The organism is Azoarcus sp. Soil_N_20, from assembly GCF_057656155.1.
Genome location: NZ_JBDGKX010000010.1, coordinates 1 through 57671, shown reverse-complemented (window position 1 = coordinate 57671; position 57671 = coordinate 1). Strand labels below are relative to the sequence as shown.

The following is a 57671-nucleotide window of genomic DNA, read 5'->3' as shown; positions in this document are numbered from 1 at the left end:
CTGCGCAGCGGCAGTGCGCCCGGCAGGCCGGTGTCGCCGAGCAGCCAGGCGAGGCCGAACAGGGGCAGCGACACCAGCATGATGCCGGCGGTGATCGCCAGCGGCGGGATGCTGCCGCCGACGCGCTTCATGCCGACGAGGCCGAGCGCGTTGATGAACATCGCGAGCAGCACCGCGCCCAGCCCGATCGCGGCATCGGGGCCGCCGAGGTCGTCGCCGCGGCCGAACACGATCACCAGGCCGGCGAGCGCGAGCGCCATGCCGAGCAGCTTGACCGGGGTCAGCGCGCGCTCGCCCAGCCACAGCGCGGCGATCACGCTGGTCGCCAGCGGCGACAGGCCGAACACCACCGAGATCAGCCCGGAGTGGATGAACTGTGCCCCCCAATACACGCCGAGCATGGTGCCGAACAGGCTCACCCCGCCCACTAGGTAGGCCGTCCACACTCCGCGCCGCAGCGGAAACCCCGCGCCGCTGGCGAACAGGATGCCCACCGCGCACAGCAAGCCGACCAGCATGCGCAGGAACAGGGCGAAGGCGAAGCCGCCGCCGGCCAGGCTCCAGTTGATCGCCAGCGGCGTGGTGGACCACAGCGCCACCACCGCCAGGTAGGCGGCCGGCAGCGTGCCGGGAGATCCGGATGGCGCGTTCGACATGGGGATCAGAGGTCGAGCACCAGCAGCCGGCTGCGGGCGCGCGAGCAGCACGGCAGAAACTGGTCGTTGGCGGCCTTCTCGTCGTCGGTGAGGTAGTTGTCGCGGTGATCGGGCTGACCGTCGAGCACGCGGGTCAGACAGGTACCGCACACGCCCTGCTCGCACGACACCTCGACCTCGATGCCGGCTTCGCGCAGCGCGTTGACCACCGTCTTGCCCGCCGGCACCGCGACCACCCTGCCGCTGCTGGCGAGCTTGACCTCGAAGGCCTGGTCGGCGCTGGTGTCGATCTGCTGTCCGGAGAAGTATTCGAAGTGGATGCGCTCCGCGCTCCAGCCGCGCGCCTCGGCACCTCCGGTGACGAAGTCGATGAAGCCGCCCGGGCCGCAGACGTAGAGATGGGCGTCGGCCCCGGCGCCGTCGAGCACCGCGGCGAGGTCGAGCTTATGCGCCGCATCGCCGTCGTCGTAATGCAGGTGGACGCGGTCGGCAAAGCCGGACTCCCGGATGCGGCCGACGAAGGCGGCGCGCTCGGCCGCGCGCGCGCAGTAGTGCATCTCGAACGCGGCGCCGGTCTGGGCCAGGCGTTCGGCCATGCACAGGATCGGAGTCACGCCGATGCCGCCGGCGAACAGCAGCGAGCGCCCGGCATGCGCCAGCGGAAAGTGGTTGCGCGGCGCGCTGATGTCGATGACCTGGCCTTCGGCGAGCTCGTCATGCACGGCGACCGAGCCGCCGCGCGAGGCCGGGTCGCGCAGCACCCCGATCAGGTAGCGGTGCTGCTCGGTGGGGTCGTTGCACAGCGAGTACTGGCGCACGAGGCCGGGACGGACTTCGACGTCGATGTGCGAGCCGGCGCTGAATGCGGGCAGGTGCTCGCCGGCGAGCGGAGCGAGTTCGAGGGAGACGATGTCGAGCGCTTCGACCGCCTTGCGGACGATGCGCACCTTGAGTCGGGTGGATTCCATGGTGTTCTGCCTTTGACTGGTTGCAGGCGGACAGCTCCGGGCGGACTGCTCCGGGCCGCCGGATTCAGGCCGGCCCGGCCGCGGTGCCGGCCTGCAGGCGCTCGCGGATGTCGGCGCGCAGGCGGTCCTTGCGGATCTTGCCGGAGGCGGTGCGGGGAAAGTCGCCGACCACCACCAGCTGCTCCGGGTACTTCTGTCTGGCCACCCCGGCGGCGGCGACGAAGGCGAGCACGCCGGCGAGTTCGAGTTGCGCCTCCGGCTGCGGGATGACGTAGGCGCACAGGGTTTCGCCCAGGCGCGCGTGCGGCATCGCCACCACGGCGGCCTCGCGGATGCCCGGCATGCGATGCAGGATGTCCTCGACCTCCTTCGCGCTCACCTTTTCGCCGCCGCGGTTGATCAGGTCCTTCTTGCGCCCGGTGACGACGATGGCGCCGTCGGCGGTGAGGCGGCCGAGGTCGCCGGTGGCGAAGAAGCCGTCGGCATCGAAGCTCGCCGCGGTGGCGTCGGGGTCGCCGTAGCCGAGCAGCATCGCCGGGCCGCGCACACAGATCTCGCCCTCCTCGCCGCCCGGCAGCGCACGGCCGTCGTCGTCAACGATGCGCACGTCGTAGTCGGCGACCCGGCCGTCGGTGGTGGCGGCCAGTTCCATCTCGCCCTCGGCGCAGAAGCCGAGCGTGGTCAGCGGCACCTCGCTCGAGCCATAGACGCGGAACGCGCGGCACTGGTCGAGCACCTCGCAGGTCCGGGCGATCAGCGCCGGCGGCACCTCGGCACCGCCGCAGGCGAACACCTGCAGGCTGGGCAACCGGCGCCCGGCCTGCTCGGCGGCGGTGAGCAGCTCGTGCAGGAAGGGGGTGGCGCCGACGCTGGCGGTGACCTGCTCGCGGTCGATCAGGTCGAGCGCCTCGTCGGCGTTCCAGCGTTCCATGAACACAGTGCGGGTGGCGCTGCTGAACGGGAGTTCCATGCCGCTCTGGCCGGTGACGTGGGTCACCGGCGAGGCCATCAGCAGGATGTTGTCGAGGCCGGGCACGGCCGCGCCGCGCGACCACTGCTCGAACGCGCGCTTGAGCCGCAGCGGGCCGGTGTTGTGGCTGTGCAGCACGCCCTTGGGGCGGCCGGTGGTGCCCGAAGTGTAGAGGATCATCTTCACCGCGTTGGGGTCGACCTCGGGCCAGTCCAGCGGGCGGGCGCCCTCGCCCACCAGGGTCTCGTAGCGGTCGGTGCCCTGCGCCGGATGGTCGCCGCGCACGGTGATCAGCAGGCGCAGTCGGGGCAGCTGCGGGGCCAGGCGCGTCATCATCGCCGCGTAGTCGAAACCGCGATAACTGGTCGGGAAGAACGCGGCCTTGACCCCGGCATCGGCGAGCATGAAGGCGACTTCGGCGTCGCGGTAGATCGGCACGATGGGCGCGACCACCAGGCCGAGCATGGTGGTCGCGAGGTCGATCACCACCGCCTCGCGCCAGTTCGGCAGCTGGAAGCTGACCACGTCGCCGGCCACCAGCCCGCGCAGGCGCAGCGCACCGGCGAGCGTTTCGGCCTCGGCCAGCAGCGCGCCGACGGTGCAGCGCTCGCCCTCGAACACATGGGTGATGCGGTCCGGGTCGCGCGCCGCCAGTTCGCGGGCAAACCCGGCCAGCGTCTTGTTCGGCCAGTCGCCGCTGGCGGTGTAGCGCGCGATCAGCGCCTCATCCAGGCGCACCTGCCATCCGCTTGCGTCTTTGCGCATTGTCTATGTCTCCTTGCTCGCTCCGCCCGTGCCGCCGGATCAGGTCGCCAGTGCGGCATCGACGAAACGGGTGAAATGGGTGTCGCGGTTGCCGAACAGCGCGGCGTTGACCATCAGGCGGCGGAAGTAGTGGCTGACGTCGAGTTCGTCGGTGACGCCGAGGCCGCCGTGCATCTGTACCGCCTCGTTGCACACCTTGCGCGCGGCATGGGCGATGTAGGCGCGGGCGCCGCTGACGATGCGTGCCCGCGCTGCGACCGGGCCGGCAAGTGCCTGCTGCGCGGCGGCGGTGAGCGCGCGCACTTCCTCCTGGAGCAGGAAGCAATCGACCATGCGGTGCTGCAGCGCCTGGTTGCTGCCGATGGCGCGACCGAACTGCTTGCGCACCTTGAGATAGTCGGTGGTGGTGGCGACCAGGCTGCGCACGATGCCCAGGCTCTCGGCGCACAGCGCGACCGCGGCTTCGTCACGAATGTCGGCGAGCGCGGCGGCGGCCGCCATGGCGGATTCCGGGTGCAGGCGCTCCACCGTCGCGCCGTCGAAATTCAGCACCGCGGCACCGCGGCCATCGACCAGCCGGTAGTTGCGGCGCGCGAGGCCGGCCGCTTCCGCCGCGAGCATCACCACGACCGGCTGGCCGCTGTGGGCATCGCGCGCGGAAACCAGGAAGCGGCCGCCGGCGTCGCCATGGAGCACGCCGATCTTGCCGCCGGTCAGGCGATCGCCATCGACCACGCACGGCCGGGCGGGATCGTCCTCGTCGGCGAACACCAGCACCAGCGAACCGTCGGCCAGCTGCGGCAGCAGTTCGGCCTTGTGCGCGGCCGAGCCCAGCTTCAGCAGCAGGCCGGTGCCGAGCACCGCGCTGGCGAGGACGGGCTCCATCAGCAGGCGGGTGCCGACGATTTCCATCACCGCGCCGACCGCCACCGCGTCGGCGTCGAGGCCGCCGTCGTCCTCGGGCAGGCGCAGGGCGAGAAAGCCGAGATCGGCGAAGTCGCGCCAGGCCTCGCGGCTGTAGCCTTCGGGCTGCGCGAGCACCGCCCAGCGCTGGTGGAAGCTGTAGTTGTCGTCGGCATAGCGCGCGGCGCTGTCGCGCAACATCGCGATGGTGTCGAGATCGGTCGCCATGGTTTTCCTCACAGTCCCAGCACGGCCTTGGCCACGATGTTGCGCTGGATCTCGGACGAGCCGCCGAAGATCGTCGCCGCGCGGTTGTAGAAGTGGTCCTTCAGGATGCCGCCGGCGTCGTCCGGGCCGAGCGGCGGCAGGCCGGCGCTATGCAGCGCGGCGCCGTCGAAGGCGACCCCGGCGGCGCCGAGCGCCTCGACCAGGGTTTCCATCACTTCCTGGTAGAGCTCGGTGCCGCGCAGCTTGATCAGCGAGGCTTCGCTGCCGTTCTCGCTGCCATCGCTCATCGCCGCCACCGCCTGGTAGGCGGCGAGCTCGAGCGCCATGAAGCGGAGCTCGTATTCGCCGATGCGGTTGCGCATCACGGGCTGGTCGAGCAGCGCGACGCCATCGACCACGGTCTCGCGCGCATGTCGCTTCAGGCGGTCGAGCACATGCCAGGCCCAGCCGACGATGGCACCGGCGGTGCGCTCGTTCTTCAACAGGAACTTGGCGTAGGTCCAGCCCTTGCCCTCCTCGCCGATCAGGTTTTCGGCCGGCACCCGGACGTCTTCCAGCCACACCTCGTTGACGTGGGCGTAGCCGTCCATGGTGCGGATCGGGACGACCTTCACGCCGGGGCTCTTCATGTCGATCAGCAGGAAGGAGATGCCGCTTTGCGGCTTGTCGTCGCGGTCGGTGCGCACCAGGCAGAACAGCCAGTCCGCCCACTGGGCGTAGGTGGTCCACACCTTCTGGCCGTTGACCACGTAATGATCGCCGTCGCGGAGCGCCATGGTGCGCAGGCCGGCGAGGTCGGACCCGGCGCCGGGTTCGGAATAGCCCTGGGCCCAGAATTCCTCGGTGGTCCGGATCCCGGGCAGAAAGCGCCGCTTCTGCCCCTCGCTGCCGAAGGCGTAGATCACCGGGCCGACGTACTTCACGCCGAACGGGATCACCCACGGGCAGCCGAGGCGCGCGAGTTCGTCCTCGAAGGCGAAGCGCTCCAGTGGCGACCAGCCCTTGCCGCCGTGTTCTTCCGGCCAGTGCGCGACCGCCCAGCCCTGCTGGTCGAGCAATCGCATCCAGCGCACATAGTCGGCCTTGTCCAGCACCTGGTGGCGGTGGGATTTGGCGCGCAGGTCGGCGGGCATCACCCGGTCATGGAAGTCGCGCACCTGCTGGCGCAGGCGTTCGGCGCGCTGGCGGGGCGAGTCGCTCATCTCGCCTCCCCGGCGCAGACCTTCACCAGCTGGACGCCGCGGTTGCGGCCGTCGAACACGCGGCCGAGGCCGTCGATGAGGGTATCGAGCCCGTCCAGCACCTCGATCTGGTACTGCAGGCTGCCCGCGGCCACCCAATCCTGCAGGATGCCGACCACTTCGTCGTAGCGATGAAGGTACTCGCCGACGAGGAAGCCCTCCATGCGCGCCGCTTTGTTCACCAGCTGCATCAGCGACTCGGCGCGCTGGCTCATCGGCGTGCCGGAGCCGCCGTTGTAGCTGGCGACGAGGCCGCACAGCACCACCCGCGCCTTGGGCCGCAGGCGGTCGAGGATCAGGTCCATGACCGGGCCGCCGACGTTCTCGTAGGCGACGTCGATGCCCTCGGGACACAGCGCATCGAGCCGCGCGCCGACGTCCTCGGCCTTGTAGTCGATGACGCGCTCGATGCCGCACACCTGGCGCAGCCAGGTGCATTTTTCGCTGCCGCCGGCGATGCCGATCACCTTGAGCCCGAGTTTGTTGCCGATCTGGCACACCAGCGAGCCCACGCTGCCGGCGGCGGCCGTTACCACCAGGGTCTCGCCGGCCACCGGCTTGCCGATCTCGGTCAGGCCGCAGTAGGCGGTGAGCCCCTGCACGTCGAGCACCGAGCGGTAGGCGGCGAGCGGCACCCCGGGGCGCGGCGTGATCCGCTGCAGTTGCGCGGCGGGCGCGACGAACCATTCCTGGCAGCCGCCGAGGCCATTGACGTAATCGCCGACCGCCAGCGCAGGGTCGCGCGAGGCCTCGACCACGCCGAGGGTGATACCCATCATCACTTCGCCGAGCGGCTGCGGCGGGAAATAGCTTTCCTTCGCGTTCATCCACAGCCGCATCGACGGCGGGATCAGCAGGTAGAGATTGCGCACCAGCACCTCGCCCGCGCCCGGCTCGGGACGGGCCACCCGGCACACCTCGAAGTGTTCGCGCCCCACCGCGCCCTGCGGGCGGGCGACGAGGCGCCACTGGGTATTGGTCGTCACTTGGCGCTCCCGATGCCGAGGTATTTGTCCAGGGTCTGGTGGTGATGGCGGATGCGGCTTTCCTGGTAGCTGGCGAGGCTCACCGCGCCCTTCTTCGACGCCTTCAGGCCCTTGGTGACCGCGCCCAGGTTGCGCATGTCCTGGTCGAACACCGGGCCGAGCGCACCCAGTTCGGCCGCGGCCGAGAACGGCTGGTCGTCGGGCAGGCGGTTGAGCCTGGCCGGCGGCGGCGGGGTTTCGCCTTCCTTGTGACGCCACAGAACGATGACGTCGAAGATGCAGCTGTCCTGGTCGTCGCCGTCCGGAATCACCCGGTACACGATGTTGCCGCAGTAGCCCGACCAGATCTGGGTATTGGGGAAGATCGAGTACAGGATCGCGTCCTGCAGCTCGGCCAGGGTGGCGTGCGACAGATCGCGGCCGGAGACCTCGCCGAAGATCGTGCGGTTGAGCTCACCGATGTACTGGCGCGTGGTCTGGCCTTCGGGCAGGCGGTGGGCATCGCCGTCGGAATCGGCCATGCGCCCGGATTCCTCGAGGATGTCGTGCAGCACCAGCGGCTCGACCACGCCGCGGGTATGGGTGCTGGGCACCGCCATCGGGGTCACGCTGCGGCTGATGTTGTCGCCATACATGTCGTACTGGCTGTCGCAGTCGGCGGTGAAGGTGAGCAGCTGCGGGTGGGTGACGCGGGCGTGCATGGATTCCATGAAGGCTTCCTGCGCCACCTTCCAGTTGCACGGCACCTTGCGCTGCACATGGGCGAGGATCACCGAGCGCTCGAAGGCGTAGTCGCGAAAGTGCTGCGGCAGGACGCCGAGGTGCTCGATCAGCGCCGGGGCATCGGCATCCATGTTGATGAAGACGAAGCCCAGCCAGCTCTCGACCCGCACCTGCGGCAGGTTCTGCTCGTCCTTGTTCAGGTGCTTGAAGTCCCAGGCGCAGGGCATGCTGTCGAGCTTGCCGCGCAGGTCCCAGGTGAAGCCGTGGTAGGGACACTTGAGTTCCTTCACCGTGCCGCCGCCCATGCGCAGCGCACGGCCGCGATGCAGGCAGGAGTTGTGAAAGCCGCGGATCGCGCCGTCGTCGCCGCGCATGACGATGATGGAGTGGTCGATGATGTCGTAGACGAGGTGGTCGCCCGGATTCGGGATCTGCTCCTCGCGGCCGACGAACTGCCAGGTGCGGGTCCACATCTTCGCCGCCTCGAGACGGTGGAAGGCGTGCGAGGCGTAACGATCGACCGCCAGGTCCTCGTTGCCGAAGCCGGGATAGCTGGGCGCGAGGTAGTGGGGTACCGGCACGGTTTCCTGCTTCAGCAGCTGCTGGAACAGGCCGGGGTCGCCGCCCTCCTCCTGGGGCAAGAGCACGAACTTGTCTTCGGGCTTGTTCATCGTCTGTCTCCTTTATTGTCGTAGCGCGGAAAGGCCCTCAACCGGCCTGCAGGATGGTGACGGCACTCACGCCCGGGGCGCCGTACACATGGGTGTAGCCAAGCCGGGGATTGCCCTCGACCTGGCGCTGCCCGGCCTCGCCGCGCAGCTGGGTGCAGATCTCGATGACCTGGCGCAGCCCGGAGGCGCCCACCGGTTCGCCGTTGGCGAGGCAGCCGCCGTCGGTGTTGATCGGCAGGCGACCGTCGATCGCGGTGGCGCCGGTGGCGAGCAGGTGCTCCTGCTCGCCGTGTTCGCAGAAGCCGTTCTCGGCGATGTGGATCAGCTCCGAGCCGCTGTCGGTGTCCTGCAGCTGGATCACGTCGATGTCCCGCGGGCCGACGCCGGCGAGTTCGAAAGCGGCACGCGAGGCCGTCACCGTGGGCGCCGGCGCCTGCACCGCGGCCAGCCCGGGGCTGAACACCTCGAACGAACCGTGGTAGCGGGTGCGCATCACCGCCGCCTTGACGATGATCGGGCGGTCGGTGAACCTGCGCGCATGCTTCGCGCTGCACAGCACCAGCGCCGCGCCGCCTTCGGCCGGGTTGCAGAACATGTACTTGCGCAGCGGCAGGTTCACCGCCATCGACTCGGCGATCTCCGCGTAGCCGAGTTCGCGCCGGCGCCATGCGTGCGGGGTCAGCGCACCGTTGCGGAAGGCACGCTGGGCGACCCGCACCAGCGCATCCTCGGTGATGCCGTGCTCATGCATGTAGCGCTGGGTCTTGAGCGCGAAGAACTGGGTGGTGAGCATCAGCCCGGTCTCGCCGTACCAGTCCGCGAGCCCCCAGTCGCGCGGACGCGGGTTGAAGGCGCCGCGCGGGTGCTTGTCGAAGCCGACCGCGACCCCGATCTCGGCCATGCCGGACTGGATCGCCGTGATCACGCTGGCGAGCGCGCTGCCGCCGGTGGCGCAGCCGTTGGCGACGTTGACGAAGGGAATCCCGGTGAGGCCGAGCAGATTGCCCAGCGCATCGGCATTGCCGGCGTCCTGGCTGCCCCCGTAGGCCACGCCCACCTGCGACCACGCCACGCCGGCATCCTTCAGCGCCACGCGCACCGCATGGGCGCCCTGCTGCTGGCCGGACAGTTCGTCGCTGCGGCCGAAGGGGTGGAGGCCGATGCCGATGATGGCGACTTCATTGCTCATGTCGATCTCCGGGGGTATCAGGCGGCGGGGGCGAAGGCGTAGGTAAACACCGCTTCCTCCCCCTCCACCTGCCGATAGGGCAGCAGCGTCAGCCGCATCGGCATGCCGATCCTCATCTGCGCCGGATCGGCAACGGTCAGGCGGCTCTCGACCTTCACCCCGGAGGGCATCTCGATGTAGCCGACCCCGTAGGGCTGAAAGGCCGCTTCCGCCTCGCCGCCGTTGTACGGCGCCTTGGGCTGGAAGCCCTGCACCGTCCACGACCACAGCACGCCCTCGCGGCCCACAGTGCAGGGCTCCATCGCCGTGGCGCAGCACCGCGTGCACCCGGCACTGGCCGGAAAATAGACCTCGCCGCATTGGCTGCAGCGACTGCCGAGCAGCACCGGCGCGCCGCCTTCGAGACCGACGACACCCGCGCAGGCGAGTCGGGGGAGCGGATTCGGGTTCATGCGGGCAGCCTCCTCTAATACAAAACAATCAATTCTGTTTGTTATAGTACACGAAAGATTCGAAGTCGGCCAAGATCAATGAAAAAATTCCGCAGCGGGCGCTGGGACAGAAAAGCCGGCTTCAGGCGGCACCGGGCAGCCGATGCAATTGCCGCCCCGCCACTCCAAACGCAACGGGGCCCGCAGGCCCCGTCAGGGTGACACTGAGCGGAAGCAGCTCAGTCGGCCGAAACCGCGCGCGCCTTACGCGTCTTCTTCACTGGCGGGTCCTGCGGCAGCGGCTGGCCGTCGTGGCTCGCCTTGTAGGCCTTTTCCATCTCCTGCATGGCCACGCTGGCGAGCAGGTGGTGGAGGCGCTTGAGGCGGTCGCCGCGCATATAGGGCGTGCTATTGACCGCCACCCCCTTGAGCGAGTGGAAGAACAGGTCGCGCAGCACCTGGCTGGTCTCGGGGTAGTCGGCCCAGAACGGGAAGCGCTTGATCATGCTCACCGACTTGCGGTCGTCGAGCGCCTGCTCAAGCGGCAACATCACCGTCTGCAGCTCGCGGTCGGTGCGGGCGCCGCGCTGCAATTCCTGCAGCGCGATGAAGGACGGCCGGTCGTAGTAGTACTTCTGCAGCATGGTCAGGGTTTCGAGCATGCTGTCGAAGGTCGGCGTATTTTCGGGCGGCAGCTTGATCCGCCGCACCGCGTCCTCGTACTCCGCCGCGCGCAGGTCGGTGATGTACTCGGCGGCGGCGTTGAACACATCGGCACGTGACTTGAAGTGGTGCGTCATTGCACCGCGCGACACCCCGGCCTTCTGCGCGATCTTCTCGGTGGTGGTCTGGGTGTAACCGAGCTCGACCAGGCACTGCAGCGTGGCGTCGAGGATCTGGGTGCGGGTCGCCTGGCTCTTCTCCGCCTGCCAGGTGACGCCCTTGGCCCGGGCGCTGGCACGCGCGCGGGCCAGATCGGCACTCGAACGCGAACCGCGCAGGGCGGGTGCGGAATCGGAAGCAAACGAGGATTCAGGTATGTTTTCTTCAGTCATGAATGTTTTGTTCCTGGCGACAACAGACGGGTTGAAAGCCCTTCCGGGTCAATGACGACACGACACGCCGGACAAGGCCCGCATCCGGCCCGCGCCCGGGTTCCGGGGGTGCAAGCTGGAGTAAGGATTTTCTGATGCGCTGCAATTCTACGACAAGCGCACCGAATGTCCATAGTCGACTGTCACCACCGAACCATTCATGTATGACGACGCTTCGCTCGCCAGCAGCAGCAGCGGGCCGTCGAGTTCCTCCACGCGTCCCAGGCGTCCGGGCGGCAGGTTGGCGATCTCCTTCTTGCCGGCTTCGGTCGCGTAGAACGGATTGGTCATGTCGCTGGGAAAGTAGCCGGGCGCGATCGCATTCACGCGGATGCCATGGGGCAGCAGATCCAGCGCCATGTAGCGCGTCATGTGGATCAGTGCGCCCTTGGTGGTGCCGTAGTTGATGAAGGCGCGGTAGGCCAGATGCCCGAGGATGGAAGCGATGTTGATGATGGACCCGGGCCGCCCGGTGGCGATCAGCCGTCTTGCCACCGCCCGTGCCACATAGAAGGGCCCGGACAGATTCACGTCCAGGAGCGAGGTCCATTGCTCGTCCGACATGTCCTGCAGCAGCGCGGGATTGGTCAGCCCGGCGTTGTTGACCAGGATGTCCACCTGCCCGAGGTGCTGTTCGATCGCATCCAGCGCGGTCGCGATCGAAGCGCCATCCGCGACATCCATGCGGCAACCGAAGGCCTCCCCTCCCCCGTCGCGGATCGCGGCGGCGACCGCCTCGACCCGCTCTGCGCGCCGGGCGACACAGGCCACCCGCGCGCCGGCGTCGGCCAGCACCTGGGCGGCATGCAGGCCGATCCCCGAGCCGGCACCGGTGACCAGCGCAACCCGGCCGTCGAGCGAGAAGCGGCGGCCGAGTGCACTCAGTTTTTGTTCTGGGCTCATCGTGTTGTTCCTTGTTCCAGGGTCAGGCCAGCGCAGCCGGATCGGCCAGCGCGTCGGCGATGAAACGGGTGAAGCGGGCGGCGTCGGCGCCGTTGATGACGCGGTGGTCGTAGCTGAGCGACAGCGGCAGCACCGGCACGCTGCGCACCTGACCGTCGACCAGCTTGAGCTTCTCCCCGGCGCGGGTGACGCCCAGGATCGCCACCTCGGGCGCGTTGATGATCGGAGTAAAGGCGGTACCGCCCAGATTGCCGAGCGAGCTGACCGAGAAGCAGCCGCCCGACATCTCGCCGATCGGCAGCCCCCTGGTGCGCGCCCGTTCGGCCTTGTCGGCGAGTTCGGCGGCGATCCCGGCGACGGTTTTCTTGTCGCAGTCGCGGATCACCGGCACCACCAGCCCATTGGGCGTTTCCACCGCGACCCCGATATGGAAGTAGCGCTTGATCACCAGGCCGTCGCCGTTGGCGGTGAGCGAGGCGTTGAAGCGCGGAAAGGCCTGCAGCGCAGCGACCACGGCCTTGATGATGAAGGGCACCGGGGTGAGCTTGACGCCGTGCGCCTCGGCCACGGCACGGCGCACGGCGTCGAGGCTCGGCACCTCGGCCTCGTCGTGGTGGGTGACGTGCGGAATCTGCGCCCAGTTGCGTGCCAGAAACGAGGCCACCAGTTTCTGATGGCGCGGCAGGGCGACGGTCTCGACCTCGCCGTACAGGCCGAAGTCGACCGCCGGCATCGGCGGCAGGCTCGCCGGCCAGGCCGGCGACTTGAGTTCGGGAGCGGCGGCTTGGGCAGACATCACGCAAGCTCGCCAATGACGGTGCCGACCTCGTAGGTCTCACCCGCGTCCTTGATGATCTTCAGCGTGCCGTCGGCCGGCGCTTCCACCTCCTGGATCGATTTCTCGCTTTCCATGGTGTAGAGCAGCTGTCCTTTGGTGACCGGTGCGCCATCGGGCACCATCCATTCGGTCAGGATTGCCTCGTTTACCGAGAAGCCGAGCTTGGGGAGAATGATTTCGGTCGCCATTTTTGTCTTCCTTCGACAGGTTCAGTTGAGCGTTGCGCGGATCGCCGCCAGGATGCGTTCCTGGGTCGGCACGAAGGCGGTTTCGAGCGGCTTCGAGAACGGTACCGGCGAGCGCGCCGCGCCGACCCGGGCGACCGGTGCCCTGAGGCGGCCGAACAATTGCTGATGCAGGCGCGCGGCGATCTCGGCCCCGACCCCGAAATCCACCTGGGCTTCGTGGGCGACGACGACGCGTCCGGTCTTGGCCGCGGAGGCGAGAATGGTGTCCATGTCGAGCGGGGCGATCGTGCGCAGGTCGATGACCTCGGCGGACACGCCCTCCGCAGCGAGCTTCTTCGCCACCGCGCTGACCTCGTGCAGCGTGCGGCTGTAGCTGATCAGGGTGATGTCGCTGCCTTCCTGCACCACCCTGGCCTTGCCGATCGGCACCCGCTCGCCCTGCACCGGGGCCTCGCCGGGCTGGAAGTACAGCGGCAGGTTCTCGATGAAGATGCACGGATCGTCGTCGAAGATGCACGACAGCAGCAGGCCGTAGGCGTCGGCCGGAGTGGACGGCGCCACCACCTTGAGGCCGGCGGTGTGGGCGAACCACGCCTCGAGGTAATCCGCGTGCTGGCCGCCGGTGCCGAAACCGGCGCCGGTGGTGGTGCGGATCACCAGCGGCACATGGGTCTGGCCGCCGGTCATGAAGCGCAGCTTGGCCGCATGGTTGACGATCTGGTCCATCGCCACCGTGGTGAAGTTCATCAGCATGATCTCGGCCACCGGGCGCAGGCCGGCGAGCGCGCCGCCCACCGCCGCGCCGACGATGGCCTGCTCGGCGATCGGGGTGGATTTCACCCGCCCGGTGCCGAACTTGGCCGACAACCCCGCGGTGCACTTGAACACCCCGCCGCCCTGGCCGTCGGCGATATCCTCGCCCAGCACCACGACCGATTCGTCGAGCGCCATCGCGTCGTGGAGCGCCAGGTTGATCGCCTGCGCGATGTTCATCTTTTTCTGCTGAACGGTGCTCATGCTCGTGCTCCCTCGGCAACGACGTCCTTGTCGAGTTCGGATACATCGGGATAGGGGCTGGCGAGCGCGAACTCGACCGCCTCCTCGAAAGCGGCCACGTTGGTGGCCTCGATGTCGGCCAGATGGCCGTCGGTGGCGTGACCGTGCGCGATCAGCCAGGCGCGGAATCGCGGCACCGGGTCGGCCGCCACCGCCGCGGCCATCTCGTCTTTGGGGATGTAGTGGCTGTCGTCGCCGAGCAGGTGGCCGCGGAAACGGAAGGTGTTGGCCTCGACCAGGGTCGGCCCGTCGCCGGCGCGGGCGCGCGCGATCGCGGTGCTGGCGGCCTGCCACATCGCCACCGCGTCGTTGCCGTCGACCTCGACGCCGGGGATGCCGTAGCCGATGGCGCGGTCGGCAATGGTCGCCGCGCCGGTGCCGTACTCGTAGCGGGTGTGCTCGGCATAGCCGTTGTTCTGGCACACGAAGATCACCGGCAACTTCCACACCGCGGCGAGGTTGAGCGCCTCGTGAAAGGCACCGATGTTGCTCGCACCGTCGCCGAAGTTAACCACGGTGACCTGATCGCTGCCCTTCAGTTGCGCCGCCCAGGCGAGGCCGTTGGCGATCGGCAGTCCGGCGCCGACGATGCCGGTGGTGACCGGAAGGCCCGATGCGACGTGGGTGACGTGCATCGGCCCGCCCTTGCCCTTGCAGGTGCCGGTGGCGCGGCCGAGCAGTTCGGCGACGAAGGGCTTGAGCGGAATGCCCTTGGCCAGCTGGTCGTGGATGCCGCGATAGGTCGTGACCACGTAGTCGGCAGGCTTCAGGCTCACCGAGATTGCGGCCGGGATCAACTCCTGACCGCGCGGCGAGTAGTACGGCGACGCGATCTGGCCGGCCTTGATCAGCTCGATGAACCGGTCGTCGGCCTGCTTGATCAGCGTCGCGATGCGGTAGATCTCCAGCAATACCGCCCTGCCGGGCTGGCTTGTCTCACTCATGTCCTACCTCTCGACTAGGGGTCCATGGATCCGGCGGATGCCGACCAGCGGGACCTTGGCTCGAAGCCGGGCGCTACCCCGACCGCCTATTAAAACCAACAACCACGTTTGTTTTTTTGTAGTATATCGGCAGCTATCGCGAGTGACAAGTGCCGGATTACGCGGCGCGACGAATGCGTCGGACTGCGAACGAAAACAAGCCCGGGGGTCCTTGCGAACCGCCGGGCTTGCCCGCTGCCTGCACTTCCGGGTTCAGCAGGGCAGCGCGGTCCCCGCCTTCGCCATCGGCGCCTCCACCGGCGTTCTGCCGACACCGCGCAGCAGGGCCTTGTGCATGTTCTGCAGCGCCGGCTCGTTGCGCCCGAAGGTGCTGAAGGCGAGCATCCGGGTGTTGAGGTTCTTCATCACGTTGGCGCTGACCCAGTAGTCCTCCTCTTCCACCACCTTGCAGATGAAATCGAAGTGCTCCTTCGGGCCGTTGCCGTCCCAGCCCTTGTCGCCGCCACTGCGCACATAGCTGCGATAGATCGTGCGGTGTTCGCCCGGGTTCTCGCCCGGATAGAGGGTGAAGGACTCCACCGACACCGGCGACACCAGCAGCGAGATGTTGGGGTAGATGAAGTGCACCAGCTGGAAGTCGTTGAAGATCTCCAGCCCCCATTCGGACTCGGGGATGTCCTTGAGCCGCATCATGCTTTCGTTGGGGAAGGCCAGCCGGTGGTTGCGCCCGTGCGGGCCGAAGGTGTCGAAGGCGGCGGTGTTGCCGATCGAGATGCCGCCCAGGGTCTGCTTGTGCAGGGCGAGGAAGTGGTAGCCCTCGCAGAAGGTGTCGAGCGCCAGCTTCCAGTTGGTCTTGATCTTCCACTCGTGGGTCGCGACGTAGCGCATGTTGCCGAGATCCCACATCTCGAATACCGGCGCCATGTCGCCGAGGATCTCGTCGATCGAGAACTTCACGTCCTGGTGCATGCCGGCGAAGATCATGCCGTACTTCTCCTCCACCGGCAGTTTGACCAGGTTGTACAGCGACTTCTCGATGTTGCCGAAGGTCTTTTCCTCGTACACCGCGCGCAGCGTGCCCTTCAGGTCGAAGCCCCAGGCATGGTAGGGACAGGACAGGGACGCGCTCTTGCCGCAGCCTTCCTTCAGGCGCGCCGCACGGTGGGTGCAGGCGTTGAGGAAGGCATTGACCTTGCCGTCGTTGTCGCGGGTCAGCAGCACCGGCACGCCGAGCTCGTCGAAGGTGTAGTAGCTGCCCTTGTCGGGCAGATCCTTGCTGAAGCAGATGAACTGGGGCTCGTCGCGGAAGATGGTTTCCTTCTCGAGTGCGAGCAGTTCGGGGTCGGTATACACCGAGGTCGGCTGGCGCCAGGCCTCGGGCGCACTGTCGGTGGTCTTGGCATCGACCATCGCGATCATGCGCTTGACCAGGGCCTTGTACACATTCACGTCATCCATCGTCTCGCTCCTTATCCAGACAATCCTGTTTTTTATGGACAGGAGTATCCGTTTTTCCCGGACGCGCAACAACCACCGGATCAGGTAGGGAAGCGCGTTCGGGAAACCTGCAGCAGTTGCGTGCCGACGCTGCGTCCGGCGAACTCAGGATTCGGTCGAGACTTTGCGCCGCAGGACCACCGGTTTGCCGCCGGTGCTGCGTTTGACCACCCAGTGCGCGAGCGCGGAATCGAGATAGTCGGCATGGGGGGGAAACCAGCGCGCGAGTTCGGCGGCGAACATCCGCCCGATCCCGATGTTGCCGGCCAGCACCAGCGGCTCGACCTCGAGCGCCGAGTTGAACACCGCCTCATGGTCGTCGACGTGGCAGGCGGTCGCGGGAAAATCGGTGGACTCCATCATCGCCCGCTCCTCGGTGAAGTGCGCTTCGGCATGGACGATGAAGGCGCGCAGGCGGGCGGCGAAATCGGCGTCCGAGCAGGTCAGCAGCGCATCCACAATGGCGACGAACTCGCGGTGGGTGTCGTCCATCCGTGCATGGCCGAGCAGGTAGTTGTCACTCCAGGGCAGGCCTGCGGGGGTGCTCATGTGTCGTCTCCTTGTGTTTGGGTGATGCTCAGCAGCCCAGGGCCGCCAGTTCGGCGGCCACGAAATCGCGCTGGGCCTGCGCCGTCCATCGCCCCGGATCGAAGGCCGCCTGCACCGCCAGCCCCTGGATGATGACCAGCAGTCGGCGCACCGCCGCCGCGGGATCGAGTCCGCGGCGGGCGCGCCCGCTCCGCTGCCGGGTGGCGATGACCCGCTGCAGGATGGCCCCGGCGCTGTCCAGCTGCTCGCGCTGTTCGGCGGAGAACGCCGGATCGCGCAGCGCGCTGTCCCAGAAGGTGAAATAGACCTTCCAGTCGCGCAAGCGTACCGCGTCCAGCGGCAGGATGGCTTCGATCGTCCCCTGCAGGTCGCCGGCGTCCCGATCAAGCACCGTGTCGATGCGAATTTCGGTGCGGCGTGCCGCGGCGCGATAAATGTGAAGCAGCAGGTCGCGCTTGGCGGCGAAATAGTGAGTGACGATGGTGGTGCTGAATCCTGCCGCGGCGGCGATCTGGCGCATCGTCACCGCCTCCAGCCCGAGCTCGTCGATGAGGTCGGTGGCGAGGCGGACGATCTGTTGGCGGCGACTTTGGTGATCCACGGCGGCGGGCATTGCGGCTTGACTCCTGGAGCGGGCTTGATCTAGTTTACAACACACGTTGTACACAAAGACAAGCACCGGGACGACTCATCGCTCGTCACCGGACATGGAGACCGGAGCGCCCCTGCGGACGCTCCACCGGCAGCCCCCAGAGGAACCCGCCATGGCCACCGCCCACGACATTCGCTTCCGCGACCGTCTTGCTGCCCACACCGACCTCGTCGGAGCCGGCACCCTGCTGGCCGAGTACGCCGCCGCCCTCGGCTGGGAGCGCGCCGCCTTTCACACCGATCTTGAGCAGGTTCGCCTGCCGCGCACCGCCAGCGGCGAGTTCGTCGCGGTGCGAATGGGCTGGCCGGCGGATTACCTCAGCCACTGGGTGGATCAGCGCCTGGCGCTGAGCTGCCCGGTCATCCGGCGCTGCGCGCGCAGCATGGATGCCTTCGTGTGGGAGAGCGACCCGGATGGCGAAGCCTGGCGCGGCGAACCGCTGTCGGAAGCGCAGCGCAGCACCCTGTGCGCCTACCGCGACTGCGCCGACGGCGCGGTGACCGTGCCGGTGCATCGCCCCGGCGGCAGAACCGGCTACGTGTCCTGGTTCGGCCACGACCCGGTGGCGCTGCGCCGGCGCTACCGCGACACCTACCGCGAGACCTGCCTGATCTCGCACGCCTTCATCGCCCACGCCGACGCGCTGGAAAACGCCGGGCGTCGCCAGCACGCCCGCGCCGCCGCCGACACGCTGTCGCCGCGCGAACTCGAATGCCTGAACTGGGCCGCACGCGGCAAGACCGAGGAAGACATCGCGCAAATCCTCGGCCGCTCGCGCGAGACCGTGCATTTTCATCTCAACAACGCGCTGCGCAAGCTCAACGCCAGCACCCGCACCCATGCGGTGGCGATCGCCTGCGCGCTCGGCCTGATTCGCCTGTTCTGAGTGCGCCACGACGATCGAACCCGGCGCTCACCGGACTGACCCCTACCCCCACGCCACACCCCAAGCCCGAGGCATCCCATGGAAAAACAGTTCAGCACCAAGGTCGTATTGATCACCGGCGCCGGTTCCGGCATTGGCCGTGCCGCCGCCCTCGCCTTCGCCGCGGAAGGCGCGCGCGTTGCCGTGGCCGACATCACCACGGCCGGGGCCGACGAAACCGTCAGCCTGATCGAGGCCGCCGGTGGCGTCGCCCGCGTGTTCCGGGTCGACGTCACCCGGGCCGCCGAGGTCGAGGCCCTGGTCCGCCATGTGGTCGAGGCCTGGGGCCGGCTCGACGTCATCCTCAACAATGCCGGCGTGGACAACGAGATGGCGCCGATCGTCGACACGTCGGAAGCCGATTTCGACCGGGTGATGGCGGTGAATGTGAAGGGCGTGTGGCTGTGCATGAAGTACGCCATCGCCCAGATGCTGCAGCAGGGCGGCGGCGTGGTCATCAACACCGCCTCGGCGCTGAGCCTGACCGTGCTGCCCGGCTCCTCGCCCTACAACGCCAGCAAACACGCGGTGGCCGGCCTGACCAAAACCTGCGCGGTGGAATACGGGGCGAAGAACATCCGCATCAACGCCATCTGCCCCGGGGTGATCCGCACCCCGCTGCTGGAGAACCACCCCAACCTGCCCGAACTCGAGCAGAGCCTGTTGCCGCTGCACCCGATCGGCCGCCTCGGCACGGTGGAGGAAGTCGCCGACGTGATCCTGTGGCTGGCCTCGGACAAAGCCTCCTTCGTGCACGGCGCACTGGTCACGGTCGACGGCGGGTGGACCGCGCAATAGGGCCGCAGCGGTAGCAGCCGGCATCCGGCCGGCTCCGCCTGGTTGCGGCGGTCGCCTGCCGTTGCCGTCGTCGTCGGACCCGCATCAGAACACCAGGACCTTGTCGGCCACGGCGGTCCATTCCGCGAGCTCCTTGAGGGTGCTGCGGCGAGCACCATCGACCAGGTCCTCATCCTGCATGCCGCGCGCGTCCATGCAGGTACCGCAAATGCCCACCTCGCCGCCGACCATGCGAACCATATCGCCGGCGTTGTAATAACCCTCGGGCACCTTCTGCCCACGCCTGGCGCAAGCGACCGCATCCGCCATCAGGAACACCCGTATGGTTTCCCCGGCCATCCTGGACAAGGCGCGCGCCAGGCGCAATCCGTTGTAGCTACGTTCAGTGCCGTAAGGGGCATCGTTGAGGATGAACAGCGTATTCATGGTGTTCCTCGCTGACCGAAGGCGAAAACCTATTTGCCGCCGGACTTGATCGTCGCCTTCAGCGCGTCGAAGTCACGACGCACGGTATCGTTGAACAGCAAACCCGACTTTGCCTGTTTGGCCACGCCTTCCATGTCGAGTACGTCGGCAACGAGTTGATAGCTTGCCGCACCGTTGTGGTCCTTGCCGTCGGCCACGATGAGCTGGGTACCGTAGAACACCGCCGGAGCGGGCAGTCCCGGTGCCAGCGAGGAGGGCAGGAGCTGGATCGGAACGCGGTAGGTGTTTGCAACTTCGGCGGCGACTTGCAGATTGCCATTGCATCGCTGTCCGGGTGGATCCTTGGCGATGAAGGTCAGCACCTTGTGCCCGGCGCCGTCTTGCGAGCCGGGAACCGCCATCGACACTTCGGCGGCCAGGACCGACAGCGCGAACGTACTGCCAACAAGGATGGCAAGAAATCTGGTCATGGTTTGTCGCCTCGCGCTAGTCATTGGTCTGGGTTTCGATGGGCAGTCCGCTGGCAAGCCACTCGCTGACACCGTCGGTAATCTTGTGTGCGGTAAAGCCCCGCTGCCTCAGGAGCCGGACCGCTTCGTCGGACATCAGACAGAACGGCCCACGGCAGTAGGCGACGATTTTCTTGTCGGCCGGCAGGTCGGCAAGACGCTGCTCCAGTTCGTCCAAAGGCATCGAGCGGGCGTGAGGCAGGTGCCCTGCATCGAACTCGCTGCCGGGTCGCACGTCGATGACGACGATCTCGCCACGGTGCGCCTTCTCGAGCAGAGACGCACGGCTCTCGGAGGAGAGCGCATCGGGTTGCGCCGCCATCTGTTCCAGCGCCACCCTCAGCTCGACCAGATGCTCCTCGGCAGCCTCGCGCAGACTCACCCACAGTTGAGCGACGTCCTGCCCGCTCAGCCGATAGTGGATGAATTTGCCCTCGCGCCGGGTCTCGACCAGGCGCGCCTCGCGCAGCGCCTTCAGGTGTGCACTCGCCAACCGCATATCGATGTCGGCCTGGCGCGCGAGCAGGTCGACGGACTTCTCGCCCTGCGCCAGGAGTTCGATGAGCTCGAGACGCTTCGGGCTGGAGAGCGCCTTGCCGATGCGGGCGACGTGTTCGTAGAGATAGGATTTGGTGACATTCCGGTTCATAGCCACACTCTAACGGTCGTTTGATTGACTGTCAAAGCACTTGATGATTCTCGAACATCCGCGTCGGGCCGAACCCCACACCAACTACAATCCCCTCCTCGCTCCCTCGAAGCACCGCCGCCACCCTGTGCCCGCTCTCCGCATCCACCAGCTCGTCACCCGCCACGTCGGCCCGGTCTCGCTGTCGATCGATGCCGGAGAATGCGTCTGCCTGCACGGGCCGTCCGGTAGCGGCAAGTCCTTGCTGTTGCGTGCCATCGCCGATCTCGATCCGCACCGGGGCGAGGTCTTCCTCGACGCCACCGCATGCGCCTCGCTCGCGGCCCCGGCCTGGCGCCGCCAAGTGGCGCTGGTGATGGCGGAAAGCCAGTGGTGGGCGGAACGTATCGGCAACCATTTCAGCACCCAGGTCGACCCGGCCTGGCTCGAACGGCTCGGCCTGCCGGCTGCTGCCATGGAGTGGGAGGTGGCGCGCTGCTCCACCGGCGAGCGCCAGCGCCTGGCCCTGCTGCGCACGCTGGCGCTGAAGCCGGCCGCCCTGCTGCTCGACGAGCCGACCGGCAACCTGGATGCCGACAGCAGCCGACGGGTCGAGGACCTGCTGGCCGAGTATTGCGCCCGCCAGCGGGCGGCGCTGCTATGGGTCAGCCACGACGCGGCGCAGATTGCCCGGATCGCACGCCGCAGCTTCATGCTCGACCAGGGCAGGCTGGTGGAGCGCTCGACGGCATGAACGTGATCGAACTCACGGCGCTCGACCTCGCCATTGCCGCAATCCTGATCGTGGGGCTCGCCGCGCTGTCGTGGCGCATGCGCCTCGGGGTCGAAAAGCAGTTGCTGTTTGCCGCCGCGCGCACCACCGTTCAGCTGTTGCTGATCGGCCTGGTGCTCAAGGTGCTGTTCGACAACACCCGCCTGCTGTGGGTCGCGCTGATCGCCGCGGCGATGGTCGGGCTGGCCGGGCGCGAGGTGATGGCGCGGCAGAAGCGTCGCCTCGCCGGCTGGTGGGGGTTCGGCGTCGGCACCCTGTCGATGTTCGTGTCGTCGTTCACGGTGACCGTGCTGGCACTGGTGCTGGTGATCGGCAACACGCCGTGGTACGCGCCGCAATACGCGATTCCACTGCTGGGCATGGTGCTCGGCAACACCATGAGCGGCATTGCGCTCGGGCTGGACCGCCTGACGCAGGACGCCGTGCACCAGCGCGTGGCCATCGAGAGCCGGCTGGCACTCGGCCAGGACTGGAACGAAGCGATCGCGGACAGCCGGCGGGAGGCGATCCGGATCGGCCTGATTCCGATCATCAACTCGATGGCCGCCGCCGGCATCGTCAGCCTGCCGGGCATGATGACCGGCCAGATCCTCGCCGGCACGGCGCCGGTGGAGGCGGTGAAATACCAGATCCTGGTGATGTTCCTGATTGCCGGCGGTACCGGCTTCGGTACCATGGTGGCGGTCGGTCTCGGTGCCAGGCGCCTGTTCGACGAGCGTCAGCGGCTGCGCCTGGATCGCCTGCAGGCGCACTGAATCGCTACACTGCAGACCTTGCCGACACATCGCGCGGCGTTTCCTTCCGTCCCCCAATGCTGCACACCCCGATTCCCTCCACCGCCAGCGAACGCGGCATCCGTGTGGCGCTGATCTTCGCACTAGCCGCCGAACGCCTGTCCGTGTTCTACGAGCACGGCCAGTGGCTCACCGAGGCGCAGGGGGCTACGCTGGCAGCGGAATGGCTCGCGCGCTCCGAGCGGCGCATCCCGCTGCCGGAGCGGCGCACGCTGTCGGCGCTGGGCGCCACCCTCGCACGCCAGGTGGAGGGCTCGGTGTCGCGCGAGGCGGGGCTGTACATCGCCCACGAGATGATGGAGGCGCTCGATCCGAAGTACGAATCGGAAACCGCCCGGACGCTGATGACCGAGTGCGAACGCTTGCTGGATGCGGGGCCGGAGCAGCACTCATGAACCGGCGGGCCTTTATCCACCTCCTGGTCCTGTCGGTGTTGCTGGGCGCTTGCGGCAAGGAGGCGAAACTGGCCGCCATTCCGCCTGCCGAAGCCGTCCTCGCATTCGGTGACAGCGTCACCTACGGCACCGGCGCGTCGAGCGACGAAGACTGGCCCACCTTGCTTGCCGACAAGACGGGTTGGAACATCACCAATGCAGGCATCCCCGGTGACACCGCCGAAGCCGGCAAGGGAAGAATCCGGGCGCTGCTCGAAGAGCACCGCCCCCGCCTGGTCATCATTGAAATCGGCGGCAACGACTTTCTCCGCCGGCGGTCGCAGCAGGCCGTGAAGGAGGACATTCGCAGCATCATAGGCACGGTCAGGCAGTCCGGTGCGCAAGCCGTCCTCGTTGCGGTGCCCGAACTGTCGCTGTTCGGCATGGTCGCCGGAAGGCCGGGCGACGCTGCCATCTACGAGGAACTGGCCGCGGAAGAAGGGGTTCCGCTGGTCAGCGACCTGTTTTCCGACATCCTCGGCCAGCCGGATCTGCGCGCCGACCAGATTCACCCCAACGCCGAGGGCTATCGGCAGATGGCTTCCGGGATCTACACCGCGTTGCAGAAGGTCGGGCTGGTGCGTTCGGGGAAGGCCTCACCGTAGATGCATCGCGCGCGTCCCGAGCGGAATCGACCGGGACTGACGACGGCCCACCACAAAAAAAACTGCCTATCTGCCGACAGCTGACCTGAGTCAATACGGACGTCATCTTGCCGGGGTACAAAGGCAGACGAGACATTTCCGACCACAAGGCGCCATGAAGAGCCACACTAACGAGAGCATCCTGCCGGCTAACCCGCAGTTCCATCTGCTCCAGACCGACGGCGTGTTTGTGCCGATCGCCTTCGTGTTCGTCACCGAACGCATGTGCCAGGACATCGTGCACGAACGCCAGGCCATCCTGGACGCCCTGCCCCCGGCGTGCAGGGCAGTGCAACAGAAGGTTTTCGAGCGTTACGATCCGCATGGCAGCGTGCGCGCATTCGAGGATATCCTCGCCCTTTTCGGCGTCGGCGGACGGCGATAGCGCGGAGTGCACTTGCAATACGCGGCCGGCGCCCCCATCATTGGCGCATGGTTGTAATTCCGGCAATCTGGCGGTGTTCTGGACAGGGGTTCGACTCCCCTCACCTCCACCTAAGCGCATCGGGATGTGTGTTTAGGTGGGGGTGTCACGGCTTCGACAGGGCAGACAAAGGTGAGCAGGCAACCCGAGAGGCGACGGACGTAATCCGCGCAAATCCTTAAACGCCAACGATGAGCGTTTCGCAATCGCTGCATAAGCTGATTGCCGGGGCCGCTGAAGCCTTGTAACCCAAGACAGCCGGTGGGGACTTCGGTCCCCATCGTCACGTCCGGCGCCGGGATGCGGCGCCGACGCGATCTTCGAAAGTCTCGCCCGCGCGCTCGCGCCCCGCCCCCTGATCCTTCCCGATCTCGCGCAGCACGCGCTCCAGCGCGCCCTGCCTTTCATCGACAAACCACGCCGTTGCCGCCTCCGACGGCGTCAACGGTTCGTTGTCGGTCTGCTGATGCGCGAGGATGGAGGCATCGGCATCGGACGCATCGCGACCGTGGCGTGCGCGGGCCGCCAGTCGCTCGTGCAGGACCGACTCGGCGGCGCAACAGCTCAGCAACCGAAAAGGCACCGCCAGCGCCTGCGCCTCGCACCGGAACAGCTCGCGCTGCCGCCACTTCAGGCTGGCCGCGTCCACCACTACCGGAAACCCCGCCTCCAGTACCACCCGGACCAGCTCGACCAGGTGCCGATAGGTGGCTTGCGTGGCATCGTCGGTGTAGATCCCGCACTCCGCCGCCGCCGCGCTGCGCGCCAGCGCCGGCAGTCCGGACAGGCGCTTGCGTTCGACGTCCGAGCGCAGGCGCACCGCGCCGGTGTGTTCGAGCACGGCCTGGGCGACCGAAGTCTTGCCCGATCCGGACAAACCGTGCATGAGCACGACAAAACGCCGCTGCGGCAGGCTGGCCCGACGCGCACACGCGAGATACCGCAAGCAGGTCCCGAGCAGCGCCTGGCGCGCCGCCGGCCCCTCCTGAACGGCGCGGATACACGCCACCTTGGCCCGCACCAGCGCGCGATACACGCGGTAGAACGGCAACACCTCGAGCCCGGCATAATCGCCGCTGGCTTGCAGGTAGCGGTCGAGAAAGCGGTGCGCATAGTCGGCCCGCCCGCGCTCGTCGAGATCCATGACCACGAAGGCGACTTCGTTCATCACGTCGATCCAGCGCAGGTTCGGATCGAACTCGATGCCGTCGAAGATCTGCGGCCCGCCATCGAACCAGGCGATGTTGGCCAGATGCAGGTCGCCATGACATTCGCGCACGAAGCCGGTCCGCTTGCGCGCGGCGAGCACGCTCTTCAGCCGGGCATATTCGTCGTGACTCCAGCACTCGAGCTCGTCGAGCAAGGCCAGCGTCGACGGACGATCATCGACATCGGCCAACACAGTCCGCAACTGGATGAAGTTCTCGTTTACCGGCCGCCACGCCGCGGCCGGCGTTCCGTATTCGTCGGCCGCACCGCTGACGCCCGCGTGCTCGTGAAACACCGCCACGCGGTCCGCCAGGGTGTCGATGTCCGCGGGTAACAGCTGCCCGCGCGCGAGACGGTGGTCGAGCAATGCGGTCTGCGCGAATTCGGTCATCTTTACCGCGTATTCGACCGCTGGCGTCGTATCGCCGATATGCACGGCCGCTGCCGAACCGCCGATCGCCACCACGCCCAGATACATCTCGGGGGCCAGTCGGCGGTTCAGGCGGACCTCTTCCTCGCAGAACAGGCGGCGCCGATCGAGGGTGGTGAAATCGAGAAAGCCGAGGTCGACCGCCTTCTTGATCTTGTATGCAAAACGCCCGGTCAGCAGCACATAGGAGATATGCGTTTCGAACAGGCGAACCTCGGACACCGGATGCGGGTACGCCGCCGGGTCCATCAGCGCCTCGATCAACGCCCGTTGCGCTGCGAGCCGATCGACACCCACTTGATGACGCGCTGCGGAGCCCCGGCGCGCACTCGGCGCCAGGCCGATCGGCAGGGCCATGCTTCCTTCGGTATCGGGTGGTGGCATCAAACGGGGTTTTCCATGGGGACAGGGAGATGCCACGGCCGTGGGGCCGCTCCGGCACAAAGCACCGTATGGCGACCGGAATGCCGCACCGCGGCCGGCAGCCGCTTCTCGTTGCCCGTATAAACGTAGTGCAGACCATCTTCAAACGCAATGCCGCGCGCACGACACGCACACCGCGCCCGCGGCGCATCGCCTCGTCGTTCGGATTGCTGCGCTCGCCCGGGAGCAGAACAGGCAGGCGCACCGGCGCGCGCGGGAACGCTAATCCCCGATCGCATGACCGACGGCATCGTCCACGGTGTCCAGGAACACGAATTCGAGCTTGTCCTTTGCCTCTTGCGGCACGTCCACGAGATCACGCTGATTGCGTTGCGGCAGCAGCACGCGATGGATGCCTGCACGCATCGCGGCGAGCACCTTCTCCTTGATCCCGCCGACCGGCAACACCAGCCCGCGCAGACTGATCTCGCCCGTCATCGCGGTATCGGTGCGCACCGCGCGATCGGCGAACAGGGAGGCCAGCGCAATGAACATGGCGACGCCCGCGCTCGGGCCATCCTTCGGAATCGCACCCGCCGGCACATGGACATGGACATCGAAGCCGTCGATCCGTCCGGCGTCGATGCCGAGACTCGCCGCGCGGGTCTTGATCAGGGTCAGCGCGGCCTGGGCCGACTCCTTCATCACGTCGCCGAGCTGTCCGGTCAGGATCAGCTTGCCGGTGCCCACGGTACGGCTCGCTTCGATGAACAGGATGTCGCCGCCGACCGGGGTCCACGCCAACCCGGTCGCCACGCCGGGAATGCCGGTGCGCAGCGCGAGCTCGTTGTCGAACTGCGCCGGTCCGAGGATGGCCGCCAGATCGGCCTCGTCGACCGCCACCCGGGTCGCGCTGCCCTCGGCGATGGTCACCGCGGCGCGGCGACAGACGGCGCCGATCTGGCGCTCGAGCGACCGTACCCCCGCCTCGCGCGTGTAGTCGCGGATGATCGCGGTCAGGGCCGCATCGGAGATCTCGAACTGACCCTCCTTGAGGCCGTTGTGGGCGATCTGGCGTGCCACGAGATAGCGCCGTGCGATCTCGCGCTTCTCCTCCTGCGTGTAGCCGGGCAGCTGGATGACTTCCATGCGGTCGCGCAGCGGGCCCGGAATGTTGTCGAGCACGTTGGCGGTGGTGATGAAGAGCATCCGCGACAGGTCGTAGGGCAAGGCCAGGTAATTGTCGCGAAAACTGTCGTTCTGCTCCGGGTCGAGCACCTCGAGCAGGGCCGACGAAGGGTCGCCGTGGATCCCGCTGCCGAGCTTGTCGATTTCGTCGAGCATCATCACGCAGCCGCGCGACCCGGCCTTGCGGATCGACTGGATGATGTTGCCCGGCAAGGCGCCGACATAGGTGCGTCGATGGCCGCGGATTTCGGCCTCGTCGTGCACGCCACCGAGCGAGGCGCGCACGAACTTGCGTCCCAGCGCGCGGGCGATGGACTGCCCGAGCGAGGTCTTGCCGACCCCCGGCGGACCCACGAAGCACAGGATCGGCCCATGGCCTTCCGGGTTGAGCTTGCGCACCGCCAGGAACTCGATGATCCGCTTCTTCACCTTGTCGAGGCCGAAATGGTCGGCATCGAGGATGCGGCGCGCCTCGGCAATGTCGATCCGGTCCGGCTCCGGGTCCTTCCATGGCACCTCGATCAGCCAGTCGATATAGGCCCGCACCATCGAATACTCGGTGGAACCGTCGGGCATGTGTTCCAGCCGCTTGAGCTCCTTCTCGGCCTGTCGCGCCACTTCCTCGGGCATCTGCGCGTCGTCGATGGCCTTGCGCAGATCGGCGAGCTCGGCGGAACCCTGGCCGTCGTCCTCGCCGAGTTCGTGACGGATCGACTTCAGTTGCTCGCGCAGCAGAAACTCGCGGTGATGCTCGTCGATGCTGGCCTTGGTCCGCTCCTCGATCTTGCGCGACAGCTGCAACACTTCGAGTTGCTTGACCAGGATACCGAGCACGATATCGAGACGCTCGATCAGGTCCACCGCTTCGAGCACCGCCTGACGCTGCTTGGCGTCGATATCCAGCACGCCGGCGACAAAATCGGCCAAGGCCCCCGGGGCGTCGAGGTTGCGGACGGCGTTGCCCAGTTCCTCCGAGGCTTGCGGCAGCAACTGGAAGGTTTCCAGGGCGCGCGCCTTGAGCTGGATGTTGCGCGCCTCGACCTCGTGACCGCCCGCGGCAGGCTCCTCGATGAGCCTGACCCGCGCCACGGTGAACGGGTACTCGTTCAGATACTCGACCGGGGCGAAGCGCTGGACCCCCTGACAGACGATGACGTGGGTACCGTCGGGCAGGGTCACATAGCGCAGGATGTTGGCCACGGTACCCACCTCGCGCAGGTCGGACGGCCCCGGGGTCTCGACCTCCGGCGTGCGCTGCAGCAAGATGCCCACCGGGCGCTCCGCCCGCACCGCCTGCTGCGCCGCCAGCACCGACTGCGCGCGGCCGATGGTGAGCGGTTGCACCATCCCCGGAAACAGCACCGCATCGCGCATCGCGACGATGGGCATGGCGTCGTCGGGAAGCTCGAGCGCCCGTTCGGGTTCCCGAGGCGTGACCTCGCTGGCGATATCGTCGGCTCCGGCGCGCACGAGCGTCATGGCATGTCCGTCCGTCAGCTTTGTTGAAAGAGGAGCACCAGGCACCCCCCCTCGAAACACTGGCCCCGCAAACTGAAATTACCGGGGGGGAGCAATACCCGGCGCTCGAACCGCCCGTACGGAATTTCCAGCCGGTGGATGGCGGCGCGCTGCAACACCGGAGGCAAGGAACGCTTGCCGCGAACCAGCACCGCCCCGGCTTCGACCACCACCTCGACCTCGTCGTCCGTCACCCCGGGCAGGGCCACGAGCAGACGCAACTCACCCGCGTGCTCGTACAGATCCACTGCGGGTTCCCAACACGGGATGGAGTGCATCGTGGCCGGCGCTGCGAACCCGGCCTTCAAGCGCTGGGCGTTATGCAGGAGCGGCAATGCGTTCTCCACCACCAGAAACCAGCGATAGCCGGAACTCATCCCGTCGTCTCCCCGGATTCCATCCGCTCGTCTCCCGTTTTTCGTCAGGGCGGCAGCTCGACCCCGCGCGCGTGGAAAGATCCGGCCACCCACGTCCGCGCGGTTTGCGGTTCGCTCTGTACGACCAACGATACGATGCGACCGACAGCCGAAAAATACCGGGATGATCTAGTCCGGCCTACCCGGGAAACGGTAGTCGCCGGGCACGAGCCGTGACCGGCACAGCCGCGTCTTCGGCCAGGCGCCGACTTGTCAGTCGCTATGCCGACGCGGCATTTTCGGCGCTACCGGGGCGGTCCGGATCAAGCGTCCCGATCACCGCCGGGGCATACTGCACCCGGACGCCGAGTACCGATTTTCGGGTACTGTTTATCGTCGGTCAGTTTGTTACTTTTTTTCCATATGCTGAATCGACCGGCCATCAGGCGTGCCGGATCAAACGCGCGCACGGATCGCCTTCAGGGGAATACCGGCTTGACCAACAACACTCCTTCTCCTGCCGCCCGCTCGACCCACGATGCGCCGCAATCTCCGGCGCGCGGTCCGAGCGGCATGCCGGCGTCCGCGGTGGCCCCCGACGACAGCTTTTGCATTGCGGGGATCGGGGCCTCGGCCGGCGGCCTGGAGGCGATCTGCGAATTCTTCGAGGCCATGCCGGCGACCGACGATATCGCCTTCGTGGTCGTACAGCACCTCTATCCCACCCGGAAGAGCCTTGCCGCCGAGATCATCGGCAAACACACGACGATGCCCACGGTGGCCGCTACCGATGGGGTCACACTTGCCCCCGGCCACATCTACACCATCCCTGCCAACACCTACCCTTCGCTTCGTGACGGTCGCCTGCATCTCGAGCCGCCAACCAACAAGGAGGGCCCCCGGCTACCGATCGACCACTTTTTCGCCTCGCTCGGCGATGACGGGCACGAACGTGCGATCGCCATCATCCTTTCCGGCAGCGGCACCGACGGCTCGCTCGGCCTCAGGCGTGTGGAGGCCAACGGCGGCATCGTGCTGGCGCAGGCGCCCGAGACCGCCCAGTTCGACGGCATGCCGCGCAGTGCGGTCGCCACCGGCCTGGTCAGCAGCGTGCTGCCGGTTGGTGCCATGCCGGCGGTGCTGCTGCGCTATACGCAACACGATTACGTGGTACGGCCCGCCTCCCCGGCGACCGAGGACGAAGGGCGCCCGGACCTGGACGAAATCCTGAGCCTGCTCGACAACCGGCGCGGCTACAGCTTTGCCGGCTACAAGCACAACACCCTCGTGCGCCGCATCCGTCGCCGCATGGGGCTACGCTCGCTCAAACTGGTGTCCGACTACCGGGCCGTGCTCGACGCCGAGCCGCAGGAGGTCGATGCCCTGTTCAAGGATCTGCTGATCGGGGTCACCGAGTTCTTTCGCGACCCCGACGCCTGGCCGCAACTCAGGGCATTGGTCATCGAACCGCTGGTCAAGGGCAAACAGACCGGGGAGGCGATCCGGGTCTGGGTGCCCGCGTGCTCGACCGGTGAGGAAGCCTATACGGTGGTGATCCTGATTCTCGAGGAACTGCGCCGAACCGAAAAACGCTGCCCGCTGACGGTGTTCGCCACCGACGCCAACGAAGCGGCGCTGCAACTGGGGCGGATCGGAGGCTACCCGTCCGGAATCGCCAAGCAGGTGCCGGCGGACTACCTGCGCACCTATTTTGTCGAAGACGCCAACGACCACCATTTCCAGATCGACAAGGCCGTGCGCGACTGCGTCATTTTCGGCGAGCACAACGTGATGACCGACCCGCCCTTTTCGCGGGTGGACCTCATCTGCTGCCGCAATCTGCTGATCTATCTGGAAAGCGACATTCAGCAGAAGCTGTGTTCGCTGTTTCATTTCGCCCTGCTTCCGGGCGGCTTCCTCTTTCTGGACTGCGCCGAAACGGTCAGCAAGTACACCGACATTTTTGCCCCGCTATCCAAGAAGTGGCGCATCTACCGGCACCTCGGCGGCTACAAGCCGGCAGATCTCCTGTTGCCCGTCCACAACGGCGGCAGGTCGCCGGTACGGCCCGAATCGGGCTGCTCGCCCGCGGCCCTCGCGGGACCGCCGCGCCCGGCGCAGCTGGCATGCTTGACCCAACAGCTCGTCCTCGCGCAGTTCTCGCCGGCATCGGTACTGGTCAACGCGCGCTTCGAAGTCCTGTACTTTTTCGGGCCGACCGAAAACTATCTGCAGATGCCGCGCGGAACCCCCACCCACGATCTGCTCGCGCAAACCCGTAACGGTCTGCGCTCACGCCTCGGGGGCGCGCTCAGACGCGCGCTGTCTACCGATGTCCCGGTCGTGGTCGAGGATGCGCGCGTGCGGCGCGACGGGGGCTTCCAGCCCGTTCGCCTTCATGTCGTTCCGGTCAAGGCTCAGCTCGATGAAGGCGGCCGCCTCTTCCTTGTCGTGTTCCAGGATCAGCCACAGCGCGGAAGCGCCACCCGGAAAGAAGATGAAAGCCGTCTGGTGAGACAGCTCGAAGAGGAACTGAGCGCGACCAGGGATGATCTGCACAACACCATCGAGAACCTCGGGACCGCCAACGAGGAACTCAGGATGTCACACGAGGAGGTCGTGTCGATCAACGAAGAACTGCAGTCGATCAACGAAGAACTGGAGAGCTCGAAAGAAGAACTGCAGTCGCTCAACAAAGAGCTGACCACCGTCAACCAGCAGCTTCAGTCCAAGGTCGCCGAACTCGAGGCGAGCAACTCCGACATTCGCAACCTGCTCGCCAGCAGCGAGATCACCACCATCTGCCTCGACCACGCGCTCTGCATCAAATGGTTTTCGCCTAGCATGAAGACCATCGGCAGCATCATCGCCGGCGACATCGGTCGCCCGATCACCGACTTTTCCACCGTCGGTCTCGGCAACGATCTGGTCGAGGATGCCGCCGAAGTCCTGCACACGCTCAGTTCGAAACAGTGCGAGTTCAAGTCCCAGGCCCATCGATGGTATCTGCGTCGCATCGTGCCCTACCGAACCGAAACCGGTCGCGTCGATGGCGTGGTGATCACCTATAGCGACATTACCGAAGGCAAGCAGGCGTCCGAGCAGGCCGCAAGCGCGCTGCGGACAATGGCGGCGTCGCTGGAGGCGCGCGTACGCGAGCGGACCGCGCAGCTCAGAACCCTGATGGCCGAACTGGCGTTGAGCGAGGACCGCGAGCGGCGCATGCTGGCGCGCGACCTGCACGACGATCTCGGTCAGCTCCTGGCCATCGTCAAGATCAAGATCACCTCGATGGAGGGCACCGAGCGACGCGGCGCACTTAAGGGGGCACTGCAAGAGATCGAAACCCTGATCGACCAGGGCAATCGCTCGGTGCGCTCGCTGATGCTGCATCTCAGCCCGCCGGTACTGGATACGCTTGGTCTGGTGCCGGCGCTCGAGTGGTTGAGCGAGGAGATGGACCGCCTGTATGGCCTGGCGGTACGCATTGACGGCGACCACAACCTTCCTATGCTTGAAGAGCCGGTGCGCACCACCATCTTCCGGGCGGTCCGCGAGTTGCTGATCAACGTCGCCAAGCATGCCGACATCAGTCTTGCCGATATCGAGTGCCGCCATGAAGACGCCAATCGCGTCGCCGTCACCGTCACCGACCACGGTCGCGGCTTCGATTACGAGAATGTGGTCTCGAGCCCGGCCGGCGAATCCGGTTTCGGCCTGATCAGCGTCCGCGAACGCATCGAGTTCATCGGCGGCGAGATGATCGTGGCCACCACGCCCGGCGGCGGAACGACAATAACCATCAGATTCCCGGCAAAACACGACCGGGCACTTAAAGCAGGGGGAGAACGTGACGATACGGATATTGCTGGTAGACGATCACAAGATACTGCGGGAAGCGCTGAAGACCGTCCTTGAACGCGAGCACGACATCGCCCTGGTCGGCGAGGCGAGTGACGGATTGAAGGGGCTGGAACTGGCCCGTGAACTGCGGCCCGATATCGTGCTGATGGACATCGGCATGCCGGTCATGGGTGGCATCGAAGCGGCCCGCACCCTGGTGGCCGAACAGCCCCAGACCCGGGTGATTGCGCTGTCGACCTACTCCGATCGCCGCATCGTGCTGCAGATGCTCGACGCCGGCGCCCTCGGCTACGTAGTGAAATCGGCCGGTCGTGACGAACTCCTGCGTGCGATCCGCACCGTCGCCAATGGCAGAACCTATCTGTGCCCCGACTCGTCGGCGGTGCTGGTCGACAGCGTGCGGCGCAAGCACGACGGCAAGGTCTCCTCCGCGGAACGGCTCGGGCGCCGCGAACGCGAGGTGTTGCAGCTGCTCGCCGAGGGCCACACCTCCCCCGAAATCGGCAACCATCTGAATATTGCCACCAGCACGGTCGAGGTCCATCGGCGCAACATCATGCGCAAACTCGAACTGCACAGCATCGCCGAATTGACCAAGTATGCCATTCGCAACGGCCTGACCGCACCCTGATCGACCTTGCGGATCGGCCATCCGGCAACTACAAGTATTTATGTAGTGAAATTAGTGCTTCGGGTGTATTCCGCGCCTTGGCGACGGGCGATAAAGTCGCATGAGAAAAGCCGGTTATGGACGCTAAACCGGACGATAGACGAACTCGCAACCGGTCGAGGAGCACCCGATGCCATTTGAGTCCGACGTGCTGTGCGCTCTGGCGCTGGAGAATCCGTCGTTTTCGCAACCCTCGCGGCTCGACCGGAACGCGGCCCACGCCGAACCGGCACTCGCCGTACTCAACAAACAAGGCATTGTCCGGTTCAGCAATCCGGCGATGGCGCGCCTGTTCGGGTGCAGCCACAAAGACCTCGACGGCCGAGAAGTCGGCACCTTGCTGCCCGGGCTGCCCATACGGAAGCGCACCCCCGGCTATAACCTGGCCTTTGCCGAATTCTGCGGACGGCAGGCCGGCGGACTGGACATCGTCGGCTGTTCACCCACCGGCACGAGCATCCCGGTGAAGGTTGCCCTGCGAAAAGTGAGAATAGATCGCAACGATCTGATTCTGCTCGGCCTGCACGTGGCAAGCATGCCGGCCGAACCGGACGGCGCGCTCGACCGGCTGATGGTGGCGTCGATGTCGCGCAACGAGGCCATCATGATCACCGACACCGCGGGCATCATTCAGTTCGTGAACCCGGCTTTCGAGCGCACCACCGGCTACGGCCGTCTGGAGGCCATCGGCCAGCCGGCCAGCCTGATCAAGTCGGGGCTGCACGATGCCGTCTTCTACAACCGGATCTGGAGCGCGATGCACGCCGGCGAGGAGGTTCAGGCGGTGTTCATCAACCGCCGCAAGAACGGCACGATCTTCCACGAAAGCAAGCACATCCGCCCGTTCGTCGACAGCACCGGCATCACCACGCACTTTGTCGCCACCAGCCGCAGCCTGAGCGAGCCGATCAGAACCGCGCTGTCGCGGCTGCAGCACGAGGCCTACCACGACCCGCTCACCCAGCTCCCCAACCGGACATTGTTCCGCGACCGTCTCCGCCAGGCGCTATCCCAAGCCCCCCGCCGAGGCGAGCGCTTTGCCCTGGTGTTCGTCGACCTCGACCGTTTCAAGGAGATCAACGACACCCATGGCCATGACGCCGGCGATGCCGTGCTTCGTGCCGCGGCGGCGAGCCTGAGTGCATCCGTGCGCAACGAGGACACGGTTGCGCGCCTGGGGGGCGACGAGTTCGTCCTCATCCTGCACGACATCCACTGCCGCGAAGACATCGAAGTGGTGTCGGAGAAGATCCTGCAGGCCCTCGCCCAGGCCGAAGGCGCCGAAAGCCGGGGCCTTCCGGTGCGCGCCAGTATCGGGGCAAGCATCTTCCCGGACGACGGCGAGCACGCCGAGACCCTGCTGAAGCACGCCGACCTGGCGATGTACGCGGCCAAATCGGGCGGCGGGAACAGGCTGCACTTTTTCAGCCCCCGCAGCCTGCCGACCCACATGCAACCGAAGCAGGTGGCGTAGCCGCCCGGATCGCGCCGGACGCGCGGGAACGCCCCGAATCCGGCATCGACGACGCTGCGCACGCACGGATGGTCATTGCGCCCGACCCGCGGCGCCGCATCGGCGCGGCGGCAGGAGTGCGGCACTCGGGTCAGCCGTGGATCCGATTCAGTTGGCGGGCAATAATGTCGTGGTTGAGCCACAGCACCGGCCCGCCGGGGGCGGACGACTCGTGGAACATCAAGGGTCCGGTCGCCTCCAGCACCAGCGTGCTGAGCAGATCGGTGATCAGCGCCTTGCGGTCCTTGTGCATCTGGACGATGTCGTCCGAGGTCCCGATCATCAGGTCTGCCAGTGCCGCGCTGTTGGGCATCGGCCACGCCGCGAAATCGCGGAAACCCTGCATCACCTCGCTGGCGTGGAAGTCGGCGACCTTGCGCAGCACCGCTTCCAGCGAGATGCCGTCCTGCAGCAGCTCGCGGCAGGCCTGCCACTGCGCCTCGGCCCACGCGCCGCCGTTTTCCTTCTTCAAGGCGTCGAGCAGGGAGATCAGCGGCAGTTCGACGCCGACGAAGATGTCGGACGAGTTGGTGCGGATCTCCGGGCAGTTGTAGACGGTCGCCTTGATGCCATCGGCCCAGGCCGCCCTGGCGATGCTTTCCAGCCGCATCTTGGCGTAGCCCTGGGTATAGTTGGTATAGGTCTGCCACTGGTAGCGGCCATCGATGAGAATCTCGGTGCCGTGATAGCCGTAGGCCGAATAGCGCACCTGGCCACCGGACTTTTCGATCCGCGCGCGGATCGCCGCGCTGCCTTCGATCAGGTGCTGGAAGCTGTTGGCCGACACCTCGTCGAAGTTCTGCAGGATCAGCTTGCCCAGATCGCTGTCGAGCAGCACCTGCGACGACATGAAGCGGTCGCCGCGCCCCTTGTAGATGCGGTTGGCGATCGCCAGGAACACCTTGGCCTTGGGAATGCCGCCGGCCATCGTGTGGGCGAAGAAGACGTTGCTGCCGTCGGCGATCATGCCCTCGAGACGGGTCATGACCTCGGCCACCGAGTCCTTGAAACGCCTGACGCCGACCTCGCGGCATTTGTCGATATGCGCCCAGTCGAGCTTGTCGTCCATCCAGCTCTTGAGCGTCATCGCGCCCAGCATTTCGGTCGGCGTGGGCTCGCCCGCCGGGGCGTCGAGGTCGAAGCCGGCCATCAGGGGCACGTTGATGATCCGTCCGCCGAGATTGGCCTCTGCCGCCGCCAGCTCCTCGTCGTTCAGGGGGCGCAGCGCGTTGTGCTCGTCGCGCCGGCCGACGGTGATGCCGACGATCTCCATGCCCGCCTTGCGCGCTTCATTGACCAGCCCGTTCGCGTAGCCGCGGCCAAAAAGTTCGCCGAACAGAACGAACACGTCGCCCTTGCGAAAGATGTTCGTTTGCGGAAGTTGATTCAGCGGTGTCGGAAAATTCATGTCGATACGCTCCAGCGCGCCTGATAGTGCGGAAATGTGGGCGCGATTCTACCCTGTTGGATGCCTGTGGCCGAATGCCGCGGGGGTCGGGTCGCCTAGCCGGGGGTGCGAAAGTCGTTGTCGATCCAGGCGCCCGCGCTGCGGGTGGTCAGCTTGAAGCCGGCATCCACCCGCACCTGCGCCAGTTGCTCGCCGGCATCGTCGTGGGCGCGCAGGACCGCATAGGGATCGAACTCGTCGGGCACGATGTCGAGGGTGACCTCGATCGGCCCCGCCGCCGCGCTCACCGTGAGCTTCTTGTGGAGCAGCGCATGCAGTTGCTGCTCGTGGCGGCGCAGGACTTCGGAGGCGGTCTTGATCAGGGTGTTGAACGCGGACGCGTCGAGCGGCTTGGGGTTCTTCTTGTCGCGCCCCATGGTCCATGGGCCGACCAGCGCGGGTTCGGGCTCGCCGTCCTTGATCATCTCGACCGCCCAGCCTTCATCGTCGATGTTCTTGATGACGCGGGCGGTCCAGCCCTTGTTGCTCCACAGTCGCGGCTCGAAGATCGCGGTGGACGGGTCGGCCGCGCGGGTGTCGTCGGCCTCGTTCGGGGTGTTCGCTGTGTTCGGTGTCATGCCCCGATTGTACTTCCCGGCGCCACCATGGCGCTGGACTCGATCCGCCGGATCTCCGGCAGACAGGAGCCGCAGCCGGTGCCGCACTGCGTGCGCTGCTGCAGCGCAGCCCTCGATTCGCCGCCGGCAAAGGCCGCCCGGATGGCCGACTCGCTGACGTTGTAGCAGTTGCAGACCACCTTCCCGGTCTGCAACTGGCCGACCGGCGGCGTGTTCAGCGGCGCGAACAGGAAGCGCCGGAACGGGGTGATGTCGCTGCCCGATTCGAGCAAGCCCTGCAGCCAGTCCGCCGCCCGCGTCTCGCCGAACAGGCGGAGTCCGGTCAGCGCGGTGCCGTCGACACGCGCACGCTTGGATACACCAGTCTGCTGATCGCTGAACGCCAGCACCTGCGGCTCGTGCGCCACCAGCCCGAGGGCCTGGTCGAGCGCGTCGAGCAGCGCCGCATCGGGCTCGGGCAGGCGGGCGCGGAAGATCACCACCGCATCGTCGCGCCCGGCCAGGGTGAGGCTCGCGGCGCTCAGCCGCCGGAGGAAAGGACGCAGCGCCTGGAGCAGCGCCTGCCCACCATCCTCGGCGCGGCGCATGCAGACCAGTTCGGCGCTGGCCGCCAGGGTTTCGACCTGGACCACCGCATGCTTGAGCTCCGGCTGCTTCGACAGCGGATCGAAGGCCCCGGTGGTGAGGGTATTGACCCCGAACCCGCCCATCGCATTGCCGCCCCAGTGCATCGGCAGGAAGACCTGCCCGGGACGCACCGTTTCGGTCGCCAGCGCCTTGAGCACGATCTGCCCGCGCGGACTGCGCACCTGCAGCCAGTCGCCGTTCTTCGCCCCACGTCGCGCCAGATCGTCAGGGTGCATGTGCAGCAGCGGCTCGCCTTCGTGGCTGTAGAGCCGGGCCACGGTGCCGGTGCGGCTCATGCCGTGCCACTGATCGCGCAGGCGCCCGGTGAGCAGGTGCAGGGGGTAGCGCGCGCTGATCTTCTCCGCGGTGTCCTGCCACTCGGTCGCCACGAAGCGGGCGCGACCGGAGGGGGTCGGGAACTTTCCGTCGGCGTAGAGCCGCACCTGGCCCGCGCTTGCGCCTTCGGGGAAAGGCCATTGCCGGGGCGCCTGCTCCAGCATCGCGTAAGACAGGCCGGTGATGTCCAGGTCCCGGCCGCGCGTGGTCTCGCGGTGCTCGTTCCAGACCGCTTCCACACTGTCGTAGGCGAACAGGCGCTCGGTGGCGGGATTGCCCAGGCGCTGCCCCAGGCGGCGGCCGAACTCGACCCCGATGCGCCAGTCGTGCTTCGCCTCGCCCAGCGGCGGGATCGCCGCCCGGACGCGCGAAATGCGGCGCTCCGAATTGGTGACCGTGCCATCCTTTTCGCCCCAGGTGGTGGCCGGCAGCAGCAGGTCGGCATAGGCGGCGGTCTCGGTATGGCGATAGGCCTCCTGGAGCACGACGAACTCGGCGTTCTTCAGCGCCGCGTCCACCAGATTGAGGTCGGGCAGCGACTGGGCCGGATTGGTGCAGCCGATCCACACCGCCTTGATCTCGCCGTCCGCCAGCGCCTTGAACAGCTCCATCGCCGACTTGCCGGGCCGCGACGGCACCTCCGCCACGCCCCACAGGCGCGCGACCTCGGCCCGATCCTCGGGATTGGCGAGGTCGCGGTGGGCCGACAGCAGATTGGAGAGCCCGCCCACCTCGCGCCCGCCCATGGCGTTGGGCTGCCCGGTCAGCGACAGCGGCCCGGCGCCGGGCCGTCCCAGTTGCGCGGTGGCCAGGTGCAGGTTGATCAGCGCCGAGTTCTTGTGCGCCCCCTGCGTCGATTGGTTGAGGCCCTGGCAATACAGCGACAGGGTGGCGGACGAGGTCGCGAACCACTCGGTGGCCCGCTCCAGGTCCCCGGTGCTGATACCGCACAGCCCGGCCACCCGTTCCGGGGTGTATTGGCGCACGACCTTGCGCAGCGCGTCGAAGCCTTCGGTATGGCGAGAGATGTAGTCGTCCTTGACCCACCCTTCCCACAGCGCCAGGTGGAGCATGCCGTTGCACAGCGCGACGTCCGTTCCGGGCAGGATGGGCAGGTGCAGATCCGCCAGGTCGCTTGTATCGGTGCGCCGCGGATCGACCACGATCAGCTTCTGCGCCGGGTTCTTCTCGCGCGCGGCCTCGATGCGGCGGAACAGGATGGGGTGGGCGAAGGCCGGGTTGGCGCCGGTGACGAACAGGCAGTCGGCGTGGTCGATGTCTTCGTAGCTGCACGGCACCGAATCCATGCCGAAATTGAGCTTGTAGCCCACCACCGCCGACGACATGCACAGCCGCGAATTGGTGTCGAAGTTGTTGGTGCCGATCAGCCCCTTGGCCAGCTTGTTGAAGACGTAGTAGTCCTCGGTGAGGACCTGGCCGGCAAAGTAGAAGGCGACGGCGTCGGGGCCGTGGGTTTCGATGATGCGGGCGAAGCGCTCGACCGCGGTATCCAGGGCGACATCCCAGTCCACACGTTCGCGGGCGGACTGGCGGTCACGGCGCAGTTCGGGGAACTGGGCGCGCGCGCCGTTCAGGGCCGGATCGGCCGTCCTGTGCAGGGTCGCGCCCTTGATGCACAGCTTGCCGGCGTTGGCCGGATGATCGGGATCGCCACGCACACCCGTGATCGTGGTGCCGTCGTGCTCGATCAGCACGCCGCAACCCACGCCACAATAGGGACAGGTGGATCGGGTGGTGTGCGAGGACGTGGAGGGTGCAGCGGAGAGTCGGGTATCAGCCATGATCGTTCCTGAAGGTGCGCACAGGAGTCGGCGCACAATGCATCAAACACATTGGCCGCCGTTGGCCGAACCAGACACCGGACGTTGGCGTTCTGATCCTGCCACTCCTCAGCAAGAAGCGGGCCACGGCCGAATCACCCCCTCCCCGACCATCCTCCGCGGGAAGTCGCCGACACCGGCGCCACAGATGCACCGCATTGCAGCATTTTCGCCGTGCGGCGCACCAACTCAGGGCGAATCCCCGCTCCATGGAGCTCGCCGACCCGCGCCGTTACACGGGAAGCCGGGAAAATAGCTGGTGGCACGGTGCATGCTTACAGCCATCTCATCCTGCGTCAGGTCAGTGTCGACCGAAAGCTCGGAGCCCCTCGCGGCTTACCCGCGGTACCGCAACGTCGTGGTACCGCCAGATCAAAGACGATCCCATCAGCGACGCCAATATTTTCTTTGGCTTTGCATGTCCGGTTACGGCCATGCGCTTCTTCGGGAATCGTCTTATGTCCAAACCCAAACTCGTCATGATCGGCAACGGCATGGCCGGCGTCCGCACCCTGGAAGAACTGTTCAAGGTGGATGCGGACCTGTACGACATCACGGTGTTCGGCGCCGAACCGCACCCCAACTACAACCGCATCATGCTGTCGCCGGTGCTCGCCGGCGAACTCACCCTCGAGGACATCGTCCTCAACGACCACGACTGGTACGCCCGCCACCACATCGACCTGCGCCTGGGCCGCACCGTCACCGGCATCGACCGCGCACGCAAGGAAGTGCAGGTGCACGACGGCAGCGTGGTCGCCTACGACAAGCTGCTGATTGCCACCGGCTCCAACCCCTTCATCCTGCCGGTGCCGGGCAAGGACCTGCCCGGGGTGATCGCCTACCGCGACATCAAGGACACCAACGAGATGATCGCCACCGCCGCCACCCACCGCCACGCGGTGGTGATCGGCGCCGGCCTGCTCGGGCTGGAGGCCGCCAACGGCCTCGCGCTGCGCGGCATGGACGTGACCGTGGTGCATCTCGCCGACTGGATCATGGAACGCCAGATGGACCCGATGGCCGCCGGCATGCTGCAGGGCGCGCTCGAAGCCAAGGGCCTGAAGTTCCGCCTCAAGACCAGCACCGCTGCGCTCGAAGCCGGGCCCGACGGCCGCGTCGCCCGGGTGCGCTTCACCGACGGCAGCGAGCTGCCCGCCGACCTGGTGGTGATGGCCGCCGGCATCCGCCCCAACGCCAGCCTCGCCGAGGCGGCCGGGATCGAGTGCAACCGCGGCATCGTGGTCGACGACACCCTGCAGACTTCCGACCCCGATATCTACTCGGTGGGCGAATGCGCCAGCCACCGCGGCATCGCCTACGGCCTGGTCGCGCCGCTGTTCGAACAGGCGCGCGTCTGTGCCGCACACCTCGCCGGCAAGGGCGGCGCCACCTACCAGGGTTCGGTGACCTCGACCAAGCTCAAGGTCACCGGCATCGACGTGTTCTCGGCCGGCGAATTCATGGGCGAAGAAGGCGCCGACCTGATCACCCTGTCCGATGTCGCCGGCGGCGTGTACAAGAAGGTGGTACTGAAGGACAACCGCCTGGTGGGCGCCTGTCTGTATGGCGACACCGGCGACGGCGGCTGGTACTTCCAGCTGCTCAAGGAAGCCCAGGACGTGCACGAGATGCGCGACCACCTGCTGTTCGGCCAGCACTTTCTGGGCGACACCGGGCACAAGGGGCAGAACCTCGCCGCCACGATGTCCGACGAAGCCGAGGTGTGCGGCTGCAACGGCGTATGCAAGGGCACCATCGTCCAGGCCATCCAGGAACACGGCCTGTTCTCGCTCGACGAAGTGCGCAAGCACACCAAGGCCTCGTCGTCCTGCGGGTCCTGCACCGGGCTGGTCGAGCAGATCCTCGCCACTACCCTGGGCGGCAGCTACGAGGCGGTGGATTCGAGCAGCAAGCCGATGTGCGGCTGCACCAGCCACGCCCATCTGGCCGTGCGCGCGGCGATCCGCGAGCAGCACCTGACCAGCATTCCGGCGGTGATGCAGGCGCTCGACTGGCAGACCCCCAACGGCTGCGCGAGCTGCCGCCCGGCGCTGAACTACTACCTGATCTCGAGCTGGCCGCACGAGGCTGTCGATGATCCGCAGAGCCGCTTCATCAACGAGCGCGCCCACGCCAACATCCAGAAGGACGGCACCTACAGCGTGGTGCCGCGGATGTGGGGCGGTCTCACCACCCCGAGCGAGCTGCGCGCGATCGCCGATGCGGCGGAGAAGTACAAGGTGCCCACGGTGAAGGTCACCGGTGGCCAGCGCATCGATCTGCTCGGGGTGAAGAAGGAAGACCTGGTGCCGATGTGGTCCGACCTGGCCGACGCCGGCATGGTGTCCGGTCACGCCTACGGCAAGTCGATCCGCACCGTGAAGACCTGCGTCGGCTCCGAGCATTGCCGTTTCGGCACCCAGCGCTCGATGGATCTGGGGGTCAAGCTCGAGAAGATGCTGTTCGGCATGTGGAGCCCGCACAAGGTCAAGCTCGCGGTGTCGGGCTGCCCGCGCAACTGCGCCGAAGCGGGGATCAAGGACGTCGGCATCATCGGCGTCGATTCGGGCTACGAGATCTATGTGGCGGGCAACGGCGGGATCAAGACCGAGGTCGCGCAGTTCCTGTGCAAGGCCGCCGACGACCGGGAAGCGATGGAGATCTCCGGTGCCTTCCTTCAGCTCTACCGCGAAGAAGCCATCTATCTGGAACGCACCTGCCACTACGTCGAACGGGTGGGCATGGACTACATCAAGTTCCGCATCGTCGACGACGCGGAACTGCGCAAGGCGCTGCACGAGCGCCTGCTGTTCGCGCTGCAGGACTGCGCCGATCCGTGGCTGGAACGGGTGCAGGACGCCAGCGGCGGGCAGCTGCGCCGTGAATTCGAACTACTTGAGGCCTGAGGGGAAACACCATGAACTGGAACAACATCTGTCGCGTGGAAGACATCCCGGTGCTCGGCGCACGGGTGGTGAAGACCCGTGGTCATGGCGACATCGCGATCTTCCGTACCGCCGACGACGAAGTCTTCGCCATGCACGACAAGTGCCCGCACAAGGGCGGGCCGCTGTCGCAGGGCATCGTGCACGGGCGCACCGTCACCTGCCCGCTGCACAGCTGGAAGCTGCAGCTGGAAAGCGGCGAGGCGCTGGCGCCCGACGTCGGCTGCAGCAAACCCTTTTCGGTCCGGGTCGAAGACGGCCAGGTCCTGCTCGGCCTTTGAACCCCTAAACTATAAGCAGGAGCAGGCCCCGGCCCGCTCCGCCACGGAGTCACCCATGGACAAGAAATCCTTCCTGCAGGCCGGCCACACGCCCACCCTGATCGCCGCCTTCCTCTACTTCGACCTCGCCTTCATGGTGTGGGTGCTGCTCGGCCCGCTGGCCGTGCAGATTTCCGCCGACCTCGGCCTGACCCACGCCCAGAAGGGTCTGATGGTGGCGACCCCGGTGCTCGCCGGCGCACTGCTGCGCCTCGTCATGGGCCTGATGGTCGACCACCTCAAGCCCAAGCTGACCGGCGCCATCGGCCAGGTCATCGTCATCGCCGCGCTCGCGGTGGCGTGGCAGCACGGCATTCACTCCTATGAACAGGCGCTGATCCTGGGCCTGTTCCTCGGCGTCGCCGGCGCCTCCTTTGCGGTCGCGCTGCCGCTGGCCTCGCGCTGGTATCCGCCCGAACACCAGGGCACCGCGCTCGGCATTGCCGGCGCCGGCAACTCCGGGACCGCGCTCGCCGCACTGTTCGGCCCCGGCCTGGCTGCGGCCTTCGGCTGGGTCAACGTGTTCGGCCTGGCGCTGATCCCGCTCGTCATCGTCTTCGTCGCCTACCTGTTCATGGCCAAGGACGCGCCCGAATGCCCGGCGCCGAAGAAGCTCGGCGAATACATGTCGGTGCTCAAGGACAAGGACGCCTGGTGGTTCATGTTCTTCTACAGCGTGACCTTCGGCGGCTTCGTCGGGCTGGCCTCGTCGCTGACCATCTACTTCAACACCGAGTACGGCCTGAGCGCCCAGATCGCCGGCTACTTCACCGCCGCCTGCGTCTTTGCCGGCAGCCTGGTGCGCCCCATCGGCGGCAACCTGGCCGACCGCATCGGCGGCATCAAATCGCTGAGCGTGGTCTATGTGGCGGCCGCGCTGGCCCTCGGCGTGGTGTCGATCGGCCTGCCCAGCGCGTGGATGGCACTGGCCGCGTTCGTGTGCGCGATGCTGTCGCTGGGCATGGGTAACGGCGCCGTGTTCCAGCTCGTGCCGCAGCGCTTCCGCAAGGAGATCGGCGTGATGACGGGTCTGGTGGGCATGGCGGGCGGCGTCGGCGGCTTCTACCTCGCCTCCAGCCTCGGCTACTCGAAGCAGGTCACCGGCTCCTACATGGCCGGCTTCCTGATCTTCGCCGCGCTGGCCGCGGTCGCCCTGGTCGGCCTGACCGCGGTGAAGAACCGCTGGCGCACCACCTGGGGCGCCCCTCACCTGACCACCGCCAAGATCTGATCGCGGCGGCGCGCCCGCCGACCATCCGGGCCGGGACCGTGCATGCGGTTCCGGCCCGGCCTTGCCGGCGATGGCCGCGGGTGTTTCCATTGCAGAAATCATTCCTCGAGGCCTCTCATGAGCCAGCTCAGCGTCAGCGTCGGCCATTCGTCCCTCACCGGCGCCAGACCCCGTAACGAGGATTTCTGCGGTTACGTCACGCCATCCGGCGGCGAACTGCAACACAAGGGCGTGCTGCTGGCGGTGGCCGACGGCCTGGGCGGACACGAAAACGGTCGCGAAGCCGCCGAGCGCACCGTGCGCGGTCTGCTCGCCGACTACTACGCCACCCCCGAGACTTGGGCGGTCAACCGCAGCCTGGAGCGGGTCATCCAGTCGCTCAACCAGTGGGTGGTGAGCCAGGCCAAGAAGAACCGCCAGACCGCGGGCATGGCCACCACGCTGTCGGCGATCGTCCTGCGCGGCACCCGCTACTACCTGGCCCACGTCGGCGACACCCGCATCTATCTGTACCGCCAGGGCCAACTCGAACAACTCACCGCAGACCACACCTGGGCCCATCCGGAACTCGACAACGTGCTGTCGCGTGCGGTCGGACTGGACTCCAAGCTGAGCATCGACTTCTCCGACGGCGACCTGTCTTCGGGCGACCTGTTCGCGCTGATGAGCGACGGCGTGTGGGCCACCCTGGGTGACGACAAGATCGCCAGGATCCTGGCAGACGCAAGCGATCCGCAGGATGCCGCGGCCAAACTGACCATGCTCGCCACCGGCGCCGGTTCGCCGGACAACTGCACCGCGCTGGTGCTGCGGGTGAACGAGCTCCCGCCGTCGCGCCTGCCCGAGCTGTTCGAGTCGGCCAGCCTGCTGCCCTTGCCACCGCCGCTCAAGGTAGGCGTGCTGGTCGACGGGCTGCGGGTGGAGGAAGTCCTGCACGAATCCCTGGTGACCCAGCTCTACCGCGTGGTCACCGCCGACGGCCGGCAGCTGGTGCTGAAGACGCTGCGTCCGGGCGCGGGCGACCAGGAGAATTGCCAGGCCCTGGTGTACGAGGAGTGGATCGCGAAACGGGTGGTGGACCGCCACTTCCCCGAAGTCATCGACTGGCCCGCACGCACCCATCTGTACTACCTGATGACCTGGCACCAGGGTGCGAGCCTGAAGCAGCGGCTTGCCGCCGGCCATCGCTTTTCTCCGGCGCAGGTGGCCGAGCTGGGCTGCGAGATCCTGCGCGGGGTGGCCGCGCTGCACCGGCTCGCCATCGTGCACCGCGACATCAAGCCGGACAACCTGCATCTTGACGCCCAGGGCAAGCTCCGCATCCTCGACCTCGGGGTCGCATCGACCGACGGCCAGGAGTTCAGCGAGATCAACAACCCGGGCACGCCGAGCTACATGGCGCCGGACCTCTACAGCGGTACGCGGGCCAACGAATCGACCGATCTGTACGCGGTGGGCGTGACCCTGTACGAACTGCTGACCCGCCACTATCCCTACGGCGAGATCGAGCCCTTCCAGAAACCCCGCTTCGGCAACCCGACCCTGCCCACCCGCTATCGGCCGGATATCCCCGACTGGCTGGAGGCGGTGCTGCTCAAGGCGGTGGCCTGCGAGCCGATCGAGCGCTTCGAGACCGCCGAAGAATTCCTGCTCGCCCTCGAACTCGGCGCCCACCGCCCGCTGCGGGCACCGCGCAAGCGCCCGCTGGCACGGCGTGATCCGGCGCTCGCACTGAAATTCCTGGCCCTCGGTTCGATGGTACTCAACGTTTTCCTGTTGCTGCTGCTGTTTGCGCGCTGAAGCCTAGGAGGCTGTCGGACTTGAGGCTGATCTACTGCGCCAGTGGGAGAAACGGTCCATATCCGCCCGTTTTCTCGTTGCATAGAATGACTATGCGCCTCAAAAACGGCCGAATCTGTCCTCGTTTTCCCACTCGGCTCGCTACGATCGCTCAAGTCCGACAGCCTCCTAGCCGCTATGCATAGCGACTTCCGCTGGACCGTCTATAACGGGATAGCGGGCATGCGCGAGACGACGACGGCGGCCACCTTGGCGCGACCGATCCTCACGCATCGCGGCACGAGTCGCGCAGAGGTTTCTGTCCCGCCATCGGAGATGGAGGCCCGACCATGACAAACCGTGTCACCCGACATTCGCTTCGACCCCTTCTGCCGGCACTCGCACTGTTTTCCGCATCGCTCGTCGTGCCCGCCGGCAGCCCCGACTCGCGCGCGGCAACACCGGCTTTCGATCCGCTGCTGGCCGACCCCGGCAGCGTGTGCGCCAGCCCGGTCGCCACCCGCGCGACCCTGGGCACTCTGATCCAGGTGGCCGCCAAGTCGGAGAACACACCCTTCCAGAGCGGGCAGATGCAGGCCGCGATCGGCGGCGAGGTGCCGCTCTACACCGAGCTCGGAAACCTCCGCTTCAAGGTCAGTACCGCAGACGCCCGCGCGCAGTCCTACTTCGACCAGGGCCTGCGCCTCGCCTTTGCCTTCAACCATGCCGAAGCCCAACGCGCCTTCCGCGCGGCGCAGAACCTCGACCAGAACTGCGCGCTGTGTTTCTGGGGCGAGGCGCTGGTGCTCGGGCCCAACATCAACGCCCCGATGCCGCCCGAAGCAAACGCACCCGCACTGGCAGCGCTCGCCAGGGCCACCGCCTTGGCCCCGACCGCGACTGCGAAGGAACGCGCGCTGATCGAAGCCCTCGGCAAGCGCTACGCGGAAGATGCGCAAGCCGAACGCGCGGCGCTCGATGCGGCCTATGCGGATGCGATGCAGCAGGTTGCACGACGCTTCGCGGAGGATGACACCATCCAGGTTCTCTATGCCGAGGCCGCGATGGACACCCAGCCGTGGGACTACTGGGAAGCCGCCGGCACCCGGCCCAAGGGGCGCACCGCGGATCTCGTCCGCACCCTCGAAACGGTGCTCGCGCGCAGCCCCTCGCATCCCGGCGCGATCCACCTTTACATCCATGCCGTGGAAGCCTCGACCAAACCGGAGCGCGCCCTCGAGCATGCGCAACGGCTGGGCACCCTGATGCCCGGCGCCGGCCACATCGTGCACATGCCGGCGCACATCTACTACCGCGTCGGCATGTTCCGCGAATCACTCACCGCCAACAAGGCAGCGATCGCGGCCGACGAACGCTACTTCAAGACCTCGCCGTCCGACCCGCTGTACAAGACCGGCTACTACCCGCACAACATTCACTTTCTGCTGATCTCGGCACAGATGGGCGGCGACGGCCCCACCGCGCTCGATGCCGCGGCAAAACTCGACGCCGCGATGCCGGCCGAAGTGGTGCAACAATTTCCGTCGCTGGAGCCGATCAAGGGTGCGCCCTACACCACGCATGCGCTGTTCAGCCCGCCCGCGACCATCCTCGCCCTGCCCCGCCCGACCGAAAGCCTGACCCTGGTCACCGCCATGTACCACTACGCGCGCGCGGTGGCCCACGCGGCCGGCAAGGATCTCACCGGCGCGCAGCAGGAACTCGACGCGCTGGCGAAACTCGAGTCCACGGCCGACTTCGAACCCTACGTCGCATGGCAGGTGCCGGCCAGGGAGATCGTGCAGACCGCACGGCTCGTCGCCAGCGCGCGCATCGCCGATGCCCGCGGCGATCTGGACGCGGCGGCGGCAGCGTTCGAGGACGCGATCGCGGTCGAGGACAGCCTGGCCTACATGGAACCGCCCTACTGGTACTTCCCGGTGCGCCAGTCGCTGGGCTCGGTGCGCCTGCGCCAGGGCCGGCTGGACGAAGCGGAAAAAGCCTTCCGCGACTCGCTCGGCAAGGTACGCAACAACGGCTGGGCGCTGCACGGCCTCGCCGAAGTCTATCGCCGGCAGGGCAAGTCCGACGCCCAGGCGGCCGCGAAAGAAGCCTTCGCCCAAGCATGGTTCGGGCCGAAGGACGGGCCGGCGCTGGAGCGACTGTGATCGGTCGCAGGTCGGGGCGAAACCGGACATCGCCCAGCGGCTGACGCGGGAATCGCGTCCCGCGCGGAACGTCCGCACCGCTCTCCCCGGCCCGCGCCAGGTGCCGTGCGATTAAAGTCGCAAACGTGGCAATGGCGTTGAAAACATTGCAATAGGCTTATCTCAAGGAACCGAGACCCAGCCCTCGAACGCCTGGTGGGCCGCCGCGTCCAGGGTCTTGGGGTGGAAAGGATCACAGTAATTGCGATCTTGTTGGTCCTCCAACATCTGACCGAGCATGCCGAGTCGGTTGGAATAGTCCCATATGCCGCCGCGCACGGCGCTCATGGCCTTGGCGTCGAGGGTTTCGGTGGCGGGCAGGTCGTGGATGGTGAGGTGGGCCATGGCGGTTTATATGGACGCCTCCCGTTTCTGTTGGTAGTGCGCCGGATGTTGCGCTCGCCACTCCATTGCAGCAAGCGCGCCAGGGGGTCGCCATGAGCACCTCGAGAACGGCTAAGGTTTTGAAAAAACGGAAAATGTGAAACCGGGCCGATCGCGAAGTAGGCGATGACGGTACCGCTGGCAGAGGCCAAACGGTGGGCAATGTCCAACAGATTGAGGAGAGGTGTTGGGTTGTTGCAGCCACTGACGCCCCACGGCCAGGCCACCAGGCCGCCGGGTGTTTCGGCAGCGCTCGAAAAATTCACGCCTATTCAATGGATTAGGATTTCCCCATGGCAGTCTGCGTTGCACTGGCATGAGTCCTGCAGAACGAGTGTCGAGGGCCCAACGGGCTCATTTGAAATCAAGAAGGCACCCAAGGAGAACCGCCATGAACGCCGCACTGACCAAGAGCCGGGCCGCGATCCTCATGAACCACGCACGCCTGCAATGGATGCGGGTCAACGCTGTGATCGGCGTGAGTTGTGCAGGTTGCGCCTCTGGCCGGATGCTGCTTCATTGCCTGTGCGCCTGCGGCGACCGCCAGTTCAAGTGGCACCTGCACGGCATCGTGCGGGAACTAGCTGCCGCGGCGGGCGGCGCGGGGTAACTGAGCCAGGGGCGGGGCTAGGCCGTGAGGTCGGGGACAAATGGTCTCAGCAACGTGAGGAACTGGCGGTAAATCGGCCGGGGCTGACCGTGCCGGAGGTGACTCAATTCCAGTGCGCGACAGCTTTGAAGGTAAGACTAGCTGCCTTTCGGACTTGACGCCTGCGGGCAACGCGGCCTCTACTCCGCCGTCGCCAGCAGGCTCGCGTTGCCACCCGCCGCCGTGGTGTCGATGCACAAATGGCGTTCCACCACGTAGCGTTCCGGCGAGATGGTCTGCGTCTCGAGCGGCACGATGGCACCGTCGCGCTTGGCGACCGCGATACGCAGTTCACGGGTCCAGTCGCTGACGCCGGCCGCGGCCACCGCCGCGATACCCTTGACCGCGCTCAGCGTCTCGGCCGAGACGCTGCCGTCGAGCGCTGCAACGGGCGCCCCGGCATCGATCAGCGGCCGCACGGACTGCTTCGCGTCCGGCGCGACGAGCACAGCGGCACAGCCCGCACCGAGGGCCTGCGCGGCCTGGGCAACGGCGATATCCAGGGTAGGCCCGAGGCAGAGTACCGGTCCCTTCGGGTACAGCGTCAGGCGGTTGCTTTCACCCGTCGGCCCCGGCAGCGTGTGCGGTGTCATGTCCAGGGCTGCGGTCTCGTTGAGCGCCTTGCGGACCAGGCCACTCTTGCCGCTCAGCGTCTTGCGCAGCACCTCGACCCGATCGGGTCGCGCCGCCCAGTTGCGTGCGTCCAGCCCGTCGAGGGCCGATTGGAGGTCCCCGAGGGTCACGACCTTCCCCTTCGGCGCGGCGTGGTGCTCCACGGCGGCGGTGCGGCGGAAGCGGTTGACGTAGAGCGGGCCGCCGGCCTTGGGCCCGGTGCCCGAGAGGCCCTCGCCGCCGAACGGCTGGGAGCCGACGATGGCGCCGATCTGGCTGCGGTTGACGTAGACGTTGCCGACCCGGATACGCTCGACGATCTGCTGCACGCGGTCGTCGATCCGCGTATGCAGCCCGAAGGTCAGCCCGTATCCCCTGTCATTGATTGCGTCGACCACCTTGTCGATGTCTCGCGCCTTGAACGTGGCCACGTGCAGGATGGGGCCGAAGATCTCGCGCTCGAGATCCGCGATGCCTCCTACCTCGACCACGGCGGGGGTGACGAAGGTACCGACCTTGGGCGCAGGCAGCTTCTTCAGCACCTTGCCGGCCTTTTCGTGTGCCACCACATAGGCCCTGATCTCGGCTTGGGCGTCGGCGTCGATCACCGGCGACACGTCGGTGTCGGTATTCCAGGGATCGCCGATGGTGAGCGCGTCCATGGCGCCGTCGAGCATATTGAGCAGCCGGTCGCGCGCTTCTTCCTGCACGTACAGCATCCTGAGCGCCGAACAGCGCTGGCCGGCCGACTGGAAGGCCGAGATCAGGATATCGCGCACCGCCTGCTCGGTCAGCGCGGTGGAGTCCACGATCATGCAATTGAGTCCGCCGGTCTCGGCGATCAGCACCGCATCCGGCCCCGCATTCTGCGTCAGGGCCTTGTGGATGATCTGCGCCACCGGGGTCGAGCCGGTGAAGCAGACGCCCGCGATCCGCGGATCGCTGGTCAGCGGCCCGCCTACCGTCGGCCCGTCGCCGGGCAGCAGCTGGAGCGCCGCCTCCGGCAGGCCGGCCTCGCGCATCAGCTCGACGGCACGGGCGGCGATCAGGGGTGTCTGCTCGGCGGGTTTGGCGAGCACCGCGTTGCCGGCCACCAGCGCCGCGGCGATCTGGCCGGTGGTGATGGCCAGGGGAAAGTTCCACGGGCTGATGCAGACGAAGATGCCGCGGGCACTGCCGGGCTCTTCCGCTTCCAGCCGCTCGCCCTCGTTGGCGTAGTAGCGCAGGAAGTCCACGGCCTCACGCACCTCGGCGATGCCATCGAACATCATCTTGCCGGCCTCGCGCGTGGTGATCGCGGTCAGCTCGGCGATGTGTTCCTCGTAGAGATCGGCGGTACGGCGCAGCACCTCGGCCCGTTCGGCCGCCGGACGCGCCGACCAGTACCGGAAGCCTTGCTCGGCGGCGTCGAGGGCGGCCGCCACCTCATCCGGAGTCGCCTCATGCACCTTGCCGACCACACGCGAACCGTCGGCGGGAGACACGGCATCGCGAGCCGGCCCGCGGGGCGCCGGGCTTCCCGCCAGCATGGGCCCGGCGGTCCAGGTCGTGTCGGCGAACGCCTCGCGCGCTTTCAGCAGTGGCAGGATCGAGGCGGGTTCGTTGATCCGGTAGCCGCGTGAGTTCTTGCGATCGGGCGCGAACAGCTCGCCGGGCAGTCGGATCGACGGGCTCGGGATGGCGTCGCCCAGGCGCTGCATCTCGGTCACCGGGTCGCGCGCGATCTCGCTGGGGGGAATCGAGCTGTCCACCACCTGGTTCACGAATGACGAGTTCGCCCCGTTCTCCAGCAGACGGCGTACCAGATAGGCCAGCAGGTCACGGTGCGCGCCGACCGGCGCGTAGATCCGGCAATGGGTCCCCTCCGACTGCTTGACGATCTGGTGCAGCGATTCGCCCATGCCGTGCAGGCGCTGGAACTCGTAGCTGTCCTTGTCGATGCCTGCCATGGCCACCACCGCGGCGCAGGTGTGGGCATTGTGGGTGGCGAACTGCGGATAGATGCGGTCACGCCGATCGAGCAGCATCTGCGCGCAGGCCATGTAGCTGACATCGGTGTTGACCTTGCGGGTGAACACCGGGAAGGTCTCTACGCCCAGTTCCTGCGCCAGCTTGATCTCGGTGTCCCAGTAGGCGCCTTTCACCAGTCGCACCATGAGCTTGCGGTCGAGCCGCTCGGCGAGATCGTAGAGCGCCTCGATCACCGGCCCGGCGCGACGCCCGTAGGCCTGCACCACGATCCCGAATCCGTCCCAGCCGGCGAGTCCGGGGTCGGACAGTAGCGCCTCGATCACGTCGAGTGACAGGTCCAGCCGGTCCTGCTCCTCGGCGTCGATGTTGAAGCCGATATTGGCCTTGGCCGCCTGCTTCGCCAGTTCCAGCGCGCGTGGCACGAGTTCCGCCATCACCGTGTCGCGGTGGGTGTATTCATAGCGCGGATGCAGCGCCGAGAGCTTCACCGAGATGCCGGGACTGGATCGCACGTCGCCCTTGGCCTGCTTGGCGATCGCGGTGATCGCCTTGGCGTAGGCCGCGTGATAGCGGACGGCATCGTCATCGGTACGCGCCGCCTCGCCCAGCATGTCGTAGGAATAGGTATAGCCCTGCCGCTCGAGCTCGCGGGCATTCTTCATGCCCTCGTCGATGGTCTGGCCGAGCACGAACTGGCGTCCGAGGATCTTCATCGACTGCCCGACCGCGGTACGCACCAGCGGCTCGCCCAGACGGCGCACCAGGCCTCGCAGCGCCCGCACCGGGCCCTTGGGATCGTCATCCAGCACCTTGCCGGTCAGCATCAGCGCCCAGGTCGAGGCGTTGACCATCGACGACGAGGACTTGCCAAGGTGTGCGCCCCAGTCGGACGGCTCGATCTTGTCGTGGATGAGGTCGTCTATGGTCTCCGCATCGGGAACACGTAGCAGCGCTTCTGCCAGGCACATGAGGCCGACGCCCTCGGCGGTGGAGAGTCCGTATTCGGCCAGGAACGCCTCCATCATCGAGGGCGACGTTTCCTTGCGCACACGCTCCACGTATCTGGCACCGACGGCGGCGACCTTTCGGCGCTCGTCCTCCGACAGCGTGATACGTTCTACGAGCCTCTGCAGCACCGCTGCCTCGTCGGCAAAATAGCTGTCGCGGATACGCGAGCGGAACTCACTCGTTTCACCCTGCGGATGAAGGCTTGCCTCGTTCATGCTCAATCTCTCCTGGCCACCCGACATAAAACAATGACGCGTCGGCTCGGATCTTGTCTTTCCTGGCGCAAGCTATTGACCCGGTCCTCCGATTCGCTTGCTCCGCTCGGGCGGAGTTTGTCGAAGCCCTGTGCCGGCAACACCCGTCGACAAGCTCGGGGCGAGCGAGCGCAGCATATTCAAGGGCCGGGCAGATATGTGCGTCATGCGCTAACTTTTCAGCGATTGATGTGCTGATATTCACCAGCATCGGCAGTAACGCTGCTCACCACCAGGATCGCAATGAACGAAGCGATGAAGCCAGGAATAATCTCGTACACACCGGGACCACCCATGAACTCTCCGTTCCAGCCCAGTGAAATCCAGATTATGACGGTGGCGGCACCCACGAGCATGCCCGCGATGGCGCCAGCGCCGTTCGTGCGCGACCACATCAGCGACAAGATAATGAGTGGGCCGAACGCCGCACCAAAGCCTGCCCAAGCGTTAGCGACCAGCGCCAGAACCTGGGAGTCCGGGTCAGACGCAATGACGGCTGCAACCAGACCCACCAGTACGACACAAATCCGGCCCACGCCCACGCGCTCCTTGTCCGTAGCATTCTTACGCAGGAACAGGCGATATAAGTCTTCAGTCAGTGAGGAAGACGACACCAAAAGCTGGCTGGAAATGGTACTCATGATCGCAGCAAGCAGTGCCGCATAGAGGAACCCGGTGATCAGCGGATGGAACAGCAGTTCCGCCAGAATGATGAAGATCGTTTCCGGATCCTGGACATCCATACCATTACGGATCGCATAGGCCCGGCCGAACACACCCAGAGAGATCGCGCCGACCAGGGAGATGAACATCCAGCCCATGCCGATGTTACGGGCAATAGGGACTTCCTTCAGAGTCCGGATGGCCATGAAGCGCACGATGATGTGCGGTTGTCCGAAATAACCCAGCCCCCAGGTAACCGCAGACAGCCAACCGATAAAGGTCAGCCCCTCCGTCCAGGATAGGAGCGTGGGATCGACTTCATTCAGGGTCTGTGACGCCTGGGAGAAACCGCCGCCTCCTTCGCCAAAGAGCACAACCGCCGGCATGAGAACGAGTGCCAGCATCATGATGCAGCCTTGCACGAAGTCCGTCATGCTCACGGCCAGGAAGCCACCGACGACCGTGTAGGCCAGCACCACGCCCAGGGTAATCACGATACCAACGGCGTAGTCGCTCAAGCCGCCAATGTTGAAAATTCCGGAAAACGCGGTCTCAAACAGTTTGCCGCCGGCAACCAGGCCAGACGCCGTGTACACCGCGAAAAAGATAACTATGACGATCGCGGAAACCGTTCTCAGTGACATCGCCTGAGTCGGGAACCGGTTTGCCAGGAATTCTGGAATGGTAATCGCATTACCATAGTGAACCGTCTGTTCGCGAAGGCGTGGTGCGACCAGAGTCCAGTTGAAGAACGCACCCACGAGCAGACCGATACCGATCCACGCCGAACCCAAACCAGATACAAACATTGCCCCGGGCAAACCCAGCAGCAACCATCCGCTCATGTCCGAAGCGCCGGCCGACAGGGCCGCCACTTGTGGACTGAGGCCTCGGCCACCCAGCATGTAATCTTCAGACGAAGACGTCGATTTGCGCATCGCATAAAAGCCGATGGCGATCATGAGCGCAAAGTAAGCAAGAAGACTGATCCAGACACCAATAGCCATGAGAGTTCTCCAGTCATTGGGACGGAACTAACTCTGACAGACAGGTTAGCGCGGCATTACCGAAGGATAGGAAATTCAACGCCACGCCTCAAGGCAAGGATAGGAAATTCAACACCTCCACAGGGAGTATCGGCGCGCTTCGCCCGATGTCAAACGAGAATTGTGCCCGAAGATCTCACTTGCCCAGGCAAATCCATCGCGCGCCAGCGCTAGGCGCGGGGCCGAAGTCGGCTCGCCCACGTGGCCGGGGATATGAGCGAGGATGCCGCATTCGAGATAGCGGCGAATTGTCCGTTCGACATGGGCCGGCGGTGCTTCACCGTTCTCTCCAATGACGAACTCCAGCCAGGTTTCGAGGTGGGACTGGACGATGCGATACCACAGCGTCTGCTCGGGACGGCGACACTAGTAGCGCTGGATGGTGGGCGCGGCGCATTGAGCGGCGGCGGCCATCGAATAAGCCCATCCTGGTCCGGTAACCGGAACAGGATTCTGAATGGACACTCATCCCTCGGACGCAGGAGCACAGCCGCAGCGTGGCCGTCAAGTTGAGGTATTGGTTGGGGACGGCCTACCACGAGCGAGTCAGTCGCGCAGGTCGATGGATGACCGCTGTCGTGCCCGGAGCCGACGCTCGGAGGTCGGAATTTTCAGTGTCGTCAGTGTCGGCCGATGGCTGGATCTGCCCGTCCAGCGGTAACGCCACTGAGCCAACGTTCAGCTTGCACGGAGGAACTAGGGCGGCAGGTTTCACCGACCTCACCCCAACGCGTGCATCCGGCCAGAAGCTGCCGGTGACCGTTACATTTCGATTAGGTGTCGGGAAATTTTACACGCACTTTAGGTTAAATAGTCATCAGTAGCTATTTAATATGAAATTGCAATTCAATTTCAATACGTTAAACAGCATTTACATTTATTAGCATACAATTTGCTTATCCCTGTTTACAACCCTGGCAAACGGTGTATCAGCAGTTTCGTTGCTGGACGATGCGGGCTGTTTCGAGGCGATGGCGAACGACATACACTCGATCTTCAACGTCGACGACGGTCGCAAAGGCCAGCCGGTGCCGTAATCCTGGATGGGCGCACGTGCAAAGCAGCCGCGGAAGCGGGCCGCGTGCCTGCTACGACGGCTACAAGCGGCGTCGGGGCAGCAAGGTGCATTTGGCCGTTGATACGGGCTGCGTTCTGGCTGGCTTTGGAACCAAGTCCATAGCACTCCCTTTGCTGAGCAACTGGAAGGAGGTAAAAGGTAATGTAGTGTCCGCACTGAGAATTAGTAAGCCGTATTGCCAAATGAATCTGAGACAGAACATTCGTGATATAGCGCCAGAAAGGAGAAAACTGATGAAAATGCCTTCGAGTAAATCCTTGTCGGTACCCATGTTCCTGTTGGGGATAGTCTCCGCACTAACAATCAGCGGCGTGGCGTTTGCCAAAAACATTGATATAACAATTACAGATCCGATTCACGATGGATCCGTTACAATAGAAATAACAAGTGGGGGCGTAACGAAAACAGTTGTTGTCGATGACATAAAAGCAACAGATGGGCCCGCCGATAAAGCCGATAAAATACAAAAAAAATTGGCTGGTGCTGGTTTTACTGCATCAATTACAACAACAGGAGTGCGAATTAGAAACCTTGCTGCAAGCGCCACAGGAATCTTCACAGATAATGGAACAGGCGAAGATAACCAAAAGCTTGCCTCTGCAGGCATGGAAGGAAGCTCTTTAGGCTTTGCATCTTTATTTGAAGGGGGGTCAAGTGTAACTGGCGGCTTTTTCACTGATCTTGGTGAAATAAGCCAAGCGCTATTGCTGACAGAAGATACATTGGGCGTGAATATAACACAGAGTTTTTTTGACTTCTTTGCAACTCAGGACTTACTATCCTTTGGAATAACTGATTTGTCTTTAGTTAACGATACGATATTCGCGCAATTTGATCCAATTAGCACTTCTACCAGTGGAGGAGTTATATTTGGCTCTACATCCGCAAGCGGAATTGTAATAGCAGATTTTAGACTTTCCTCTGTTCCGGAGCCCTCCTCGCTCGCCCTCTTAGGTTTGAGTGTCTTGGGCCTCATTGGCCTAAGCCGACACGACACCGGCGCAAACCGCAAAGGGGCGTGACCTCTGAACAGATCCTGAGGTATCCCCAGAAGAAGGCCTTCAAAAGCAGGCTGATGTCCTGATTCTGCAGGGTAGAAATGGGCATGCATGGCCTTGTTAGAGGGCTCCAACTCCGCCTACCCAACAATCCACCGCCGCGCGCAAGGCTGCCTGCTTCTTTACAAGGGGCGCGAGGACGTGCTATGTCAGCAATCAACGTTCAACCAATGCGATGGGGCCAGATTCCGTACATGGGTAGTGAGGAACTCGACGTCTTCGCAAAAGAGAAGGACGCAGAATGCTTCAAAGAGATTCTAGATGTATTGGTGAAGCACAAGGCGCTACATAGGTTTGGCGTTTTTCTCATCCACAAGCACTTTGAAGTCGCAGAGGACGAGGAGCTAACTGAGTGCACTGACCACGCGACCAGAACTTTGACGATCGTTCCTCGAAAGAAGGCAGACAACGATCCTGCCATTAGCGTTCCGACCAATTGGATCTTCACTGAAACAGAAGAGGTCGCCGCTGCATGTTGCAACTGCGCGCGGAATAGCCAAGGTCACCTCGGTTATCACAGAAGCTTCTGAGGCGTACGCGCACCGATCCCTCTAATCCCTCCATCGAGCGGACGGGCTCCGGCAAGCTTCGTTTGCCTACGCCCGCCGCTCATGTCGAACGTTGAGGCTGTAGAAAAAGGCCGGCGACGGCGCGCACCCCGATGCCTTCGGTATAATTCGGCAACCCCTCCCGGAG

At 66.0% G+C, this 57671-nt stretch carries 48 protein-coding genes, 1 other RNA gene and 1 pseudogene (1 of these 50 running past the window's edge); 20 read left to right on the top strand and 30 right to left on the bottom strand.

The features are described from left to right. The 18 genes from AC3A35_RS18905 to AC3A35_RS18820 all read right to left on the bottom strand — a co-directional run. Positions 1-656 carry the 5' portion of a DMT family transporter gene (locus AC3A35_RS18905; RefSeq protein WP_487437776.1) on the bottom strand. 268 nt of this gene lie to the left of the window's left edge, so 656 of the gene's 924 nt are visible here — the first part of the coding sequence; it begins with the start codon at positions 654-656; the stop codon falls past the left edge of the window. A gap of 5 nt (positions 657-661) precedes the next feature. Next, positions 662-1624, bottom strand: coding sequence for a PDR/VanB family oxidoreductase (locus AC3A35_RS18900; RefSeq protein ID WP_487437775.1), 963 nt, complete (start codon positions 1622-1624; stop codon positions 662-664). A gap of 64 nt (positions 1625-1688) precedes the next feature. Then, on the bottom strand, positions 1689-3359 hold the full coding sequence (locus AC3A35_RS18895) for an AMP-binding protein (protein ID WP_487437774.1): 1671 nt from the start codon (positions 3357-3359) through the stop codon (positions 1689-1691). 39 nt (positions 3360-3398) lie between these two features. Then, positions 3399-4490 carry an acyl-CoA dehydrogenase family protein gene (locus AC3A35_RS18890; protein ID WP_487437773.1) on the bottom strand — a complete coding sequence of 364 codons (1092 nt, stop codon included), beginning with the start codon at positions 4488-4490 and terminating at the stop codon, positions 3399-3401. An 8-nt stretch (positions 4491-4498) separates the two neighbouring features. Next, positions 4499-5692, bottom strand: a complete 1194-nt coding sequence (locus AC3A35_RS18885) for an acyl-CoA dehydrogenase family protein (RefSeq protein ID WP_487437772.1) — start codon at positions 5690-5692, stop codon at positions 4499-4501. Beyond that, on the bottom strand, positions 5689-6717 hold the full coding sequence (locus tag AC3A35_RS18880; RefSeq protein WP_487437771.1) for an NADP-dependent oxidoreductase: 1029 nt from the start codon (positions 6715-6717) through the stop codon (positions 5689-5691). The genes AC3A35_RS18885 and AC3A35_RS18880 overlap by 4 nt, the downstream gene beginning before the upstream one ends. Then, on the bottom strand, positions 6714-8111 hold the full coding sequence (locus tag AC3A35_RS18875) for an aromatic ring-hydroxylating oxygenase subunit alpha (RefSeq protein ID WP_487437770.1): 1398 nt from the start codon (positions 8109-8111) through the stop codon (positions 6714-6716). Before AC3A35_RS18875 ends, AC3A35_RS18880 begins: the two co-directional genes overlap by 4 nt. A gap of 37 nt (positions 8112-8148) precedes the next feature. After that, positions 8149-9300 carry a thiolase family protein gene (locus tag AC3A35_RS18870; protein ID WP_487437768.1) on the bottom strand — a complete coding sequence of 384 codons (1152 nt, stop codon included), beginning with the start codon at positions 9298-9300 and terminating at the stop codon, positions 8149-8151. A gap of 17 nt (positions 9301-9317) precedes the next feature. Then, positions 9318-9752 carry a Zn-ribbon domain-containing OB-fold protein gene (locus AC3A35_RS18865; protein WP_487437767.1) on the bottom strand — a complete coding sequence of 145 codons (435 nt, stop codon included), beginning with the start codon at positions 9750-9752 and terminating at the stop codon, positions 9318-9320. Between the two features lie 218 nt (positions 9753-9970). Continuing rightward, on the bottom strand, positions 9971-10786 hold the full coding sequence (locus AC3A35_RS18860) for a TetR/AcrR family transcriptional regulator (RefSeq protein ID WP_487437765.1): 816 nt from the start codon (positions 10784-10786) through the stop codon (positions 9971-9973). Positions 10787-10933: 147 nt separating this feature from the next. Next, positions 10934-11728, bottom strand: coding sequence for an SDR family NAD(P)-dependent oxidoreductase (locus AC3A35_RS18855; RefSeq protein ID WP_487437763.1), 795 nt, complete (start codon positions 11726-11728; stop codon positions 10934-10936). Between the two features lie 22 nt (positions 11729-11750). After that, positions 11751-12524, bottom strand: a complete 774-nt coding sequence (locus AC3A35_RS18850) for a 2-oxo acid dehydrogenase subunit E2 (protein WP_487437761.1) — start codon at positions 12522-12524, stop codon at positions 11751-11753. Further along, positions 12524-12754: a biotin/lipoyl-containing protein gene (locus AC3A35_RS18845; protein WP_487437759.1), complete on the bottom strand. Its 231-nt coding sequence runs from the start codon at positions 12752-12754 to the stop codon at positions 12524-12526. Before AC3A35_RS18845 ends, AC3A35_RS18850 begins: the two co-directional genes overlap by 1 nt. A gap of 21 nt (positions 12755-12775) precedes the next feature. Further along, positions 12776-13771 (bottom strand): alpha-ketoacid dehydrogenase subunit beta, encoded by a 996-nt coding sequence (locus tag AC3A35_RS18840; protein ID WP_487437757.1) that lies wholly within the window; start codon positions 13769-13771, stop codon positions 12776-12778. Next, positions 13768-14754, bottom strand: coding sequence for a thiamine pyrophosphate-dependent dehydrogenase E1 component subunit alpha (locus AC3A35_RS18835; protein ID WP_487437755.1), 987 nt, complete (start codon positions 14752-14754; stop codon positions 13768-13770). The genes AC3A35_RS18840 and AC3A35_RS18835 overlap by 4 nt, the downstream gene beginning before the upstream one ends. A gap of 252 nt (positions 14755-15006) precedes the next feature. After that, positions 15007-16212, bottom strand: a complete 1206-nt coding sequence (locus AC3A35_RS18830) for an aromatic ring-hydroxylating oxygenase subunit alpha (RefSeq protein ID WP_487437754.1) — start codon at positions 16210-16212, stop codon at positions 15007-15009. A 144-nt stretch (positions 16213-16356) separates the two neighbouring features. Further along, positions 16357-16800: a bacteriohemerythrin gene (locus AC3A35_RS18825; RefSeq protein WP_487437753.1), complete on the bottom strand. Its 444-nt coding sequence runs from the start codon at positions 16798-16800 to the stop codon at positions 16357-16359. 28 nt (positions 16801-16828) lie between these two features. Further along, entirely contained in the window at positions 16829-17413 is a 585-nt protein-coding gene (locus AC3A35_RS18820) for a TetR/AcrR family transcriptional regulator (RefSeq protein ID WP_487437752.1), read from the bottom strand. A 151-nt stretch (positions 17414-17564) separates the two neighbouring features. Here AC3A35_RS18820 and AC3A35_RS18815 point away from each other — a divergent pair, with 151 nt between their 5' ends. Then, positions 17565-18338 (top strand): helix-turn-helix transcriptional regulator, encoded by a 774-nt coding sequence (locus AC3A35_RS18815; protein ID WP_487437750.1) that lies wholly within the window; start codon positions 17565-17567, stop codon positions 18336-18338. A gap of 78 nt (positions 18339-18416) precedes the next feature. Beyond that, positions 18417-19175 carry a glucose 1-dehydrogenase gene (locus AC3A35_RS18810; RefSeq protein ID WP_487437749.1) on the top strand — a complete coding sequence of 253 codons (759 nt, stop codon included), beginning with the start codon at positions 18417-18419 and terminating at the stop codon, positions 19173-19175. Positions 19176-19259: 84 nt separating this feature from the next. Here AC3A35_RS18810 and AC3A35_RS18805 read toward each other — a convergent pair whose 3' ends face one another. From AC3A35_RS18805 to AC3A35_RS18795, 3 genes are read right to left on the bottom strand one after another with little or no spacing between them, the layout of a single operon-like run. Then, positions 19260-19601, bottom strand: a complete 342-nt coding sequence (locus AC3A35_RS18805; protein ID WP_487437748.1) for a DsrE/DsrF/TusD sulfur relay family protein — start codon at positions 19599-19601, stop codon at positions 19260-19262. 29 nt (positions 19602-19630) lie between these two features. Next, complete coding sequence (locus tag AC3A35_RS18800; protein WP_487437747.1) at positions 19631-20071, bottom strand: hypothetical protein; 441 nt, start codon at positions 20069-20071, stop codon at positions 19631-19633. A gap of 16 nt (positions 20072-20087) precedes the next feature. Continuing rightward, on the bottom strand, positions 20088-20759 hold the full coding sequence (locus tag AC3A35_RS18795; RefSeq protein ID WP_487437746.1) for an ArsR/SmtB family transcription factor: 672 nt from the start codon (positions 20757-20759) through the stop codon (positions 20088-20090). Between the two features lie 127 nt (positions 20760-20886). Between AC3A35_RS18795 and AC3A35_RS18790 the strand changes: the two genes are divergently transcribed. From AC3A35_RS18790 to ssrA, 6 genes are all read left to right on the top strand, one after another. Continuing rightward, on the top strand, positions 20887-21492 hold the full coding sequence (locus tag AC3A35_RS18790; protein ID WP_487437745.1) for an ABC transporter ATP-binding protein: 606 nt from the start codon (positions 20887-20889) through the stop codon (positions 21490-21492). After that, the gene (locus AC3A35_RS18785) at positions 21489-22286 is read left to right on the top strand and encodes an ABC transporter permease (RefSeq protein WP_487437744.1); all 798 of its coding nucleotides are present in this window, start codon (positions 21489-21491) and stop codon (positions 22284-22286) included. Before AC3A35_RS18790 ends, AC3A35_RS18785 begins: the two co-directional genes overlap by 4 nt. A gap of 56 nt (positions 22287-22342) precedes the next feature. Beyond that, complete coding sequence (locus tag AC3A35_RS18780) at positions 22343-22720, top strand: hypothetical protein (RefSeq protein WP_487437743.1); 378 nt, start codon at positions 22343-22345, stop codon at positions 22718-22720. Continuing rightward, positions 22717-23364, top strand: a complete 648-nt coding sequence (locus AC3A35_RS18775; RefSeq protein ID WP_487437741.1) for an arylesterase — start codon at positions 22717-22719, stop codon at positions 23362-23364. Before AC3A35_RS18780 ends, AC3A35_RS18775 begins: the two co-directional genes overlap by 4 nt. Before the next feature lie 154 nt (positions 23365-23518). After that, positions 23519-23788, top strand: a complete 270-nt coding sequence (locus tag AC3A35_RS18770) for a hypothetical protein (RefSeq protein ID WP_487437740.1) — start codon at positions 23519-23521, stop codon at positions 23786-23788. Next, positions 23788-24113, top strand: a transfer-messenger RNA (tmRNA) gene (gene ssrA, locus AC3A35_RS18765). The genes AC3A35_RS18770 and ssrA overlap by 1 nt, the downstream gene beginning before the upstream one ends. Here ssrA and AC3A35_RS18760 read toward each other — a convergent pair. The 3 genes from AC3A35_RS18760 to AC3A35_RS18750 form a co-directional block, all read right to left on the bottom strand. Beyond that, positions 24111-25823 (bottom strand): bifunctional aminoglycoside phosphotransferase/ATP-binding protein, encoded by a 1713-nt coding sequence (locus AC3A35_RS18760; RefSeq protein WP_487437739.1) that lies wholly within the window; start codon positions 25821-25823, stop codon positions 24111-24113. The genes ssrA and AC3A35_RS18760 overlap by 3 nt on opposite strands. Before the next feature lie 288 nt (positions 25824-26111). Continuing rightward, complete coding sequence (lon, locus tag AC3A35_RS18755; protein WP_487437738.1) at positions 26112-28496, bottom strand: endopeptidase La; 2385 nt, start codon at positions 28494-28496, stop codon at positions 26112-26114. Positions 28497-28510: 14 nt separating this feature from the next. Next, positions 28511-28912 carry an Hsp20/alpha crystallin family protein gene (locus AC3A35_RS18750; protein ID WP_487437737.1) on the bottom strand — a complete coding sequence of 134 codons (402 nt, stop codon included), beginning with the start codon at positions 28910-28912 and terminating at the stop codon, positions 28511-28513. A 474-nt stretch (positions 28913-29386) separates the two neighbouring features. On the opposite strand from AC3A35_RS18750, the gene AC3A35_RS18745 reads away from it, so the two are divergent. The 3 genes from AC3A35_RS18745 (at position 29387) to AC3A35_RS18735 (ending at position 34899) form a co-directional block, all read left to right on the top strand. Next, the gene (locus tag AC3A35_RS18745) at positions 29387-32809 is read left to right on the top strand and encodes a chemotaxis protein CheB (protein WP_487437735.1); all 3423 of its coding nucleotides are present in this window, start codon (positions 29387-29389) and stop codon (positions 32807-32809) included. Further along, positions 32742-33386 (top strand): response regulator, encoded by a 645-nt coding sequence (locus AC3A35_RS18740; protein ID WP_487437734.1) that lies wholly within the window; start codon positions 32742-32744, stop codon positions 33384-33386. Before AC3A35_RS18745 ends, AC3A35_RS18740 begins: the two co-directional genes overlap by 68 nt. Before the next feature lie 169 nt (positions 33387-33555). Further along, on the top strand, positions 33556-34899 hold the full coding sequence (locus AC3A35_RS18735; protein ID WP_487437733.1) for a diguanylate cyclase domain-containing protein: 1344 nt from the start codon (positions 33556-33558) through the stop codon (positions 34897-34899). A 130-nt stretch (positions 34900-35029) separates the two neighbouring features. Here the strand turns inward: AC3A35_RS18735 and AC3A35_RS18730 are convergent, their stop codons facing one another. The 3 genes from AC3A35_RS18730 to AC3A35_RS18720 all read right to left on the bottom strand — a co-directional run bounded on the left by AC3A35_RS18730 (position 35030) and on the right by AC3A35_RS18720 (position 39728). Next, complete coding sequence (locus tag AC3A35_RS18730) at positions 35030-36346, bottom strand: enoyl ACP reductase FabMG family protein (RefSeq protein ID WP_487437732.1); 1317 nt, start codon at positions 36344-36346, stop codon at positions 35030-35032. A gap of 95 nt (positions 36347-36441) precedes the next feature. Then, positions 36442-36963 carry a hypothetical protein gene (locus tag AC3A35_RS18725; protein WP_487437731.1) on the bottom strand — a complete coding sequence of 174 codons (522 nt, stop codon included), beginning with the start codon at positions 36961-36963 and terminating at the stop codon, positions 36442-36444. Further along, entirely contained in the window at positions 36960-39728 is a 2769-nt protein-coding gene (locus AC3A35_RS18720) for a nitrate reductase (RefSeq protein ID WP_487437730.1), read from the bottom strand. The genes AC3A35_RS18725 and AC3A35_RS18720 overlap by 4 nt, the downstream gene beginning before the upstream one ends. Before the next feature lie 497 nt (positions 39729-40225). On the opposite strand from AC3A35_RS18720, the gene nirB reads away from it, so the two are divergent. The 5 genes from nirB (at position 40226) to AC3A35_RS18695 (ending at position 48213) form a co-directional block, all read left to right on the top strand. Continuing rightward, on the top strand, positions 40226-42676 hold the full coding sequence (gene nirB / locus AC3A35_RS18715) for a nitrite reductase large subunit NirB (RefSeq protein WP_487437729.1): 2451 nt from the start codon (positions 40226-40228) through the stop codon (positions 42674-42676). Positions 42677-42687: 11 nt separating this feature from the next. Next, positions 42688-42996: a nitrite reductase small subunit NirD gene (gene nirD / locus AC3A35_RS18710; protein WP_487437728.1), complete on the top strand. Its 309-nt coding sequence runs from the start codon at positions 42688-42690 to the stop codon at positions 42994-42996. Between the two features lie 55 nt (positions 42997-43051). Continuing rightward, entirely contained in the window at positions 43052-44266 is a 1215-nt protein-coding gene (locus tag AC3A35_RS18705) for a nitrate/nitrite transporter (protein ID WP_487437727.1), read from the top strand. Positions 44267-44383: 117 nt separating this feature from the next. Beyond that, positions 44384-46066: a bifunctional protein-serine/threonine kinase/phosphatase gene (locus AC3A35_RS18700; protein WP_487437725.1), complete on the top strand. Its 1683-nt coding sequence runs from the start codon at positions 44384-44386 to the stop codon at positions 46064-46066. Positions 46067-46395: 329 nt separating this feature from the next. Then, the gene (locus tag AC3A35_RS18695; RefSeq protein ID WP_487437724.1) at positions 46396-48213 is read left to right on the top strand and encodes a tetratricopeptide repeat protein; all 1818 of its coding nucleotides are present in this window, start codon (positions 46396-46398) and stop codon (positions 48211-48213) included. Between the two features lie 162 nt (positions 48214-48375). On the opposite strand, the gene AC3A35_RS18690 is transcribed toward AC3A35_RS18695, so the two are convergent. Further along, a complete protein-coding gene (locus tag AC3A35_RS18690) occupies positions 48376-48597 on the bottom strand; it encodes a hypothetical protein (protein ID WP_487437723.1) in 222 nt (73 codons plus the stop codon). 430 nt (positions 48598-49027) lie between these two features. Here AC3A35_RS18690 and AC3A35_RS18685 point away from each other — a divergent pair, with 430 nt between their 5' ends. Next, complete coding sequence (locus AC3A35_RS18685) at positions 49028-49246, top strand: hypothetical protein (protein WP_487437722.1); 219 nt, start codon at positions 49028-49030, stop codon at positions 49244-49246. Between the two features lie 179 nt (positions 49247-49425). Here AC3A35_RS18685 and putA read toward each other — a convergent pair whose 3' ends face one another. Then, a complete protein-coding gene (putA, locus tag AC3A35_RS18680) occupies positions 49426-53091 on the bottom strand; it encodes a bifunctional proline dehydrogenase/L-glutamate gamma-semialdehyde dehydrogenase PutA (RefSeq protein WP_487437720.1) in 3666 nt (1221 codons plus the stop codon). A 218-nt stretch (positions 53092-53309) separates the two neighbouring features. Beyond that, entirely contained in the window at positions 53310-54800 is a 1491-nt protein-coding gene (putP, locus tag AC3A35_RS18675) for a sodium/proline symporter PutP (RefSeq protein ID WP_487437719.1), read from the bottom strand. A 951-nt stretch (positions 54801-55751) separates the two neighbouring features. Here putP and AC3A35_RS18670 point away from each other — a divergent pair. The 3 genes and pseudogenes from AC3A35_RS18670 to AC3A35_RS18660 all read left to right on the top strand — a co-directional run. Then, positions 55752-55982 (top strand): annotated as a pseudogene (locus tag AC3A35_RS18670) (IS5/IS1182 family transposase); the annotation flags it as partial. 168 nt (positions 55983-56150) lie between these two features. Continuing rightward, entirely contained in the window at positions 56151-56939 is a 789-nt protein-coding gene (locus tag AC3A35_RS18665; RefSeq protein ID WP_487437718.1) for a PEP-CTERM sorting domain-containing protein, read from the top strand. A gap of 182 nt (positions 56940-57121) precedes the next feature. Beyond that, positions 57122-57505 (top strand): hypothetical protein, encoded by a 384-nt coding sequence (locus AC3A35_RS18660; protein ID WP_487437717.1) that lies wholly within the window; start codon positions 57122-57124, stop codon positions 57503-57505. Positions 57506-57671 lie beyond the last annotated feature (166 nt).

Excerpts from the sequence above, each read along its gene's own strand:
- AC3A35_RS18900 (WP_487437775.1), bottom strand. The coding sequence starts at position 1,624 with ATGGAATCCACCCGACTCAAGGTGCGCATCGTCCGCAAGGCGGTCGAA.
- AC3A35_RS18895 (WP_487437774.1), bottom strand. The coding sequence starts at position 3,359 with ATGCGCAAAGACGCAAGCGGATGGCAGGTGCGCCTGGATGAGGCGCTG.
- AC3A35_RS18890 (WP_487437773.1), bottom strand. The coding sequence starts at position 4,490 with ATGGCGACCGATCTCGACACCATCGCGATGTTGCGCGACAGCGCCGCG.
- AC3A35_RS18885 (WP_487437772.1), bottom strand. The coding sequence starts at position 5,692 with ATGAGCGACTCGCCCCGCCAGCGCGCCGAACGCCTGCGCCAGCAGGTG.
- AC3A35_RS18875 (WP_487437770.1), bottom strand. The coding sequence starts at position 8,111 with ATGAACAAGCCCGAAGACAAGTTCGTGCTCTTGCCCCAGGAGGAGGGC.
- AC3A35_RS18870 (WP_487437768.1), bottom strand. The coding sequence starts at position 9,300 with ATGAGCAATGAAGTCGCCATCATCGGCATCGGCCTCCACCCCTTCGGC.
- AC3A35_RS18865 (WP_487437767.1), bottom strand. The coding sequence starts at position 9,752 with ATGAACCCGAATCCGCTCCCCCGACTCGCCTGCGCGGGTGTCGTCGGT.
- AC3A35_RS18860 (WP_487437765.1), bottom strand. The coding sequence starts at position 10,786 with ATGACTGAAGAAAACATACCTGAATCCTCGTTTGCTTCCGATTCCGCA.
- AC3A35_RS18855 (WP_487437763.1), bottom strand. The coding sequence starts at position 11,728 with ATGAGCCCAGAACAAAAACTGAGTGCACTCGGCCGCCGCTTCTCGCTC.
- AC3A35_RS18850 (WP_487437761.1), bottom strand. The coding sequence starts at position 12,524 with ATGTCTGCCCAAGCCGCCGCTCCCGAACTCAAGTCGCCGGCCTGGCCG.
- AC3A35_RS18845 (WP_487437759.1), bottom strand. The coding sequence starts at position 12,754 with ATGGCGACCGAAATCATTCTCCCCAAGCTCGGCTTCTCGGTAAACGAG.
- AC3A35_RS18840 (WP_487437757.1), bottom strand. The coding sequence starts at position 13,771 with ATGAGCACCGTTCAGCAGAAAAAGATGAACATCGCGCAGGCGATCAAC.
- AC3A35_RS18835 (WP_487437755.1), bottom strand. The coding sequence starts at position 14,754 with ATGAGTGAGACAAGCCAGCCCGGCAGGGCGGTATTGCTGGAGATCTAC.
- AC3A35_RS18830 (WP_487437754.1), bottom strand. The coding sequence starts at position 16,212 with ATGGATGACGTGAATGTGTACAAGGCCCTGGTCAAGCGCATGATCGCG.
- AC3A35_RS18825 (WP_487437753.1), bottom strand. The coding sequence starts at position 16,800 with ATGAGCACCCCCGCAGGCCTGCCCTGGAGTGACAACTACCTGCTCGGC.
- AC3A35_RS18820 (WP_487437752.1), bottom strand. The coding sequence starts at position 17,413 with ATGCCCGCCGCCGTGGATCACCAAAGTCGCCGCCAACAGATCGTCCGC.
- AC3A35_RS18815 (WP_487437750.1), top strand. The coding sequence starts at position 17,565 with ATGGCCACCGCCCACGACATTCGCTTCCGCGACCGTCTTGCTGCCCAC.
- AC3A35_RS18810 (WP_487437749.1), top strand. The coding sequence starts at position 18,417 with ATGGAAAAACAGTTCAGCACCAAGGTCGTATTGATCACCGGCGCCGGT.
- AC3A35_RS18805 (WP_487437748.1), bottom strand. The coding sequence starts at position 19,601 with ATGAATACGCTGTTCATCCTCAACGATGCCCCTTACGGCACTGAACGT.
- AC3A35_RS18800 (WP_487437747.1), bottom strand. The coding sequence starts at position 20,071 with ATGACCAGATTTCTTGCCATCCTTGTTGGCAGTACGTTCGCGCTGTCG.
- AC3A35_RS18795 (WP_487437746.1), bottom strand. The coding sequence starts at position 20,759 with ATGAACCGGAATGTCACCAAATCCTATCTCTACGAACACGTCGCCCGC.
- AC3A35_RS18785 (WP_487437744.1), top strand. The coding sequence starts at position 21,489 with ATGAACGTGATCGAACTCACGGCGCTCGACCTCGCCATTGCCGCAATC.
- AC3A35_RS18780 (WP_487437743.1), top strand. The coding sequence starts at position 22,343 with ATGCTGCACACCCCGATTCCCTCCACCGCCAGCGAACGCGGCATCCGT.
- AC3A35_RS18775 (WP_487437741.1), top strand. The coding sequence starts at position 22,717 with ATGAACCGGCGGGCCTTTATCCACCTCCTGGTCCTGTCGGTGTTGCTG.
- AC3A35_RS18770 (WP_487437740.1), top strand. The coding sequence starts at position 23,519 with ATGAAGAGCCACACTAACGAGAGCATCCTGCCGGCTAACCCGCAGTTC.
- AC3A35_RS18760 (WP_487437739.1), bottom strand. The coding sequence starts at position 25,823 with ATGGCCCTGCCGATCGGCCTGGCGCCGAGTGCGCGCCGGGGCTCCGCA.
- lon (WP_487437738.1), bottom strand. The coding sequence starts at position 28,496 with ATGACGCTCGTGCGCGCCGGAGCCGACGATATCGCCAGCGAGGTCACG.
- AC3A35_RS18750 (WP_487437737.1), bottom strand. The coding sequence starts at position 28,912 with ATGAGTTCCGGCTATCGCTGGTTTCTGGTGGTGGAGAACGCATTGCCG.
- AC3A35_RS18735 (WP_487437733.1), top strand. The coding sequence starts at position 33,556 with ATGCCATTTGAGTCCGACGTGCTGTGCGCTCTGGCGCTGGAGAATCCG.
- AC3A35_RS18730 (WP_487437732.1), bottom strand. The coding sequence starts at position 36,346 with ATGAATTTTCCGACACCGCTGAATCAACTTCCGCAAACGAACATCTTT.
- AC3A35_RS18725 (WP_487437731.1), bottom strand. The coding sequence starts at position 36,963 with ATGACACCGAACACAGCGAACACCCCGAACGAGGCCGACGACACCCGC.
- AC3A35_RS18720 (WP_487437730.1), bottom strand. The coding sequence starts at position 39,728 with ATGGCTGATACCCGACTCTCCGCTGCACCCTCCACGTCCTCGCACACC.
- nirB (WP_487437729.1), top strand. The coding sequence starts at position 40,226 with ATGTCCAAACCCAAACTCGTCATGATCGGCAACGGCATGGCCGGCGTC.
- nirD (WP_487437728.1), top strand. The coding sequence starts at position 42,688 with ATGAACTGGAACAACATCTGTCGCGTGGAAGACATCCCGGTGCTCGGC.
- AC3A35_RS18705 (WP_487437727.1), top strand. The coding sequence starts at position 43,052 with ATGGACAAGAAATCCTTCCTGCAGGCCGGCCACACGCCCACCCTGATC.
- AC3A35_RS18700 (WP_487437725.1), top strand. The coding sequence starts at position 44,384 with ATGAGCCAGCTCAGCGTCAGCGTCGGCCATTCGTCCCTCACCGGCGCC.
- AC3A35_RS18695 (WP_487437724.1), top strand. The coding sequence starts at position 46,396 with ATGACAAACCGTGTCACCCGACATTCGCTTCGACCCCTTCTGCCGGCA.
- AC3A35_RS18690 (WP_487437723.1), bottom strand. The coding sequence starts at position 48,597 with ATGGCCCACCTCACCATCCACGACCTGCCCGCCACCGAAACCCTCGAC.
- AC3A35_RS18685 (WP_487437722.1), top strand. The coding sequence starts at position 49,028 with ATGAACGCCGCACTGACCAAGAGCCGGGCCGCGATCCTCATGAACCAC.
- putA (WP_487437720.1), bottom strand. The coding sequence starts at position 53,091 with ATGAACGAGGCAAGCCTTCATCCGCAGGGTGAAACGAGTGAGTTCCGC.
- putP (WP_487437719.1), bottom strand. The coding sequence starts at position 54,800 with ATGGCTATTGGTGTCTGGATCAGTCTTCTTGCTTACTTTGCGCTCATG.
- AC3A35_RS18665 (WP_487437718.1), top strand. The coding sequence starts at position 56,151 with ATGAAAATGCCTTCGAGTAAATCCTTGTCGGTACCCATGTTCCTGTTG.
- AC3A35_RS18660 (WP_487437717.1), top strand. The coding sequence starts at position 57,122 with ATGTCAGCAATCAACGTTCAACCAATGCGATGGGGCCAGATTCCGTAC.